The organism is Flagellimonas olearia (assembly GCF_004150225.1).
In the GTDB taxonomy this organism is placed as follows: Bacteria; Bacteroidota; Bacteroidia; order Flavobacteriales; family Flavobacteriaceae; genus Flagellimonas; species Flagellimonas olearia.
Genome location: NZ_ML142907.1, coordinates 749,087 through 805,432 on the forward strand (window position 1 = coordinate 749,087; position 56,346 = coordinate 805,432).

The window sequence follows — 56,346 nt, forward strand, 5'->3', positions numbered from 1 at the left end:
ACATTTTAGGAAACTTGGACCAATACTTATTGAAATGGCCTGCGGTGTATTACATGCCGCAGGCCATTTTGTTTTTCATTTTGGTCCTACGTAAAAAACCCTGAACTTAGACCAAAACTTGCTGGATGACAAAAATCACTTCAAAGCCCAACTGCGGAAATTCCCCCAAAATGGCATTCCTGAAAGAATTCAACAGTGCGTTTGCCAAAGCCAATGCAAAGTTCCTTTTGGACAACGTAACGGATGATATCGTCTGGACCATTGTCGGGAATGGAAAAATAGAGGGTAGGGAGCAATTCGCCGATGCATTGGAACAAATGACCACCGAAAACATATCGGAATTATTCTTGGACCAGATCCTTAGCCACGGAAAAGAAGGGGCTGTACGCGGGACCATGGTGATGCGGAACGGAAAGCAGTATGCCTTTTCGGACTTTTACGAATTCAAAGGAGCCAAAGGCGAAAAGATCAAGAGCATGACCTCCTACGTCATCAAACTATAAAACGAACCGCATAGATTCACAAGGAATGAAATCGAACATTGAAACCATAAAGGAGTTGTACCAAGACTTCTCCAAAGGAGACACCAACGCCATAAAGGAGAAATTTGCCCCGGACATTGAATGGATCCAAATGAAGGGCTTTCCCAACGGAGGGCACCATATTGGGTTTGATGCCATTCTCAAGAACGTGTTCCAGAATTTTGGGGATAACTGGACCTCTTGGGCCGCAACCATTGACGAATATGTGGATGCCGGCGAATCGGTCTTTGCCATTGGACGGTACAAGGGCACTTATGCCAAAACCGGAAAATCCATGACCTCGGATTTTGCCCATCGGTATGTCCTGAAAAATGGAAAGATCACCAAGTTTACCCAATATACGGATACCAAATTGGTGGCCGAAGTGATGGAATAATTCTGTATTCTTCTGCTTCGCAAAACTGTGCAATGGATTATTGGTGGTTTTTTATTACTTTTTAGAAGGATTTCTTTGATTAAATTCAATCAAAAAATAAATGCTTCAATACTTTTTAGACTTTATCGTTCTTATTGTTTTTATCTATTCTGCTCGGATATTTTGGAGAATTGGAAAAAGAAAAAAAACAAAACAAATAAAGCTGCTACTCCAAACTATTGCTGTATTTATATTCTTCCATCTTGTTGCATTTCCTGTTGTCTATCTCATCCTAATAAAGAATGATGTTAGTAGCATTAAAATAGAGAAGGACATTGTATCATTTGAGAGAAGTGAAAAACTCAAAAAAGCTGTTGAGACAGAAAAACAAATCGAACAGCAGTTAATAGAAAAGCAGAAACCAGAATTGGAAAGTTTCATTGAAGAATACTCTTATTTTTTAAAAAAAATAAAATGGGATTCACTGGACAATAAAAAAATTGTTTTTCTTGATTCCTTCATGTTAAGGGGAAACTCCCAAAAAAACCCAATACCAGGAGGTGATTATTATAAGATAATCCAGATTTACACTTTAAAGGGATCAAAGTTATTTGAGTTTACTACAGACAGTAAAAAAACTACTTTGTCGGAAATTTTCAAAGACTATATAAAAGAAATAGAATCTGATAAAACCAGCATAGTTGAAGAAATCGAAACTATTAAAAAAGATCAATTCTGGAACTATAGACAAATATTACCATACACTTTAAACATTCTATTTACTGATAATTTCAATCCTCAAAGTAGATTCGCCAACATTATATACTTTATCCATAATATTTTTGTTGTTGGCTTTCTAATATCTTTGATGATGAATCTATTTCAGTTTTACTTGCTGAATAATGACAGGTAATATATGAAAACCCGAAAAGTTATATTCTCATTTGTTCTTAAAACCTAAAAAGCTCCAGCAAGGGCACTTCCAGAACTTGGGCAATTTCATATAAGGTGTAGACCGTGGGATTTACCCTCCCATTTTCAATCTTCTCCAAAGCTTGTCGATCTTTACCACAAGCATATGCCAAATCGGCTTGCCGCAACCCCTTTTCTTCCCGGAGTTGGACCAACCGCTTTCTGAGTTTCATTTTTAGCTCTTCTTTGTCCACAAAACAAATATCCAGAATTTCTTTCTATCCCGTGTTCGTTATTCCGAACATTTAAACTTAAATCATGCATCGAAAACTAAAAATCCATTCCAAATTCCGTCGCCGTACCTGGGACAACATTCTGGTACCGGAAATACGGTTGGAGGGCCATTGGCTCAAGGAATTGGGTTTTGAGGAAGGAAAAACGGTACAGGTGATCATGCAGGAAAAAAAGCTCACCCTTGTTATTTTGGAACAGAATCCCGACCAATCCTCCTCATAGGATCCAAACCGTTCCCAAACATGCATATAGCCTACAAACGCCTCCCCGAAATTGAAAATTCGCAGCTCATTGCCTTAATGAACCATCCCTTGGTCCGCCGCCAAATGCCCTTGCTAAAAGAAAATTTCACCGAGGAGCACTGCAAGGCCTTCATCACCGCCAAGGAACAACTGTGGCAGGAACACGGGTACGGCCCATGGGCCTTTGTGGTGGATGGCACGTTTGCAGGTTGGGGCGGCCTACAGCCCGAAAATGGGGAGGCCGATCTGGCCTTGGTCCTCCATCCAGATTATTGGGGACTGGGCAAAAGCTTGTATAAAGGTATCATTAAAAAGGCTTTTGGGGAGATGGGACTGCCTTCGGTAACCGTATTGTTCCCACCCACGCGCACCCGCGTACAAGGTTTGCTTCGTTTGGGGTTTGTAAGGGAACGTGAGCTCCATGTGGGCAATGAACGGTTCATCAGGTACCGCTTATGGAACCCAAAAACGGGAGAATCCCATAAGTCTTAAATTTCTGGAAATCTCATAAATTTTGCCGATTTTTATAGGATTGTTTGTACCGATTTTACAGTTGTATGGGGAAAAGAAAAAAGCAGGCGAAAATTTTACGGGTTTTTAGAAAAGTACACCGTACCACGGGTGCCTTTTTATTTGTGTTCTTCTTTTTCATATCGGTCTCCGGCCTGTTGCTGGGCTGGAAAAAGAACACCGCCGGGATGATCCTTCCCGAGTCGCAAAAGGGTACTTCCACCGATTTACGGGACTGGCTCCCCGTGGACAGCCTGCACACCATTGCCTGCAACACCTTGCACAACTCCGTTTCGCCACAGCTTTCCTTGGAACTGGACCGGATTGATATGCGCAAGGACAAGGGCATGGTAAAGTTTGTCTTTGTGGACGAATACTACGAGGTACAATTGGATGCTGCCACGGGCGATGTGCTTTCTGTAGGTCAACGCCGATCGGATTTTTTGGAAAAAGTACATGACGGCTCCATTCTGGACCGTTATCTGGGAACTTCGGGAGTGATAAAATTGGTGTACACCACGGTAATGGGAGTTTCGCTACTGGTCTTTACCATCACCGGTTTTTGGCTGTGGTACGGCCCCAAAAAAATGCGAAAGACCACAAAGCCCAAGCTTGTTTCAACCTCAAAGTTGGGGTGAATGGTCATTTTGGTATATTAGGCGTACGATCTAACCCTAAATACCACTATTATGACCAAAGGACGAATGGAAGCTTTCAGCGATGGCGTACTGGCCATCATCATCACCATCATGGTTTTGGAAATCAAGGTTCCCCACGGGGAGGAATTCACGGACCTTGTACCTTTGATCCCGGTTTTTTTGAGCTATGTGCTCAGTTTTATCTATTTGGGCATCTATTGGAACAACCATCACCACATGATGCACACGGTAAAAAAAGTCACGGGAAAGGTACTTTGGGCCAATCTGCATCTTTTGTTCTGGCTCTCCTTGGTTCCCTTTGTGACCGGATGGATGGGTGAAAACCATTTTGCGGAAAACCCAATTGCCCTATATGGTGTCATCCTTTTGATGGCGGCATTGGCATATTTCTATCTACAGTACACCATCATTAAAACACAGGGAGAGGACTCCGTATTGAAAAAGGCGGTAGGCAAGGACTTGAAAGGCAAACTTTCCCCCATTCTATACCTTATTGGAATCGCTTTTGCTTGGATCACCCCATGGGTATCCGGGGCCATGTTTGTCTTGGTGGCCCTGATTTGGCTCATCCCAGACAAAAGAATCGAACGGATGTTGGAAGGTTAATACCCGATTACCCCTTTATTTTTGAGGTTGGGATGGCACCGTATTTATCCATTAGGTACACCAGACTGGCCATGGAGGCTGCGCCCAGTTCCAGCTCGCGTTTGTTCACATGCTCAAAAGTGTCGTTCTCGGCATGGTGATGGTCAAAATACCGCTGTGAATCGGGCACCAGACCGGCCAGGACAATATCCGGGTTTTTCATGGGGCCAATGTCGGCACCACTATACCCTTTCACGAACAAATGGATCAGATAAGGCTCGAACAAACTTTTCCAGCTTTGGATCTGGTCAAAATTTTCATCGGAACAATCCAGAGAAAAACCCCTTGGGGTAAATCCACCTGAATCGCTTTCCAAGGCAAAGACGTGGTTTTCGTTCTTGCTTTGGGCCACTTCGGCATATTTGTTACCTCCGCGGAGGCCGTTTTCCTCATTCATGAACAACACTACGCGAATGGTACGCTTGGGCTTGTATCCCGTTTTCTTCAACAATCGAAGAACGTCCATGCTCTGTACACAACCGGCACCATCGTCGTGGGAACCATCGCCCAAATCCCAAGAATCCAAATGTCCACCTACGACCATGACTTCATTGGGATAGGTACTTCCCTTGATCTCGCCAATGACGTTGTAGGATTGCACATCCTCGTATTGTTTGCAGTTCTGCTTAAAATAAAATTTGATATTGGGGTTGAGTTTTAGGGTGGTGCTCAACAAATCGGCCCCGTTGGTACTGATGGCCGCCGCCGGAATCCTTTGCGAAACGGGCGTATCGCCATAGCTCATGGAGCCTGTATGCGGATAATCATCCGAGCGCAGGTTCATGGAACGCACGATCACACCCAAAGCACCATATTTGGCCGCCTCGGCAGCACCGGAATACCGTTGGTCCACACAACCGGAATAGGATGCAAAAGTACTGATCAGTGTAGGGTCCATTGGGCGGTTGTAAAAAACAATTTTTCCGGCAATTTTGTCCTTACCCAGTTTTTGAAGGTCTTCTATCCCCTGCACCTCAACAATATTGGCCTTTAGGCCACCATCTGGCGTGGCCACGGAACCTCCCAAGGCACAAATGGGCATGTTGGTAGTGAGTCCAGGTTTGGTCTCCATATAGGCAAACTCCGGGAGTCCCCTCACCCATTTGGGCACCATTACGGGCTGCAACCATACTCGGTCCAAGCCCAGGGAATCCAATTGGCCTTTGGTGTACTCCACGGCCTGTTGGGCCTGTACCGAACCTGACAAACGACCACCAATCTGATTGGAAAGGTAATTCAACCATTCGTACGCCTGCCCATCGGTTAGGGCTTTGTCGTATATGGCCTTGATCTGTTTTTCGTCATCGGATTGTGAAAAAAATGGGGTACTTGCCAGCAAAAGGGCCAAAAGGAGTACTTTTCTCATGGGGATTCTTTTTCCAGTTCTTGTTTAAAGGTTTCTAAATTAGCCTTTATTTTATCATCGAGCTCGGGTTCCTTGATATCTTTGTACTTTTTTAACGCTTCCAGCATGACGGATGCCACAATGACCCGGGCCGCCTCTTTGTTGTCCGCCGGAACCACAAACCAAGGCGCATGGTCCTTGGAAGTTTTGTTCAGGGCTTCCTCATAACATTTTTGATAGTCGCCCCAAAGTTTGCGCTCTTCAAGATCACCGGGAGAGAATTTCCAGTTTTTTCGCTTTAAATGGATTCTACGCAATAATCGCTGACGTTGTTCTTCCTTGGAGAGGTGTAAAAAAAACTTAAAGATCACGGTCCCATTTTCGGCCACATGCTTTTCAAAATCATTGATTTGTCTGTAGCGCTTCTCCCAAAAAGCATCATCTATATCGGAGACGGACTCCACATCCGGTAAATTTTCACCTAAAATATATTCGGGGTGCACCTTGGTGACCAGTACATTTTCATAATGGGTCCTGTTGAATACGGAAAACTTGCCCCGTTCCGGCAAGGCAACATAATGCCTCCATAGATAGTCATGCCGCAATTCCAATGGGGTGGGTACCTTAAAACTATGGACTACCACTCCCCTTGCATTGAAGTCTTTGAAGACTTCCCTGATCAAGCTGTCCTTTCCTGCGGTATCCATGCCCTGCAAACAAAGTAAGACCCCATATTTTCCATGGGCGTACATAGTGTCCTGGAACTCCCCCAAATCCTTCCGGATATTCTTGAGTGCCTTTTTCAATTCCTTTTCAGAGGCCCCAAAATCCTGATATGTAGCTAATTGAGATAAATCTACCTCTTCTTTTACCCTATATGTTTCCGTATTGATTCTTTCCATGGGATTGAATATAGTCCATTTTATCCACTCTTTCAACTGATAAAAAACTGCCGTTCATCGACATTTTTACCGTTTATGGGACAAGAGTGCTTTTTTATCGATTTTATTCCACCTTCGCTCTGGCTTGCCCCTAACTTAGTGAAACCTAAAAACGCAACGTCCCAAATCCAATGCGTTATGAAATGTAGAAAGATTACCCTACTTATGGTCTTCGCCATGGTCCCTCTTGGCCTATGGCCCATGACATCCACATCAAGCGCCAATGCTTGTGAATATGCCAATTCCAACCTCGAGTACATCAAGAGCAAAATTGAGGATGCCGTTGTTGCCAAAGACTTTGGAATGGCAAAATACCATGCCTACAAAGCTTTGAACGGCATCGAAAAAACCCGGTCCAACTTTTTGGATTGCGGTTGCGAGGGCACCATTGAAAGTCTTGAAAATGTACTTACTGAACTAAAGATTGCCACAAAGACCGATTCATTCAAAACTTCCAAAAAATCACTGCACCTTGCCTTGGAGAATACCATGATAGGCATTAAGGTTTTACGAGTCTATGAACAGGAAAACACCAGCGTCTACAGCAACTCCATGTTGGTAATGAATACAAAAGAAGCCTTGGACAACCAAAATGGGATGTTCCTTACCCATGACGGTGCTGTAAAACAACAGGTACACAATTGTCTTTTGGGCTTTGAATCTTCCTTGGAAAAAGTGGTAAAGGAAGTGGATTGCAATGAGGCACGAAGGTTTGTCAACAATATTTATGAGGAATCCCGGTTGATTTTGCTCAACACAGAACTATCTCCACACAAAAAGGAATACCATCAACGGGTAAAGACCCTGACCCAGGACGCCTTGACCCAGCTCGATGACTGTGCTGTTATCGACTGATCTATTTGCTGGCGAAGAGTTTTACGTCTTCCTCTGATACTTCCTTGCCCCCTAGAATAATAAGTCGCTCCACCACATTACGGAGCTCCCGCACATTACCGGTCCAATCATAGCTCTTGAGCAATTCGGTGGCCTTTTTGGAAAAATCCTTGGGCGCGGTGCCTTGTTCCGAAGCTATTTTCTTGGCAAAGTGTTCAATAAGAGTGGGGATATCGTCCCGTCTGTCGTTCAACGCAGGGACCTTTATCAAAATCACTGCCAAACGGTGGTAAAGGTCTTCCCTAAAATTACCTTCCTCTATTTCCTTTTTTAAATCTTTGTTGGTAGCGGCCAATACCCTAACGTCCACTTTGATGTCCTTGTCCGAACCTACCCTGGAAATCTTGTTTTCCTGGAGGGCTCGGAGCACCTTGGCCTGTGCCGAAAGGCTCATATCCCCTATCTCGTCCAAAAAGATGGTGCCTTTGTTGGCCGCCTCAAACTTTCCGGCCCTATCCTTGACCGCGGAGGTAAATGCTCCCTTTACGTGACCAAAGAGCTCACTTTCTATCAATTCGGAGGGTATGGCCGCACAGTTCACCTCAATAAAGGGGGCTGCGGACCTAGGGCTTTTTTGATGCAGCCAGTGGGCCACCAACTCTTTTCCGGTACCGTTGGACCCCGTGATCAGTACGCGGGCATCCGTTGGGGCAACCTTTTCTATCATTTCCTTGATGACCTCAATTTCTTCACTATCGCCCACCATTTCATAGTTCTTGGACACCTTCTTTTTCAAAATCTTGTTTTCTACCACCAACTCTTTTCGGTCCAGGGCATTGCGCACCGTAGTAAGCAATCGATTAAGGTCCGGTGGTTTTGAGATATAGTCAAACGCTCCCATTCGCATGGTGTTCACGGCGGTATCCAGATCACCATGCCCTGAAATCATGATGAAAGGAGTCTCCGGTTTTATTTTTTTTGCGGCCTCCAACACTTCCACCCCATCCATTTTGGGCATTTTTATATCGCAAAGGACCAAATCAAAGTCTTCTTTTTTAATGGCCTCGATACCACTCAACCCATCTTCGGCCTCTTGTACATTATAGGTATCGCTTTCTTCGACCAAAATTTTCACCAAAACCCGTCTAATGGCGGATTCGTCTTCTATTACCAAGATTTTAGACATACACGTGTTTTAAAAGATTCCTATTTTGAACCCAGTCCTAATATAAAAATTTGCCTCATTATTCAACAAATAAACATCGCCTTGTTTGTCGTTCCGCAACTTCCCTTCTTGTTCAAAGGAGCGTCCGGCCATTAGGAAAAGGGACATATTCTTGTTTATGTTGTACTGATAGCCCAACGTACCTACCAAGGCGGTCAACGATATCTTCGATGCTATTTGACTATAGGGCAAAGCAATATTGTCCTGGATATTCATAAAATATCCATCCAAGAATAGTGCCAATTCCAAAGAATGCTTTTCATTGAAGTGATGGCGAAAGTTGGAACGGGGTATTCCCATGGTGTAGGACCACTTGGGATGAAACTTCTTGTAGTAATTGATCAAGGGCAAGGGCACTGGAATACCTGTGGTACTGTTATAGGTGAGCCCCAGTACTATTCGAAAGGGCTTATCGGCATCGGGCTGTTCTTTCCAAAATGCCGCCGTGGCGTTCATAAAAAAATCATCGGTAATGGTTCCGCTTGTAAAATTGGAGGCCATTCTCGGGGTAAGAATCGCCACAAAATTCCAACTGGGATTCCATTTGGTAATGAGCCCCAAGTTCATGTCCACTACATGAAAACGAATCAGTTCACTCTTGTCAAAAGGAAAGTCTTGGGAGTATCCAATATCAAAACGGTTGTACTCCATGCCTGTAATAAGGTAATCCTTTTTGGCATTGATCTTTATGGGCAGATTGAACAGGAACTTGTACCGTTGGGTCTTGATTCCCGAATCGTTCTCTGGAATATTGAGGTATTCCACTCTTAAAATATCGGTACTCTGACCCAACACTTTTGGACCCAAAAGTACCATGAGGACTGTTAAACATCCCCAAATTATTGAATTGCGTGCCGAGGTCTTTATTGTTTTAAGGTTTTTGCTGAATGATATGTACATCTCGCTGCGGAAACGGAATACTTATATTGTTCTCTGCGAACAATGCATTGATCTTATACCGCATTTCACTCTTTACCCGCGGATCGCTAAAGCTATCATTGGTAAAAAAATGTACGGAAAACATGAGTGCCGAATCCCCAAAATCATCAAAAAGCACAAAGGGTTTGGGATTTTTCAGGATTTGTTTTTGTTCCGCGGCCACCCGCTCCAAAATCTGGGTCACCAACTGCACATTACTCCCATAGGCCACTCCCACAGTTACACTTTCGCGCGTGGTGCGGTGGTTTTGGGTGTAGTTGTACATGATATCACTGATGAACTTGTGGTTGGGTATGATCACCACCTTGTCGTCCCGGGTAATGGCCCTTGTGGTCCTGAGCTTTATCTCAAAAATCTTGCCCACTTTGTCATCCACCTCCACAATATCCCCCACTTGAAGGGATTTGTCCACAATGATCATAATACCTCCAAGAATATCCTTGAAGAGTTCCTGCAGCGCCAAACCCAAACCCACGAACAGGGCGGCAGAGGCCGTTATGATCAACGTGATGTCTATTCCCGCACCACTCAGAGTGACCAGGATCACCACTAGATAAATTACATAATTGGTAAACTTGAAGACGCTGGAAAACTTTTGCTTGTCTTCGCGCTCCATTTTATGGGTAAGTAAATATCTGATCCATTTAAGGGCAAACTTGGCCACCACAATACTGATGGTCAGCAATAGAAGCAATCCAATAGTAAGGTTGATGGTCTTTTCCCCTTCGCCAATATGGAATCCGAGGTTGAGGAAATCCTTTATGGAACCCCATATATCCTCTTTGATGATCTCCTCTATTTCGTTATCTACCTGCATGCTAATATCGTAACCACTTGATCAACTCTTTATAGGTTGGTTTTTTGCCATACATAAGTATGCCTACCCTATAGATTTTTGCCGCCAAGGACACAATTCCCAAAAAGGTAATGACCAATAGGGCTATGGACACCAACAATTGCCATAAAGGTACACCACCTTCTCCAATTCCCCCAGGCAAACGCATCAACATTACAATGGGCGAGGTGAGTGGAAATAATGAAAAACCAACAGCAATAGGACCATGTGGGTTACTGAAAACAGAAAAGAACCCCACATAAATGGCCAACATAAGCGGCAAAATAATCGGAAAAATAAATTGCTGTGTGTCTGTTTCATTGTCCACGGCGGCACCAATGGCAGCATAAATGGAACTGTAGATCAGATAGCCCAGCACAAAATAGATAAAAAACGATACGATCAACAATCCCCAAGGAATATCCAATATCTCCCTGGCATACGTCATCATCTCACTATCCATTGTGGCCAATTGCGACATCTCATTCATGGCACCGGGGGGCATATTAGAACTCTCCGCCATGGATCCCAAATCAATCCCAAAGAACATCACGGCCAAGAACAACAACAGTGAGGCGGATATCAACCAGATGGTAAACTGGGTAATCCCGGCCAGAGAGGTACCAATGATCTTGCCCAACATCAGTTGGAAGGGTTTCACCGAAGAGATGATCACCTCTATGATCCTACTGGTTTTCTCCTCAATGACACTGCGCATTACAAATCCACCATAAATAATAATGAACATCATGATGGCATAGCCGAATCCACCTCCAATAAACGCCTTGATCTCATTGATTCCCTTTACGCTCTTTTCGCCATCAAATGTGGCCAGATTGATTTCAAAAGGTTGTTCCACTTGGGAAAATTGATCTTGTGACACCCCTAATTTTTCCAATCGGCCTTGGCGTAACCGTCTTTGTATGATGCCCTCCAAGTGTTGGGTCATCTGGGTATTGGGATTGTCCTTGGTATACAGATAGGCAGATTTTGCCACTTGTTCCACGTCTTTCCCATAGGGGAGATACAATAGGCCATAATACCCCATGGAATTAATCGAGTCCTTAGCATCATCCAAGCTAAGTCCATCCAAATGGATGTAAGAGATTTGTTCCGTAGGTTTAAATTCCTGATGAAAAAAAGCACTTTCATTGAGAATGGAAATCACTCGTTTCTCATTGTCGTTTATCTTGGTGAGGTAGGCTATCAGTACAATCATGCCCACAATCAAGAGGGGACTAAGAATGGTCATGACAATAAACGAACGGTTCCTCACCTTTGCCAAATACTCCCGTCTAATAATCAAACCCAACTTACCTATCATTGTCCTTTTTGTTTACGGTTTGAATAAAAATATCGTTGGCCGAGGGTATGGTCTCCTCAAAACGGTTCACATTGGCCACACTGGAAAGTTCTGCCAATATTTTAGCGGTGTGGGACGACGGCAATTGCACCCTAAAGTCCAATTGGTTTTCTACACTATCAAAACTGGAAGATAGGATATGGTGGTTTTTGTTCAAGTTCTCCATCAAAGCATCTGCATCTTGCTGGATTTCCAATCCTACATTAAAAATATTGTTCTTATAGGCTTTTTTGATCTCAGAGAGTTTGCCATCCAATATTTTTTCCGACTTATGGATCAGGGCTATGTATTCACAAAGCTCCTCAACGGATTCCATACGGTGTGTGGAAAAAATAATGGATGTTCCCTTTTCCTTAAGCTGAAGGATCTCATCCTTGATGATATTGGCGTTTATGGGATCAAAACCGCTGAAAGGTTCATCAAAAATCAACAGTTTGGGCTCATGGAGCACCGTAACTATAAATTGGATCTTCTGGGCCATCCCTTTGGAGAGCTCTTGGATTTTTTTGTTCCACCAATCTCCAATATCCAAACGATCAAACCAATATTTTAATCGCTTTTTGGCCTCAGCCTTGGAAAGACCTTTGAGCTGCGCCAGATACAGGGCCTGTTCCCCCACCTTCATGCTCTTGTACAAACCGCGTTCTTCCGGCAAATATCCAATATAGGATATATGTTGCGGCGCCAAGGGTTCCCCATTGAACAAAATCTCCCCGGTATCCGGATGTGTTATTTGGTTGATGATACGTATAAACGAAGTCTTCCCCGCCCCATTGGGACCTAGTAGACCATAGATGCAATTCTTAGGTATATTGAGTGAAATGTTGCTCAGCGCGGTATAGTTCCCATACGATTTGGAAACATTTTTGGCAACAAGGATGTTATCCATGCATACATTTTTTTCAAAGATATGTATTTGCCCAAAAAGATTGGTTTTCCCCTAAAACAAAAACCCACCCTTAAAAATTTCAAGGATGGGAAAAAAATTGCTATGAAAAAGAAAATTAGATATTGGTCACCCAACATCAGTTTCAAATATACGTTTTTTATTTAAACAGCAAGTTTTTTCTTCTTAGGAGAACATGTCTTTCACCTTTTCAAAAAAGGATTTGTCCGATTTTTCGGGCTTTGGGACAAAATTTTCATCACTCTGCATCCGTTCAAAAAACTCCCGTTGTTCCTTGTTCAATTCCTTTGGGGTCCAAACATTCACATGGACCAAAAGGTCTCCACTGCCATAACCATTGATGCTATTGACCCCTTTTCCGCGAAGCCTCAATATTTTTCCGGATTGGATTCCGGGCTCCAGTTTTATACGGACCTTGCCTCCAATGGCATCGATTTCCTTGGAACTTCCCAGAACGGCTTCTGAAATACTCACATAAAGATCATAGTGCAGATTGTCCCCTTCCCTTTTTAGGGTTTCATGTTCAAGGGTTTCAATGGCCACCAAAAGGTCTCCCGAGATTCCATTTCCAGGAGCGTCATTCCCTTTTCCAGATACTTTTAGCTGCATGCCATCCTCAACACCCGGTGGAATTTTAATGGAAACGGTCTCTTCCTCTACCTTAAGTCCTTGGGCGTCTGCCCCTGAAGGACGATGATCTATGGTCTGACCGGAACCGCCACAGGTATGACAGGTGGTCGCGGTCTGCATTCGACCCAAAATAGTATTGGTAATCTTGGTGATCTGCCCACTTCCATTACAGGTTGAACAGGTTTTGTAGGTTACGCCGTCCGCCTGAAGTTTTCTTCTCACCTTCACCTTCTTCTCCACGCCATTGGCCACTTCCTCCAAAGTCAGTTTTACCCGGATTCGTAGATTACTTCCTTTCATCCTACGCTGGCCCCCACCACCAAATCCGCCAAATCCGCTGAAACCTCCTCCAAAGGCACCTCCAAAGATATCCCCAAACTGACTGAAGATATCGTCCATGTTCATACCTCCGCCACCAAATCCGGAACTACCATCGAAAGCAGCATGACCAAACTGGTCGTATCTTGCTCGCTTGTCCGGGTCGCTCAACACTTCATAGGCTTCGGCGGCCTTCTTGAACATCTCCTCTGCCTTAGTATCCCCAGGGTTTTTGTCCGGATGGAATTCAATGGCCTTTTTTCTGTAGGCTTTCTTTATTTCTGCAGCGGATGCTCCTTTTGAGACCCCCAATATTTCGTAAAAATCCTCCTTCATAAGCTATTAGTTGCCAACAACCACCTTAGGGTGCCGAATGATACGGTCTCCAAGCTTAAAGCCTTTTTCGACCACATCAATGATTTTACCTTTCAATTTTTTATCGGGTGCCGGAATTTGGGTAATGGCATCGTGCACTTCGGCATCAAACGTATCGCCTTCCTTTACCTCAATCTGCTCCAAGCCTTTATTCTTTAGGGTTTCCTTGAACTTATTGTTGATAAGCTCAACGCCTTTGAACATTTCTTTGTCATCGGATTTTGCAAGCTCCTTCAAGGCACGGTCAAAATCGTCCATTACGGGCAACAGGGAGACCATGACTTCCTGTCCGGCCGTTTTGAACAGCTCCATACGCTCCTTCGAGGTTCTTTTCTTAAAGTTTTCAAACTCGGCAAAAAGCCTCAAAAACTTATCCTTCTCCTTGGCCAGTTCCTCACGTAGCCCCTCCTCTTCGGAAATCTCTTCTGCACCGTTCATATTTTCATCGTTCAGCTCAGGATTGACCGTTTGGGCTTCTTCAGAAAACCCTTCCATATCCTCAACTTTACTTTTCTTGCTCATATGCGTCTGTTTTATTCTTTTTTAGGAATGGCAAAATTACTGCCAATTGCTCGAAAATGTCAAAATGTCACCACAAAACATAAAAAAATCCGCTCTAAGCGGATTTATCCTTTGCAAAAAACTTCATCAACCCATCACACAAGCTCTTCGGAAACAGAATCTACCGAGGCATTTTCATCCTTTTCGGCATAAATATGTTGCAGTGCCAAACAAATATTGGGGTGTTGAAAGGCGAACCCTTCGTTTTCAATCTTTTTACTGCTCACCCGCTGACTGGCCAACAGCAGGTATGACATTTTACCCAAAAGCATTTTCAGGACGAACTTGGGCACATGGGGCAACCATAATGGCCGATCCAAATTACGTGCCAGTTCTTTGGTCATTTTGGCATTGGTCACCGGGTTTGGGGCCACACCATTGTATACCCCATCAAGATCATTTTCCAAGATGAACACAAATAATTGTGCCAAATCCTCAATATGGATCCATGATTGCCATTGTTCACCGCTACCCAACGGTGCCCCTACATATTTTTTGACCGGTAGCGCCATTTGGGGCAAAGCCCCTCCTTGATCGGACAATACAATCCCTATCCGAATCTTGGAGACATTGACTCCCAAATTTTTAAAGGTATCCACCTCCGCTTCCCATTTTTGGGCCACTTCACCTACAAAACTGTCATCCACTTGGAGTTCCTGTTCATCGTAAAACTTAGAGAGGGAGTCTGGATAAATCCCAATGGCAGATGCCGAAATCAGCAAGCCAATGGACGAATCCAGTTTTTCCATGGCCCTATACAACGTCTGTAGGCTGTTGATACGGCTCGAAAGCACCTTTTTTTTATGAATCGGCGTCCAACGTTTGGCAATGCTGGCCCCAGCTAGGTTGATAATGGCATCGACCCCATCAAAACAGGCCATATCCAATTCACCTTTACTTGGGTTCCAATAAAAGCCCCGGTAATCTTCGGATTGCTCAATTTTCCGTTTTTGTGTCGTTAAGTAATTCACGGCAATACCTTTGGACTGCAATACCTTGACGATTGCCCCACCGATTAAACCCGTAGCTCCTGTAATCAACACCTTCATACAATCATTTTAATGCAAATTTACAGGTTTAAAGTGCTGTTCCTTAGGTATTAATTTAGGTTTAACACAAATATGCCGACTTTAAGTGAATTTAAGATAATGAAAGGTGGCCCCGTTAACAAAGCCTTGATACGGTTCAATCTTTAGTGGCTCGAAGCATTTCCCGTTTCCCCGGCGGACCGGGTAGCCGCTCTACGGTAAAGCCCACATGCTGCATGGCCCTTCGAACGCTTCCCTTGGCGGCATAAGTGACCAGAACCCCATTGGTTTTGAGTGCCCGATACATCTTTTCAAAAATTTCCTCGGTCCATAGTTCTGGTTGTACCCGAGCACCAAAGGCATCAAAATAAATGAGATTGTACGTATCCGAATCTGTGATTTCCTTGAAATCTTTCTGCTGTTTGTGCAATGAAAAATCTTTGGTAATCAACGTACTCTTTTCCCAAGGGGACCGATGCATTTCCTCGAACTTCTCTTGATGGTCCAAGGCATTCAATTGGGTACAATAATCCAATTCCGCAATTTCTTCCATGGATACCGGGTAGGCCTCTACCCCCACATATTCCATGTTCAGTTGTTGCTTTTTGGACTCCAAAAGGGTTATCAAGGCATTCAATCCAGTTCCAAAACCAATTTCCAGAAGTTTAATATTGGTGTTATTGAACAGTCGTAATCCGTGCTCGATAAAAACATGGTAAGCCTCTTGGACCGCCCCATGCTTGGAATGGTACTGTTCGTCCCAATCCTCTATTTGGATGGTCTTGGAACCATCACCAGTGGTTATGATCTTTCGTTTCAAATTCAATCTTTGATGAGAACCCCTTCGGCCTCAAACCGAAGTATCCGTTTGGGCTCTTTGATTTGATTGATTTCTTCTTCCGAAGCACCGCTATCCTTTGCATAATGTCTTTGGTCATCCACAGACATTTCCTCCAAAAAAGCAACGCCTTGCATGAAGACCTTCTTGTCCGCGGCATCTTTGGGCACAAAAAAGCCGTAATCCTTGAACCTTACGAACACTTCTTCTTGGGGAGCAATCTCGACCTTCATCCAACACCCCTTTGCCTGACATACTTCCCTGATCTCCCCAGACAATTGTGTTTGCAGGGAATCCTTAGCGGTAAGACCTGTATAAATGGCCTTGCCTTCATTCACTTTTTCAGATATGGCAAACTCCTCGCCATAATACGCGCCTTTGACCGAGTGCTGTGCCAAAACAACTTGAATGGAAAAGACTAAAAAAACAGTACAAAAAATGTTAAAAGACCTCATTTTAGACAATATTTGAACAATTCTCGACAAAGAACAGAAATTAGAATTACGAAACCCCTAAAACTAACAATAAATAGCTAATTTTAACCTTCCAAAGTTAATGATATGGAAGCGGTAATGAACAACATCACGGTCGAGAAGACAAAAACATCCAAAATCCATGATGTGGATTTTGAAAATCTTTCTTTTGGAAGCACGTATACGGACCATATGCTGGTCTGTGATTTTGAAAATGGAGAATGGAAGGCTCCAAAGATTGTCCCTTACCAACCCATTACCCTGGATCCCTCGGCAAAAATTTTCCATTATGGCCAATCTATTTTTGAAGGGATGAAGGCTTACAAGGACGAGGACGATAAAATATGGCTCTTCCGTCCTTTGGAAAACTACAAGCGATTGAACAAATCAGCCGAACGATTGGCCATTCCTGAGCTACCAGAAGCCTATTTTATGGACGGGCTTACCGCGCTGTTGCAATTGGAGAAGGATTGGGTTCCCACAACCCCCGGCAGCTCCCTTTATATACGTCCTTTTATATTTGCATCGGGAACGGGCTTTCACGCCTCTCCCGCCAATGCCTATAAATTCATTATAGCCTGTGCTCCGTCCGGAGCCTACTTTTCAGGGAGTGTCAAGGTATTGATAGAGGAAAAGTACTCCCGTGCCGCCAATGGTGGGGTTGGGTATGCCAAGGCTGGAGGAAATTATGCAGGACAGTTTTACCCAACGCAATTGGCCGCGGAAAAAGGATACCAACAGGTTATTTGGACCGATGACAATGCCCACGAATTTATCGAAGAGGCAGGGGCCATGAACGTGTTTGTACGCATCGGTGACACCTTGCTCACCGCACCTACCAATGACCGTATCTTGGACGGCATTACCAGAAAAAGCATCTTGGACATTGCCAAAGATGAAGGTATCAAGACCGAAGTACGCAAGGTTTCCGTAAAGGAAATAGTGGAAGCCGCTAAAAATGGTTCCTTAAAAGAAATGTTCGGTGCAGGTACGGCAGCGGTCGTCTCACCAATAGGAGCCTTTGGATACAAGGGAGAGGATTATGACCTTCCCGAATTGGAAGACAGTTATGCATCCCGTCTCAAGAAGAGAATTACAGATATCCAATACAACAGGGCCGAGGACAAATTCGGTTGGCGATATCCTGTACTTTAAAAAAAAAGGCACCTAATAGGTGCCTTTTTTATTATTGGTCCATGATGGATTGGATATCAGGTTTAAAATAATTTGGCCCCTTCATAACTTTGCCATCCTCCCGGTAAATAGGCTTTCCATCTTCTCCCAACTTGCTCATGTTGCTACGTTGGATTTCCTCGAACACTTCCTCTATTTTATACTGCATCCCATGTTCCAGAATGGTCCCACAAAGAATATAGAGCATATCCCCCAGTGCATCGGCCACTTCAATTAGGTCCCCTTCATTGGCCGCTTCCAGATATTCTTTATTTTCCTCATCCATAAGATTGAACCGCAAAAGATTCTTTGCTTCACCCAAATCGGCCATAGGTTTTTTGGACACTCCCAGACCAAAGGAAATGTGGAACTGCTCCACCGCCTTTATTTTACTTTCCATTACACTTGTTTTCATTTAGCTTTGCATAAAAATATAAAATATGTTCAGCTCAGGGCAGTTAATTTTCGCCGTACTTTTTATTATTTTCTTTGTGGCCGCCATTTCTTTTACTTACCGAAAGGACAAAAAGCTTCATAAAAAAAACTATACCGGGGTAAAATGGGTCTTGATTTCATTCATAGTATTCATTATTATCCTATTCTTGATCAAAAACTTCCTCAAAAATTAACATTGAACATAAGTTCCCAACAAAAATGGGGGCATTGACAACTTTTATTACCTCATTCCAACCAAAACATAGGAAAATACGTACTTTTGTAAAACAATTGTTCAGCCAGAGATAGATGACCACATTTTTTAGCCTTCTTCTTATTTTACTCGCCATTAATGCGTTACTGTTGATTTTTAGTGTCAATGGAGGCTTGGACGACCTTAGAAAACCCATTCGAAAAATTTCCGAGGTATCCGTTAGAAAACTATTCCCAAGCGAGTCTACCGAATCTGAATACAAGAAAGCGGTATAGTTTGTACCTTTGGGTATGAAACAGGCCATTCTTGTTTTTTTGGGTGGAGGGTTTGGCAGCGTTTTACGATATGCCATTTCAAAACCTCTGAATCCATTATCCCCTAATTTTTTTCTGGGTACTTTTTTAGTCAATATAATTGGATGTCTACTTATAGGATTTATCCTGGGTCTCTCGGCTAGGGGTAACATTCTTTCTCAAAACAGCACCTTGTTTTTGGCTACGGGTTTCTGCGGTGGGTTTACTACTTTTTCTGCTTTTGCCTTTGAAAAACACTTCCTTCTCAGAAACAGTGAACTACTTCATTTTTCCATTTATCTGATTTCTAGTATCACTGTAGGTGTTTTGGCTGTTATGCTGGGCCTATGGTTATCAAAATTGGGCGAGTAGCCCACATATCATATCATTACTTTTCGACAAAAATCACGTATAAGAACCACTACTTGACTGGTTTTTAACACACTAAGTCATTTTTTTTCCGTTTCCCACCTAAAGTAGACCACAGATATTCCACAAAAACCACATTTAAAATATCATACCCTAAAAAAATACGGGGTTGTTTTCAAATTTCACTAAAAATTTATCAATACCCCCTTCATTAGGGGTGGTCTTTTTTCAATTAACATATATTTGGCAAATCAATTAACTGTTTTACTTATGAAAAAAATCGAGGCAATTATTAGAAAATCAAAATTTGATGAGGTCAAGAAAGCCCTCCATCAGATTGAGGTCAACTTCTTCAGCTATTGGGATGTTACGGGAGTGGGGAATGAGAAACAAGGGCATGTATACAGAGGTATCTCCTACAGCACCAGTGATATACAAAGAAGATATCTGGTCATTGTGGTTTCTGATGACTTTCTGGAAAGAACCATCAATGTTCTATTGGATACGGCAAGCACAGGCAATGTAGGCGATGGAAAAATCTTTGTGTCCGACATGATCGAAGCTTACAGGATTCGGACCAAGGAAAGTGGTAGCGCAGGAATCAACTAAACAAACAGCCAAAAACTCAAAAAAAAACTTAGATTATGATTGTACAAGGACAAGAAGCGATAGATAAAGCTGTTGAAACTATTACTGGCGATATGAGTGCATTGTGGATAACGATAGCGGCCATTCTGGTATTTTTTATGCAGGCTGGGTTCACTTTGGTGGAAATTGGATTCACCCGCAGTAAGAATTCAGGAAACATTATCATGAAGAACTTTATGGACCTTTCTGTTGGTTCCATTATGTTCTGGGCCGTTGGTTATGCCATAATGTATGGCAGCGATTTGGTGGGTGGCGGTTTTTTTAGATCCAGTCCCTCCGATCAAGGGTATTTCTTTTTCAGTGCAACGGATTGGCACAACTTGTTCTTCCAGACGGTATTCTGCGCAACGGCAGCGACCATTGTTTCAGGAGCCATCGCCGGAAGGACCAAGTTTTCTACTTACCTTATTTTTTCGGCCTTGCTTACCACTTTAATTTATCCCATATCAGGTAGCTGGTACTGGCCCTTTGATGACGATGCTTGGTTAAATACTGCCGGGTTTATTGACTTTGCGGGCTCTTCCGTAGTTCATGCCGTTGGTGGTGCAGCTGCTTTGGTGGCCGCAATTCTTGTAGGTCCCAGGATTGGAAAATATGTGGATGGAAAAGCAAAAGTGATTGCAGGACACAACATGGCCTTTGGCGCCCTTGGGGTATTCATACTTTGGTTGGGATGGTTTGGTTTCAACGGCGGATCTCAGTTGGCCTGGGGTGGCAATAATACCGTCAGTGCGGTCAATGTGATCATCAACACCAATTTGGCCGCGGCCATTGGAGCCATAGGAGCCCTATTCTTTACCTGGTCCAGATATGGCAAAGCAGATATCTCCATGACCTTGAACGGTGCGTTGGCCGGTTTGGTCGGTATTACCGCCGGTTGTGGGGCCGTAAACCCTTTTGGAGCGCTCGCCATTGGACTTGTTTGTGGTATAGTAGTGGTGTGCTCCATTGAATTTATTGACAAAAAATTAAAGATTGATGACCCTGTAGGTGCCATATCCGTACATGGCGTATGTGGCTTTTTGGGAACCGTCCTTGTAGGTCTTTTTGCCTTGGATGGCGGATTGTTCTATGGAGGGAACGGTAAACTCCTTTGGGTACAGACCTACGGATCTCTATCGTATATCCTTTGGTCCGCATTGGCCTCCTTTGTGATCTTGTTCATTTTGAAAAAGACCATGGGTCTCAGAGTCTCCGAAAAAGAGGAAATTGAAGGTCTGGATATCCACGAACACGGAATGGAGGCCTATCCTGAGCATATTAGCTCACAAAACAACTAAACCAACTTTGCTAAACTAAAAACGGAGCGTTTGGCAGAACGCTCCGTTACATAATCTTTTCAAACTAACTCTATTTACTAACCGAATGTCCCTCTAACGAAGGACATCTAAATCGATTCCAAGATGAAAAAGATTACGAATGCAAATTACGCAAAAAAAGTTGCTTTTCCAGCACTGGCGCTGATTTCTATGGGAGTGCTCGCCCAAGAAAAAGAAAAGCCTAAATTGAATCTTAGCGGAACTGTGGATGTATACTTTAGATCTAACATCACCGCTCCCAATGGTGAGGAGGCCATTGCACCGGAAACCTCCTTCGCCAATCTGGATGGATTTGCACTGGGTATGGCCAACCTTGTTGGAACCTACGAAGGTGAAAAGGTTGGCTTTGTAGCTGATTTGGTCTTTGGCCCTAGGGGCACAGATGCCACTTTTGGGTCGCCCATGTACTCCGCAACAGGTGACATTGTGAACCAGTTGTATGTCTATTGGAATGTAAGCGAATCTGTGACCCTTACCTTTGGTAATTTCAACACCTTTTTGGGATATGAGGTGATTTCACCAGCGGCCAATTTCAATTACAGCACCTCTTATTTGTTTTCCTACGGCCCTTTTAGCCATACCGGATTAAAGGCCGATGTTGATTTGGGAAACGACTGGTCCGCCATGTTGGCGGTCATGAACCCAACCGATCTGACCGAGTTGAACGGCACCGGGGATTATGCCGTAGGCGCCCAATTGGGATATTCGGGGCAATTCCTGAATTTCCTGTATAGTCAGGGTGGCTTTGAAGTGGATTACACCGGCGGTTTTGACCTTACCGAAGAGCTCTTTTTAGGCATCAATGCTGCCCATTTCAGTCAAGAGGACAACGGGGGCACCTTTACCGGATTGGCGCTGTATCCACAGTACAAAACCTCAGAAACCTTTTCCGTGGGCCTTCGTGCCGAATATTTCATGGAAGGGGACTTCTTCGGGGCCATTGGCGATCAATTCGATGCCGACGGTGATGCCAGTGTATTTGCCCTGACAGTTACAGGAAGTGCAACCATTGGGGATTTGATCCTAAAACCGGAAATTCGGTTGGATAGCGCTTCTGAAGATGTTTTCTTGGATAATGACAACACACCAACAGCCGGTTTGGCCTCGGTGCTTGTTGCAGCAATATATTCTTTTTAATCTGTTTTAAAATCTTTAACTCCTGCTCTCACTTTAGTTCTCAAATAATTTTGCCTCGGCACTAGAGGGCAGGAGTATTTTTTGTTATACACGCAATAGGGGTTATACGCCCTGTTGAAGTCAATCACCAAAGTGTCTCCTTCCGGAATGGATAAATCTATATACCTACCACCTCCATAGGTTTCGTCTCCATTGGTATCATCCAAAAAAGGAAGGAACAGATAATCCTCATACCCTGCTTCCCCTACCAAATCCAAACTTCGATAGACCTCCAGTTCACGTTCTTCCCCATTCAGTTGGAAATGGGCAATTCCATACACTACTTCCCTACTTTTCCTATCCGTGGTAGTGGGCAACAAAAACGGAACAGCGTCCGGGGTGAGTACCAATTTCGCGGTGACCACATAAGTGGTATCCGGGGCATAAAAATCCAATCCTTCAAAATCTTTGCGATACTTGTCCGGCAAGGGTGAGGTTTCAGGATCCTTGAAGCTTTCGTTCGTCTCTTTCTGATAGTTTAAAATAGCTGTCAACCCAGATGAATCAGAAGAGATTGTTTTAACATCATCATGATATTTTTTTCCTCTTCCACAAGCCATCAACAAGACTGCCAAGACTACAAAAGAATACTTCATGCGCATAATTTTATTGCAAAAGTAGCGGAAATGATTCTTAATGCTACCTTAGTGCCACTATGATAAAAAAAGTATTCTGTTTTGCCCTAATTATTTTTCTAACTGCCTGTGTGGATAAGAGACCCGAAGGGAAGGTTGACCATGATGTGAACCGACAATTACCCACCTTAAGGCCCAATCGGTACAACGTAGGGTTCTTGATCATGGACGGGGTGTACAACACCGAGTTTACGGCACCTTATGACATCTTTCAACATACCCAGTTCAGAAAGGGGATCAAGGCCATGAACACCTTTAGTGTGGCCAATACTTTGAAACCGATCACTTCCTTTGAGGGCGTACGAATACTCCCAGATTTTGATTATACCCAAGACTCCATTCCCAAAATCGATATTTTGGTGGTTCCCAGTGCCGAACATCATTTGGACACCGACCTACAGGATACCACCATGCTGAATTTTGTGCGCAAGGTAAGTAAGGAGGCCCTTTTTGTGACCTCACATTGCGATGGGGCTTTTGTATTGGCCAAATCGGGGATTTTGGACAGTGTAGCTTCCACCACTTTTCCCAGTGATATAGAAAAATACAGGGCAATGTTCCCGCACCTCAAGGTAAAGGACAGCGTTTTGTTTGTCCATGATGGAAAATTCATCACCTCCGCAGGCGGAGCAAAAAGTTTTGAAGCTGCTTTGTACCTATGCGAACATCTCTATGGAAAAGAAATTACGGAATCCATTGCAGGTGGTTTGGTCATTGACTGGAACCTTGATTCCGTACCAAAATCTATTCCTCCTCAATAGTATCATACAAGGCATCCTCCAAATATTTGGACACCAACGTATTAAACTCCGGAGTGATTCGAAATAATGCGGTATGTTCCAAACCATACAATCTTTCCTTATCCTTGAATCCTTTCTTTAGGGCCTCTTCCAAATAGAACAAAGCGGTACCAAAATCCTCATTTTTGGCACTCAAAGAGACCGTTTTCAAGTAAAATTCAAAATTTTCCGGTTCCAATAATGTCTTTAGCATGTACAAGAATGCAAGGGCATCTTCATCTACCATTTCATTGGAGAGCACCATTTGGATATTGTCTGCTGCCAAAGCATTCACAAATCCCAATAAACGATTACCCATTTCCACCTCAAAGATATTTGCACTGGAAACAAACTTATTGACCTCGGTCATTTGGTAGTTCCACCAACCCAAATTATTAAAGTTATGGGTCAGCATATCCTCTTCCATATAGTATTGGTAGTCTTGCTTGAGCAACGACTCCTTCAGGAAGGCAGCCTGTTCTTCGCGTCTCATAGCCCTAAACTGCTTATTTTTCCTTACTTCCCTTTGCACGAGTCGCAAGGAATCCAAATTTTTATGGGCCCCGTACATGCTCATCATTTCTCCCAAATACTGTTCGGCCCAAATAAACTTTCCTGAATTTCTTAGTGTATTGACCTTTTCAAGGTCTTCCTTGAATGCATTCTCAATATAAACCGAATCCTTTGGCACCCATTTTCTTCCCATGGCCTGGAGCGTGAACAACTGCATTCCTTTACTGAGGTAGTCATTGGTAGGCCATTCGTTATTTCCCTCAAATAATAAGATATGGTTTGGAAACTTGTAGGTATCCAATAGCTTCTCATCCGCCAATAATGTGGGATAGTTATAATTATTTCTATTGACCATGCCAATAAAATGGAAAGACTGCTTGCTATTCAACAATTCCGTATTGGCCAAGGAAGCACTGATGACCATGACTCCTTTTATTCCTTTGATAAAGGTAGGCACCAAGCTTGCAAAACGTCCACCAGAAGCAGCCCCCGCCGTATAAATTCTTTCATTCTTAATGGGCAACATTCCCACAACACTCTCAATGGTCCCCAAAGTGGTCACCATATTGTTGGTGATTGAAACGCTGTCCAAAACCTTTGGCGCAGCCAATACATAACCTTCCTTTTCGGCAGATGTCAAAAACATGGACAAGGCCTGTCTCCCTTTCCCTTCCATGTCAAAAACCACAAGCAATGGCCACTGCCTATCCGTGGTAAAACCGGAGGGTAGAAATAGTGAAAAAGTACTTGAAAGGGAATCGTTAACGGGCAAGTTTTCTATGATTTCCCCTTTTTTTAAGGTTAGTTTTTGTGCCGATACGGATGTCAGACAAATCACCGAAAGAAAAAATATAGCGTATGTTTTTTTCATAGTTCTATTGCAACAAAAATCTAGCCAAAAAAGAACTTCACACCAATTACTTTAAAAGTAATAAACTTCACTTCTTTGTCTTGGCATTCTTAATGGGGGCATGCGCCACAATGTTGGACAATACAATATGTGTTCTGCACTCCCCGTACACAATCAGTTCATCAATAAATTTTTCCAAATGGGCCTGATCTTTCAACACTACTTCCATGATGATGTTCTCATTTCCGGTGATGCGGTAACAATTGACCACTTCCTGAAAAGATTTCACCTTGTCCAAAAAGGGTTTTAACTTGCCCATAAAGGCTCTCAACATAATAATGGCTTTGAGCTGATGCCCGGCCAATACATAGGAAATATTGGCCCCGTACCCCTCAATGATTCCCAGGTCTTCCATTTTCTTCACCCGTTCTGCCACCGCGGGCGGGGTAAGCCCTACTTTACGGCCAATATTGGCAAAAGATTCCCTCGCATTGCGCTGCAAATGCCCTAATATTTGCCAATTAAGTTCATCTATCTTCATATATTAAGAAAAAAGACCATTATATTTTCTTTTTAAAGGTAGAACTTGTTTTTCTCTTTTGAAAATAAAGTCATGATTTTTAATTCGTGCGTAATTTTATAGGACAAAATTGCTTTGAAAACCATGGAGAGAAGTTCTCTTAATTCTTTGGGTGTATACCGTAAATCTTTGGCCTTACGAGATTTGAGCGAGGCCGTGGCTTCCTATTTCTCCTACAACAAGGAGATTCTGTCATTGCGCAAGATTGATAGTTTCAGGGATGACATCTCCCAATCCCTTAAAAATGATGCCCTTCTCATTACCCGGGAAGTGGAACAAGCTGCCTTGAGCAACTCCTATTCCGTTCGTATGCGCAGCTTAAATTACATCAATATCATGACCCGGAACATTTTGGCCTATTGCAACGGCTTGGAGCGTGACGGTGTCAAGGAAAAGGAGTACCTCAACCTGCTTCGAAAGGAAATCAAAATTTTCAGGACTTCCTTTAAAAAATGGAGAAGGTCTTTCCATAACCGGAACGACTAATTCCCCTTCTACATATTGCGTCTATATTGTCCACCTACTTGGAACAGGGCTGTAGTGATTTGACCCAAGGAGCAGTACTTGGCAACTTCCATTAATTTTTCAAAAATATTCCCATTTTGAATGGCCACCTGTTGAAGTTCCACCAATTGCATTCCAGCCATCTCTTTTTCTCTTTTATGCAGCTGTTTTAAGGTTTCAATCTGGTTCTTCTTTTCTTCTTCCGTTGCCCGAATCACTTCTGCTGGCAATATGGTGGGCGATCCTTTGGAACTCAGGAATGTATTCACCCCTATAATTGGGTATTCCCCCGAATGTTTTAACGTTTCGTAGTGAAGACTCTCTTCTTGAATCTTGGAACGTTGGTACATGGTCTCCATAGCGCCCAAAACCCCACCACGCTCTGTAATTCTATCAAACTCCATCAACACGGCTTCCTCAACCAAATCGGTAAGTTCCTCTATGATAAAAGACCCCTGTAAAGGGTTTTCATTCTTGGCCAACCCCAATTCCTTATTGATGATCAACTGGATGGCCATGGCCCTGCGAACGGATTCTTCGGTAGGCGTCGTAATAGCCTCATCATAGGCATTGGTATGTAGGGAATTGCAATTATCATAAATAGCGTAAAGTGCCTGAAGCGTGGTACGGATATCGTTGAAGTCAATTTCCTGGGCATGCAAGCTCCTTCCCGAGGTTTGAATATGGTACTTCAACATTTGGGCCCTAGGGTTGGCGCCATATTTTTCTTTGAGCGCCTTGGCCCAAATCCTTCGGGCCACCCTGCCTATCACGGCATACTCAGGATCTACCCCATTGGAAAAGAAAAAGGATAGGTTGGGACCAAACTTATCAATATCCATTCCCCTGCTCAAATAATATTCCACATAGGTAAAACCATTGGAAAGGGTAAAGGCCAATTGCGTAATGGGATTGGCCCCGGCCTCGGCTATATGATATCCCGAAATGGACACCGAGTAAAAATTCCGCACTTGATGCTCAATGAAATATTCTTGCACATCACCCATTAACCGCAAGGCAAACTCGGTGGAAAAAATACAGGTATTCTGCGCTTGGTCTTCCTTTAAAATATCGGCCTGCACCGTTCCCCTGACCTGGCTCAGGGTTTCTTTCTTGATTTTTTCATACACCTCTTTGGGCAATACTTGATCTCCGGTAACTCCCAATAGCATCAACCCCAAACCATTGTTCCCTTCGGGAAGGTCGCCAAAATAGGTAGGACGGAACGTTCCTTTCCTTTTAAAGATATCGTCCATCTTTTTATCCACCTCCTTTTCAAGCCCTTTTTCCTTGATGTACTTCTCGCAATTTTGGTCAATGGCGGCATTCATGAAGAAACCCAATAGCATGGGCGCTGGTCCATTGATAGTCATGCTCACAGAAGTCATGGGGTTACTCAAATCAAACCCTGAGTACAGTTTTTTCGCATCGTCCAAACAACAGATGGACACTCCCGCATTGCCAATTTTTCCATAGATGTCAGGCCGTAAATCTGGATCGTTCCCGTAAAGTGTCACAGAATCAAAGGCTGTTGAAAGCCGCTTTGCAGGCATATCCAAGCTTACATAATGGAACCTTCGGTTGGTACGCTCCGGTCCACCTTCCCCGGCAAACATTCGTGTAGGGTCCTCCCCTTCCCTTTTGAAAGGATACAGTCCTGCTGTATACGGAAACTTTCCAGGTACGTTCTCTTGTAAAATCCAACTGAGGATATCGCCCCAAGCCTTGTATTTGGGCAAAGCCACTTTAGGAATTTCACTATGGGAAAGCGACTGGGTATGGGTTTTAATATTGACTTCCTTATCCCGTACTTTGAAGGAATAGAACTCAGCTTTATATTTCGCCACCTTATCCTGCCATTTTAAGATAGCTTCCCAATGTTGGGGCATTAGGTGCATTTTTACCTTGTCAAATTCCTTGATCAATAGTTTCAATAGGCTCTTTTCATCCGCATCATTGGATTGGGAAAGAATTTTTTCCTCATTCAAACCGGATTTGTCCAAGAGTTGCTCTTCAGCTTTATCTTGGTCCATTTCCAGAAGGCTGGATAAAGTGAGAAAAATACCGTACAGCTTTTGGGCCACCTTGGCTTGTTCCGTTGCTTTGGAATCATAAGAGCGGTTATTTTCTGATATTTCCGAGAGGTAACGGGTCCGGGAGGGTGGAATCACATATATTTTTTCCGCCATTTCCTGGGTTACCTCAAAATGGGATACCAAGTGGGACTCCGCTTTCTCCACCAAGGTGTCCATGACCATTTTATAAAGGTTGTTCATCCCTGGATCATTGAACTGCGAAGCAATGGTTCCAAAAATGGGAAGGTCCTCCTCCTTGGCATGCCACAAGCCGTGGTTTCTTGCGTATTGCTTTTTCACATCGCGAAGTGCATCCAAAGCTCCCCGTTTATCAAACTTGTTGATGGCCACCACATCCGCAAAGTCCAACATATCTATTTTCTCCAATTGGGTGGCGGCCCCAAACTCTGGGGTCATTACATAGAGTGACACATCGCTATGCTCCAAAATTTCGGTATCGGACTGTCCTATCCCTGAAGTTTCCAGCACAATCAGATCATATTTTGCGGCTTTGAGAACCTGAACTGCTTCGGACACATGTTTGGACAGGGCCAAATTGGACTGCCGGGTGGCCAATGACCTCATATATACCCGCTCATTATGGATGGCATTCATTCGAATCCTGTCCCCCAATAGGGCACCTCCCGTTTTTCGTTTGGAAGGATCCACAGAAATGATGCCCACATATTTATCTGGAAAATCCGCTAAAAAGCGACGCACCAGTTCGTCCACCAAACTGGACTTCCCGGCACCTCCGGTTCCTGTTATTCCCAAGACAGGCACGTCCGCCGCACCTCTCTGTATTTCATTTTGATATTTTTCAAACGCTTCATGTCTGTTTTCGGCCAAGGAAATCAATCGGGCCACGGTATTGATATTCTTCTCCTCCAACGCTTCCCCCACCTTTTTCCCTTTGGGAAGCATTAGATCGGAGACCTGGTTGTCACAGCGCTGTACCAAATCATTGATCATACCCTGCAACCCCATCTGCCGACCGTCGTCAGGTGAGTAGATTCGCTCTATCCCATAGGCCATTAATTCCTTTATTTCCTCTGGAAGGATAACACCTCCCCCACCACCAAAAATCTTGATATGCCCGGCTCCTCTTTCTTGAAGTAAATCGAACATATACCTGAAGTACTCATTGTGCCCACCTTGATATGAAGTCATGGCTATGGCATTGGCGTCTTCCTGAATGGCGCAGTCCACAACTTCGGCCACGCTTCTATCATGTCCCAAATGAATCACCTCGACCCCAATGGCTTGGATAATACGCCGCATAATATTGATAGCCGCATCATGACCATCAAAAAGCGAGGCTGCGGTCACAATCCTGATTTTATTCTGGGGTTTATAGGGTTTGGTTTGTTCCATTTTCAATAAAGGGTCTTTTTTGGCTATGCAATTTACAGAAAATGCAAGTCAAAATTGATTTTGTTCAGAATATTACAAAAAACAACAGGTGTGTGGTCTTCCTTTTTTGAATGTTATAATTTTATCGGTCTAATTTAGCCCATGAAGCTCACTATACTTATCCATTGCCCCGACCAATCCGGTATTATACGCTCGGTAACCACATTTCTTCATCAACAGGAAGGAAACGTAATTTATTTGGATCAGCATGTGGACAAACAAGCCGGGGTATTCTTTATGCGACTGCAATGTGAGTTTGAAACTGAATTGGTCCTGGATGATTTTAAGGAAAAGTTTGATACCACCCTTGCCAATGAGTTCAATATGCAGTGGGATATCCATATGGAGGCCCATAAGCCTAAAATGGCCATTTTTGTATCCAAATACAACCACTGTCTTTATGACCTTTTGAGCAGGTTCAATTCAGGGGAATTAATGGTGGACATTCCTTTCATCCTGAGCAACCATGAAGATTTGGCCTATGTTGCGGAGCAATTCCAGATTCCTTTTTATCATGTTCCCGTTACCAAGGAAACCAAAGAAAGTGCAGAAGCCGAACAACTCAGGCTATTAAAGGAACATCAGGTGGATTTTATCGTTTTGGCGCGGTATATGCAAATCATATCAGACCAATTAATTGACACCTACCCGCAGAAAATAATTAATATCCATCACTCTTTCTTACCTGCTTTTGTAGGGGCCAAACCCTATCATGCCGCTTTTGAACGCGGGGTCAAAATCATTGGCGCCACCAGTCACTATGTTACCGTGGAACTTGATGCCGGTCCTATCATAGAACAGGATGTCACGGCAGTGTCCCACTCACATTCCATAAAAGATTTTATTGCCAAGGGAAGGGATTTGGAACGAATTGTACTTTCCCGTGCCGTGCAACTTCACGTAGCGCGAAAAACCATGGTCTACAACAACAAGACGGTTATTTTCTCATAACGTATAAATTGCATTTATTTGGTTGACACGGATTTGTACAAACCAAAACAGGCAATAACACCCCAGACAAAGTTGATGAACAGAACGGCCCAAGCTGAATAGTAAGCCCCGTTTGCCACAAAAAGTACACTGCCGATAATGTTGTACCAATGATATATGGGTTGATTGGATGCCCATTTTCCTTGAATCAACATATAGTAGGAAAAGAGAAAACAATACGAACCGACCCAGCCCAATAGCTCAAAGAAAACTCCCATCAATCCGCATATTTAAAAAGGCCCAAACAGTGCCTTATGTATATTTCTTGCTGTCTTTGATGGTCCTCATCATTCTGTTGGAACATCCCCATGTAGTAATAGGACCCATCTATCAATGCAAAGATGATTTCGGTGAGCTCATCAATATTGGTATTGATGATAATTCCATTGTTATATGCCTGTTTCAATTCTTCCCGCAATACATCGTGCAATTGGAGTAGGTACTCTTTAAAACTGTCATTGAAGGCCTTGTTCCTATAGATAAGGGCATAACAACTATAAAACACCCCATCGTCAAAATACTGGTTCCATTTTCTTGAAAATAGATTATAGATCAACGCCTCAAGGTCCTTTTGCGTCTTTATGGTCCCCAAATGATCTTCCACCAACACCTTAAGGTGTTGTTGAAGAATGTACTCGTTCAATCCAATCAAGAGTTCGTCCTTGGTATTGAAATAATGCATGACCAGACCATTGCTGATCCCCATGGTTTTGGCCACTTTGGCTATGGAAGCATTTTCCAATCCAATCTCCTTGGACACCTCGTAAAATGCCTTTATGATTTCCAATCGCCTAGTTGGCCCCAAACTCTTTCTTCCCATGGTTCGTCCAAATTACAATGTTAAAGCAATAATACTCTTTTTTTTAAAAAAATAGATTGACTGAACGTTCAATTAATTTATTTTATAATTTCGTAACGATCACTTAAATATTTATTAATTGAACGTTTATTCAATTTACATTTCTTTGACCTGTCTTTTAACGCATCATCATGAAAGCTAACTATCTTCTTTTTATCACTGCCCTTTTGGGCCTTACCACTACTTGTGCAAGCTCTGCGATAGCGCAGGATTCCATTGCGAAAAAAGTGGTGTTCATCATTGTGGATGGCATTTCTGCCGATCAATTAAAAAATGCCCATACTCCTTACCTTGACAGTATTGGAAGCTCGGGAGGATATACCAATGCCTATGTTGGTGGTGGAAAGGACACCTATTCCGAGACCCCTACCATCTCCGCAGTGGGCTACAATAGCCTTCTTACGGGTACATGGGCCAACAAACACAATGTATGGGGCAATGGCATTAAAAAACCCAACTATAATTACCCTACCATCTTTAAATTATTCAAAGACCAACGCCCCAACGGAACGGTAGCGGTATTTTCTTCTTGGCTGGACAATAGAACCAAACTCATTGGTGATGGTCTCCCGGAAACCGATCATATAAAAGTGGACTATGCCTTTGATGGTCTGGAGCATGATACCATCAACTATCCGCATGATGCCCAAAGAAATTTTATGAAACTGATTGACTATACGGTCGCCGACCATGCTGCAAAGACCATTCTTGAAAAAGCCCCGGACGCTTCATGGGTCTACCTTGAGTTCTCCGATGATATGGGCCATGGGTTTGGTGATAGCAAACGATTTAACGCAGCCATACAGTTTGAAGATGCCCTTGTGGGCAAAATTTGGCAGGCGATAAAAAAGCGACAATCTACCCATAAGGAAGAATGGTTGCTCATTGTGACCACCGATCATGGTAGAAGCTCCAAGGATGGAAAAGGTCATGGTGGTCAAAGCGATCGTGAGCGCAGTACTTGGATCGTGACCAACTCACAAGATACCAATACCTACTTCAAGGAGCAGACCCCTGCCGTTGTGGACATCCTGCCTACCATGACCGACTTTCTTAGCCTTAACGTACCCATGGATGTGCAAAGGGAATGGGATGGGGTCTCCTTGATACGACCAGTCGATGCCATTGACCTAAAGGCCAAAAAGGAGGGCAACAAGCTTGTTCTGTCCTGGAAACCCTTTGTCGAAGGTGAGGCCAAACTTTATATGAGCGGTACCAATGAATTTAACTCGGGAGGTAAAGACACCTACAAATTGGTAAAGACGGTTGCCCTTGAAGAAGGTAGAATAAGCCTTTCCCTAAGAAAACTTCCAAAGGGGTTTTGCAAACTCGTTCTGGAAACCCCAAATACCAAATTGAACACGTGGATTTTGGAAAATAAATAACTACTAAACCATCTAAATGCAAACATGAAATGAAAAACATCTTACTTTTTGTACTGTTTTTAACCACCGCTTTCCTAGGCTATGGCCAAAAGGAAGTCTCTGGTACCATCGCCGACGCCTCCAATGTACCTTTGGCCGGTGTGACTGTAATGGTCAAGGGCACTACCAATGGAACAGCATCCGATTTTGATGGAAACTATTCCATTACAACTGAGGAAGGTCAAATTCTGGAATTCTCCTATATTGGTTTCACCACCAAGGAAGTGACCGTTGGCGCATCCAATACCATAAATGTGATATTGGAAGAAGATGTCCAAAGTTTGAGCGAAGTGGTCGTCGTTGGTTTTGGCACCCAAAAGAAAGTGAATCTTTCCGGTGCCGTGAACAACGTATCCGTTGAGCAATTGGACACTAGGCCCATCAACAATGTGACCCAAGGTCTGCAGGGTATTTCTCCGGGTCTGAACATTGATTTTAACAGTGGGGCACCCGGAGCCAACCCTGTAGTGAACATCCGGGGCTTTACCTCCATCAACGGAGGAAATCCCCTAGTGATCATAGACGGGGTACCTTCGGATGTATCCCTATTGAATTTGATTGCCCCTGAAGATATTGAAAGTATCTCTGTACTAAAAGATGCTTCCTCTGCTGCCATCTATGGCGCAAGAGCAGCCTTTGGGGTGCTTTTGATTACCACCAAGACCGGAAGCAAGGAAAAAACATCTATTCGATACAATACCTACGTTACCTTAGGCACCCCCACTGTCGTGCCCGAGAAAACCACCGACCCCTATATTTATTTGGCCCTTCAACGCTTGTCAGAAGACAATACACCATGGACAGGTGTGGGAACTTCGGCCGAAAGACTGGCTTGGGCAAGGGAACGAAGTGACAATCCGCTTGGTACCGTTGGAGTCAGGGAAAGTTTCAACAACCCTGGACTATGGGAATATATGGGTAATGAAAACTGGACCAATTATTTCTTGTCCAACAATACCTATTCGCAAAACCATAACCTGAGCTTTACCGGCGGGTCGGAAAAAGTGAGCTATTACCTTTCCGCATCACACAATAAACACAATGGTTCCTTAAAGATTGCCGATGACTACTTTAGCAGAACCGGGCTCCGCAGTAGGATTAATGTGCAGCTGAACGATTGGTTAAGTTTGGGGAACAATACTTCCTATCTAATTTCAAAGCGAAAAAACCCTTCCTATTTCAACATTCAGACCTTATACAACTTTGCTCCTACGGATTGGGATAAAAACCCCGATGGCAGTTGGGCCAATACCGATGTTGGGTGGATGGGCGCCCGTTTGACGGATGGTGGCAATGAAACCGGTGAAACCAACACTTTTCAAACCACCTTTGACACCCAGGCTTGGTTGATCAAGGACATTCTAAAAGTGAATGCCGAGTACACCCTGCGCAAAGAGCATTATAATTATGATGCCAATTATGCAAAGTTTCAAATAGGATACGGTCCGGACGATGTTCGTGAAGAGGGTATCAATGAAGTATGGAAGCAATTCTCCGATGAGCAATATCAAGTATTGAACATCTATGGAACCTTCAACAAAACTTTTAGTGATCATACCCTTACGCTGTTGGGAGGTTACAACCAAGAAGAATCCCGATATGATTATGTGACCCTTAATAGGGATGCGGTTATTTCTTCTTCGCTTCCTACACTTGAATTGGCGACAGGCACCTTGTACGGCAACCAATACATACGATCATGGGCACTACGCGGGTTGTTCTATAGGGCCAATTACATCTATAAGGATCGCTATATTTTGGAACTCAACGGAAGATATGATGGCTCATCCAGATTCCCAAAAGACAAACGTTTTGGATTCTTCCCATCCGTTTCCCTCGCTTGGAACGTTGCCAATGAAAACTTTATGAAATCCCTATATCCAACCTTGAACCTATTAAAGTTCAGGGCTTCCTACGGCTCCCTTGGGAACCAAGATGTAGGGTCAAGCAAGTTGAACGATGGCTCTTTTGACTACATTCCTTCCATGGGATCGGACTTGTCAGATTATATCATCGATGGCGAACTGCCCTTAAAAATTACGGCACCTGGGATTGTTTCCAACAATTATACTTGGGAAGAAGTGGTTTCCAAGAACGTGGGTGTTGACCTTGGTATGTTCAACAATAAGTTCAATGCCTCTTTTGATTATTTTGTCCGGGATACCAAAGGGATGCTCACGCTGGGCAAGGACCTACCCGCTGTTTTGGGCGCCAGTGAACCTAAGGAAAACGCAGGAGACCTGCGGACAGAAGGTTGGGAATTGTCCTTGAGCTATCAGAACAACTTTGGAAACCCCAACAACCCGTTGCGATTTAGTGCCAAGTTTAATTTGAGCGACAGTAAATCCACCATCACCCGATTTGACAACCCCAACAATAGCCTCTTGCAATATTATGAAGGCATGGAAATTGGCGAAATTTGGGGACTTACCTCCGATGGCTTCTTTAGATCACAGGAAGAAATCGATGCTTTGGACGAAACCAGCATCATTCCGTGGGGAGCCCTTGAAATTGTGGAAGGATGGCCCAAATATGTGGACTTGGATGGAAACCAAAAAATTGAAAAAGGACTGTCCGCCGACGATCCCAAAGACATGAAAGTCATTGGAAATATGTTGCCCAGATACCGTTTTGGGCTCAACCTCAACTTTGACTGGAATAATTTTGACCTTGGTGTTTTCCTTCAGGGCGTGGCCAAACGTGACTACTATCCAAGGGATTATCTGTACTGGGGCTTCTACCAACAGCCTTATTCAGGCGGATATGAACACTTACAGGATTTTTACCGGGCTTCCGACGACAGTGCTGACCGTGTAGCCAACCATTCACAATCCTACATCAATGCCGGGTTGGCCAACGCCAATACCGATGCCCGATACCCTGTGCTCCAAGCTTGGTTGGCAGATCGGAACTTGGGAGAGCGTTTGGACCAAGCCCAAGGTTTGGCCATTCCCCAGACCGCTTATCTATTGGATGGGTCATACCTAAGGCTGAAAAATATCACCTTCGGGTATACCATTCCTACCAAGTTTACCAAGAATACAGGCATCTCTTCCGTACGTCTGTACTTTAGTGGCGACAATCTGTTTGAATGGTCCCAAATTGCCGATTTCTTCGATCCCGAGGCAGTTTCCGATATCAACGAACGTATCAACCCTGCATACAGTGCCCCAAGGGGAGAGACCAGTGGATACCAATATCCCTACCAGAGAAAATATTCTTTTGGAGTCAATGTCAATTTTTAATCAAACAACACGAACACGTTAAACCTTCATCATGAAAAAGGTATTCAACATAAGTATTCTGATGGTACTAACCTTAGTATCATCCTGCAATGACGACTTTTTGGAGCATTTGCCCGAAACTGAGATCGTTGCTGACAATTTCTTCAATACCGAAGAAGATTTGTCCATCTACATAAACGGTCTGTACAGCTTTCCAGGATTTGGAATGTACTATGCGGATGAAGCAACCGACAACTCGGCCACCACAGGTAACCGGGAAATCAAGACCATTATGACCACGGAGGCCAACTCCAACACCATTACCTCAGGTTGGGACTGGGATTACCTCCGTAACATTAATCTGTTCCTTGAGAACTCACCCAAAGCAGATGTTTCTGAGGAGATTCGAAATCATTACGATGGGCTGGCCCGTTTTTTCAGGGCCCAGTTTTACATGGGAAAAATAAAGCGTTATTCCAATGTGCCGTGGTATGATACGGTATTGACCACCGATTCCGAGGATTTGTACAAAGCCAGTGATTCACGTGATTTTGTCATTGAAAAGATTTTCGAGGATTATCAGTTTGCCATTGACCATGTCCTGGAAGACCAACCCCAAGGTGCTGTGAACAAATGGTTGGTTCTGGCCTATGCCAGTAGAAATGCCCTTTATGAAGGAACTTACAGAAAATATCATGACGAATTGAATTTGGCTGGGACTGCCAATACCTATTTGCAAATGGCTTCCAGTTTTTCAAAGCAGGTTATGGATAATGGTAATTTCTCCATTTACAACACGGGAAATCCCAACTCCGATTACTATACCTTGTTTTCAAGTGAGGACCTTACCTCAAATCCCGAAGTCATCTTTACCAACATCAATGTGGCCAATGTGAAGGATAGTGGTGCATGGTCCGGGGTTTTTGGAAATTATGAAATGTCACCTGCCCGTGATCTTGTGGAAAGCTACTTGATGGCAGATGGTTCCTTTTTGAGCGACCAAACCAACTATGAAACCTTGACGTTTGTGGAAGAATTTACAGACAGGGATCCTAGATTGAGCCAGACCTATGCCTTTCCTGGCTGGGAACTCATCTATGTGACCAACTACTCGTCCGGCGCGGCCAACTACGTACAACAGCTGAACAAAAACTTTACGGGTTATCACCAAATCAAAGGTTTTACCAATAGTTTGGACCAAGATTTTAGAAATGATGTGGATGTACCGGTATTCCGATATGCAGAGGTACTACTTACCCATGCCGAGGCACTGGCCGAATTGGGCTCCATTTCGCAAGGTATCTTGGACGACACCATAAACGAATTGCGTAACAGGGCAGGCATGCCTTCCCTTACCATGTCCGTGGTTTCCGATCCCGTGCAAGCTGCTAGATATCCCAATGTAAACAACCCCGTTCTCTTGGAAATACGCAGGGAAAGAAGGGTGGAACTCGCTTTGGAAGGAAGGCGATTGGAAGACCTTAACCGATGGAAAGCAGGAAAACTGATGGAAAAGGAACCTCGTGGCCTATACTTTCCCGGCTTGGGTAAATACGACCTTACAGGTGATGGTATTGAAGACATCGTTCTTCTTGGCGCCTCTGATGTTGTTCCCAATCCCGAAGACAGGGAAACCAACAGTCTGGACGTTACTTTGATCTACTACAGAGCCGGTTCCATTGGCGAAGATGTGGACGTATATCTTACCAATGGCTCAAGCGGTTATGTGATAGCCACACCGGAACGGGGAACTTTTACGGAGCCCAAAGATTACTATAGACCCATTCCAGCTACAGAAGTTACCCTGAACCCCAATTTGGAACAGGTTTTTGGATGGGATTAAGCTTCAGTTGTTTGAGTTAGTTTGCTTTAGTAAAGGAGGCCTAATGGTCTCCTTTATTTTTAGCACAACAACACCCATTTACAGTTCCAACCAATTACCGTAACGCCACAACTTTCCTTGAAAATCTGTTCAGAAAGACGGTTCTTTTATGGTTTAGGCGTATTTTCACCCGTAACTATAAAAAATACACCATGAAAAGAGTACTGCTATGCATTCTACTATTTCAGTTTGTAGGATGTACCGAACTGCAACAAGTAGTAAACCAATTGCCGCAAGGGACCACGGGAATAGGAAATGCGGAAATTGCCCAAGGTCTTCGGGAAGCCCTGAACATGGGCATTGAAAAACAGGTAAACAAACTGGCCCTGGAAAATGGTTTCTTTAAAAATGAACTGGTAAAAATCTTGCTGCCCCAGGAGTTACAAAAAGTAGACAAGACCTTACGGGATGTAGGCTTGGGGAGTTTGGCCGATGAGGGTCTCCGAATTATCAACCGAGCCGCAGAAGATGCGGTAAGCGAAGCCACTCCAATTTTTGTGGAGGCTGTCAAAGGAATCACCTTTAATGATGCCAAACAGATTTTACTGGGAAATGACAATGCGGCCACGCAGTATCTAGAAGGTTCCACCAAGGCCAAATTATACCAAAAATTCAACCCTATCATTGAAAATTCATTTCAAAAAGTTGGGGCGGATCAAATTTGGAGCAATATCATTACCAAGTACAATAATTTGCCCCTTACCAATAACGTAAACCCAGATTTAACGGATTATACGACCAACCAGGCCTTGTCTGGAGTGTATACTATGATTGCGGTGGAAGAGAAGGAAATTCGGACAAAAATTTCCTCCAGAACAACAGATTTGTTAAAAAAGGTGTTCGCTCTTCAAGATTAATCATAATTTTTTCAGAATTACACAATAAGAGGAAAAATTTATCGTTATAAACTCAATAAAATTAGATATTTATAACAAAATCCTAAAGTTAAATTAACCTAAGTCCAAGGGTTAAACAGGAATTTTGCAACAGTTAGAATTATCTGAGTTAGCATTTTTTTGAGTTAGTTAGTTTAAAACCGGTGTTCGCACCGGTTTTTTTGTTGCACCTTCCCCGAACAGTATCATTTCCTTTTATACAGCCCGTCAAATGCTACTGAGACTATTTTTTCTCCTTGTAAAACTTCCCAAAGCTGCCGAACGGTGCCATCATCATTTTTAGTCCACGTAATTCGATTTCTGTACATTAGGCCATCATCCTTGGTAAACTCGCCGGAAGTCAACATCATCTGGTTTCCCACCCTATTTCCTTTCAATTTTAGGTGTGCACCGGTATTATCCACCCACAACTGCTCCCATTGCTGCTCAGCTATATTGAAAAAGTTAAGACTGGTACCCGTGTACCCTGGTGTGGCACTGGTCCAATTTTCACGGATCACACATCCATTCTCCTCCCTACTTATTCTACTTTCCCCTGCAAGAGTACCATTCGTAGAATTGGTAACAATCCATTCCCCAATCCAAAAATCAAAAGCTTTTTGATTCTCCGAACAACAATTGCAAGTGGCATTGTTCTGGGTATGGGCTTGGAGAAAAAACAATAGGACAAAAGGCAATATCAATTTTTTCATACCACTGGATTTTAGATTTGTTGGAACGATGAAACGACTCTCCTAAAGGTACGTTAATTAATCCCTTACAAAATGTAAAGGAGTCCCCACAAACCGCCCCTCAATGTTAAATTTTAGATAAAGTACCTGATTTTTAGACGTATACCCCTTACCCCCATAATCCACGGGCCCGTTTTGACCGTATCTTTGTTATAACAAATCTTGAGGTATGAACAATCAGTATTGTAAAGTTGGGGCAGTGACCCCGATCACCAGCGGAAATCAAGCCATCTCCATTTTGGAATTCAGATATAACAACTTTCTTGAAAAAGCGGCCAATGTTTCATCTATGGACACCCACCTTGGCGAGTTTTTCAAAAGAAAGGCCCAAGGCATCAAAAAGATATTGGAAGCTTTGCGTTAAGACCCTTGATGCAATTTTCCCAATTCAACGGCCATTTCCAGTTGAATGGCTTTAGCCTTGTCCGCAGCAGCACCTGCGAAATTCAACCCTTGGGAAGCATAGAGAATTCCCCGGGAAGAGTTGACCAATAGCCCAACATTTTGGGCCATTCCGTATTGGCAGACTTCCTGTAAGCTTCCTCCTTGCGCCCCTACGCCAGGTACCAACAAAAAACTTTCCGGTACTATTTGCCTGATTCCCTCAAGATAGGTGGCCTTGGTAGCTCCCACCACATACATCAACCTTTCCGAATTTCTGTACGTCTTGGAGGTTCTCAACACCTCTTTATAGAGTTCTTCTCCCCCTATTTTCTTGGTCTGAAAATCAAAAGCCCCCTGATTGGATGTCAGAGCCAATAAAATGACATGCTTGTCTTCAAAATCCAAAAAGGGTTCCACAGAATCGCGGCCCATATAAGGTGCAATGGTGACGGAATCAAAATTCAAGGTTTCAAAAAAGGCCTTGGCATATCGGGTCGATGTATTTCCAATATCTCCCCGCTTGGCATCTGCAATCGTGAAAATTTCAGGGTGGTTTGTATTCAAATAGTCCATGGTCCTTTCCAAGGATTTCCAACCTTGGATACCATAAGCTTCGTAAAACGCAATATTGGGCTTGTAGGCCACACAATATTCATGGGTAGCCTCTATGATGGCCTTATTGAAAGCAAAAATAGGGTCTTCCTCTTGGAGCAGGTGTTGGGGGATTTTCTCAAGATCAGTGTCCAAACCAACACACAGAAAGGATTTTTTTTGATGGATCTGTGAAACTAACTGCTCTATTTTCATGGATAGGATTTCTGTACCGACTGCTAACGGTTAAAAAATTTCTGAAGCTTCTTTTAATTTTTCGGTGTTTTCCACCAACATCAACTCATCAATGATCTTTTGGATATCCCCATTGATAATGTTCTGCAGATCATACAGCGTAAGACCTATTCTATGGTCCGTGACCCGACCTTGGGGATAATTGTACGTTCTGATCTTTGCTGAACGGTCACCACTACTCACTTGGGAATTCCTTTTAGCGGCATCCTCGGCCTGTTTTTTGGCCAGTTCCATGTCGTACAATCTGGATCGAAGTACCCTAAAAGCCTTATCCTTGTTCTTGTGTTGGGATTTTTCATCCTGGCACTGTGCCACCAATCCTGTGGGTATGTGCGTCAATCGAACTGCGGAATAGGTAGTGTTCACCGACTGTCCACCTGGACCTGAGGAACAGAAATAATCGATTCTAACATCCTTGGGGTCTATCTGCACATCAAAATCCTCGGCCTCTGGAATCACCATCACCGTTGCGGCACTGGTATGTACCCTACCTTGGGTCTCTGTCTGTGGCACCCGTTGTACCCTATGCACTCCGGCCTCAAACTTTAAAGTACCATATACATCTTCGCCAGAAACCTCAAAATGGATTTCCTTATATCCACCACTGGTTCCTTCACTAAGGTCAATGATATTGGTACGCCATCCTTTGGATTCGCAGTATTTGGAATACATGCGGTACAGGTCTCCCGCAAAGATACTGGCCTCGTCACCTCCGGTCCCCGCCCTGATTTCCATGACCACGTCCTTGGCATCTTCCGGGTCTTTGGGAATGAGCAAGAATTTTATTTCATCTTCCAACTTGGGCAACGCCCCTTTAGCTTCCTCCAACTGCATTTTGGCCATTTCCACCATTTCGGCATCGCTTCCATCCGAAATGATCTCCTCCGCCTCGGTAATATTGTTGGTAAGGTTAACGTATTCGTCACGTTTATCCGCGAGTACTTTAAGGTCCTTGTATTCCTTGTTCAGCTTGATGTACCGCTTTTGGTCGGCAATCACATCAGGCTGAATGATCAAGTCCGAAACCTCATCAAAACGTTGTTTTACAATGTTGAGCTTGTCTAGCATAGATCCATCCTCGTTAAGGTTGCGAATTTACGATTTTTGGTTGGATTGTGTTTCGCTACTTTGTCTCAGTTCCCCACAAAAGTGGTCCCCAAAGTAAGGATAAAGGCATTGAGGCCATCACTACGATCATACTGGCTGAAACGCAGGTCTATGGTCTTCAATCCAAAATTGAGCACCTTGGCACTGGTAAAGATGTCCTTGTATTGGATTCCCACCCCATATTGGTGGGCATCGTACTTGGACAGATCGTAATCCGAGGTGTAAAATTCATAGGTGGAGAGGGCCGTTTCCTTTGGATGGAAATAATCGGCCGCAGTTTGGGTGTAATATCGATACGCGGGATAGAGCGTAAACTTATCCGTGAGCTTAAAAGGAAGTTCCAAATTGGCCGTATGCGAGGTAATGCCCCAATCATCCCAATACAGACGATAGTAGGATCGCAATACCAAAAAATCGTTCACATAGTAATTGAGACGCCCCCCAAAAGGAACCTTCAATCTACTGTCCGGCAAGCGCTCCACATCGTCCGCCAATTGAAAATCATCAATAAAAAAATCTTCCGTATCCCCAAAGTACACCCTTTGGAAGGGAGTACTCAACAGCCCGTTCTGGGATACCAAATCCACAAAAAGGGCCCCTTGCACTCTTTTGCCCAATATTTGGGAAAAACTCAAGGAAAGTGAATATGAGTTTCGATTTTCCTTATCGAACTCGGTGAAGTTGGGCATGTAGACCCCATTTCCCGTAATCCTATCATCAAAAAAACCTGGCCTTAGCTCAATGGGGTAAACAGCGTTCCATTTATCCAAAAAGACCGTGCCACCCAAACTCAACTCCGTGTTCTTCTCATTGAACAATTGGGTGTAATTACCGCCAAAACCAATAGAGAAATAATCGTATTCCGAAGACAAATAGGCATTGGCACTCCATAGGGTATTCCTATCCTCCGAGCTGTGTTGGTATGTGGGCTTGATATAGGCCAATACATCTTTTCGGGACTCTCCGGAAGAAGCATCGAATGGGGTCACATTGAGCCCGCCATCCAAAGGGTTCACATTACTGGATGACGCAGAAGTGTAGGCCGATAGCCCCACATCAACCGTTAGCACATCGTCCTCGTTCAAGGGCATACGCAATACAATACTCGATGTGGCATCCGTGAGATCCTCGGTACCCTCTCCCCCAGTTACCGCTGCATGCTTGCCATCTTGATTGTAATAACTGAACAGCAGGTCTACCTCACTGGTTTCCAATACGCGTCTTTTGTAACCGGTATTGTCTTGCTGGGACCAACCCATGGCAAAACACAGAAAAAAAATCAGGATGGTTGATTTCTTTGTAAGGTTGTTATGGAACATCACTGGCGTATCATTTTTAATTACAACCACAGCCCCCTCCCGTTTTACCTCCATTGGCCCCGGAAGAAGCTTCTCGATAAATATGGAAATTGGTCTCGAACCGTTCACAAGGTCTGGCACTCAATTGCATTTCAGCGTCATTGATGTAAGCTTTGTCATACTCACGCACCACCACACAAGAGCTGGAGCAAATCAATATCAGAACAAAAAGAATGGGTTTTGCCATGGTTAAATTTACGGATTCGTATCAAAAATAATCCCTGAACTCTTGTGGATTTTATTATCGGAGTCCACTACTACCGCTTCCACACCATCTATTTGATTGATCATATGGATTCCACTATCCTTTCCCATGATAAAAACAGCGGTTGCCAAGGCATCGCAAAGCTCAGCCTGTTTGGCAAAAATGGACACACTGTTGATGCCCGTGGTGGGATAGCCCGTTCTGGGATCAATGATATGGGAATATTTTTTCCCTTTGAACATTATAAATTTTTCATAGTTGCCCGAAGTGGCCACAGAAGATTCCACAATAGGCAGCCAACTGAACACCTTTTCCTTGCTCAATGGGTTGGCAATGCCTACCAACCACTTCTCTCCGGTTACTTTGGTACCCCAAGTGGTCAGGTCACCGGATGCATTTATAATTCCGCCTTTGACCCCCTTGGAAGACAAAAGCTCCTTGGCCCTATCCGCGGCATATCCTTTTCCAATGGCACCAAAGCTGATGCGCATACCAGGCTCCTTTAAAAAGACCGTTTGTTCACTTGGGTCCAGTATAATTTTTTGATATCCTATTTTGGCAATGGAGTTTTTGATTTCCATTTCAGATGGGATAGTGTCCATGGTTCCGTCAAACCTCCAAATCTTGTCCATAGAGGCATAACTGATATCAAATGCCCCATCGGTTATTTCCGAAATCTTTTTGGAGCGCTCTATAAGTCCGTAGAGCTCTGGACTGACTTTTACGGGTTGTATCCCTGCATTTTCATTGATACGGGAGGTTTCCGAGGCTTCGTCCCAGGACGAAATCATTTTTTCAATCCGTTCTATTTCCGAAACAGCCTCATCAATATCCAAATACCCTATTTCTTCATTGGGAGCCACTACGGTAATCTCGAACCGGGTCCCCATCAACTTCATGGTTTTTTTCACGGTAATGTCCTTTCGGTCCAACTGCCCCATGGACAGCAGACAAGATAGGCTGCAGCAAAGGACCAAAAGCATTCTCATTGTATAAAACCGTTCAAAATGGAGATGTATTTTTTTGGCATTGTCCTCACATTAAACCCGGTCTTTCCCAAAACTGATTGATGTTTGTCCAAAACCACAACCAATGGAAAATGCCCTTTGGGATTGTACTTTTCAGCAAGGGAGGTATTGGTTTCCTCCAAGGCCTGCGGGAGTTCATTTTTTTTCTTCCGGGGGAAATCCGCATTGTACATCACATAATGTTCCGATGCATAGGCCTTAAACTCCTCGGATTCCAAAATTTGTTTCTTTAAACGTATGCAAGGTGCGCACCAATCGGACCCGGAAAACACCAAAACAATAGGTTTGTCCTCAGCATTGGCCAAGGTCACCGCCTCATCAAAACTGTTTTGCCATTCTTGGGCCTGTAGGCTACCAAAGAACACAAAGAACACAATGCCTAGGAACTGTTTCATGGATTTGGGCTAAAAATTGATGCTTATTCAAAAATTCGAAGGACACTGCCTTCGAGTTCGGTATTATAAATTTTCAGGGTTTTGGCTGGTTTGCTATCCACTTGGTTCAGCGGTGTCCCATTTTGGGCAAATCGAGAACCATGGACATCACAATAAAAAATCCCTCCATCTTGGTTGACAAAACGTACTTGATCATAGGATTCGTGGCTACACACCTGACTTGCGGCCACATAGTTGCCTTCTAAGTTTTTAGCGATCACCACTAAATTTTTCAGGATAAAGCCTCCGTTGGCCACAAGGGCTTGGGCTTCTTGGGATGTGAGGTCTACTGTAAAATCCACTCCTGTTGGCTCTTCCACAATATTGCCGTCCACTTCATCCTTGGAGCATCCATGTATACAGGGAAACGTAAGGGCAAATGCGGCACCTGCCCCCAAACTTCGAAGAAATTCCTTCCTTTCCATAGCGTGAGGTTTATAAAAGAACGTGAAATCAGGCTAAATCGTATACCTAATATTCAAACTTTCCGTATGCGCTTTGAATGGTCAATTTTTTCTGTTCAGAAGCTTCAACCCTACCAATTATCTGGGCATCAACATCAAACTGTCTTGAAATGGAAACAATGTCCCCGGCTATCTTTTCATCCACATACAATTCCATACGGTGCCCACAATTGAACACTTGGTACATTTCTTTCCAATCGGTACCGGATTGCTCTTGGATCAACTTGAATAGTGGTGGAACAGCGAACATGTTGTCCTTGATGATATGGAGGTTCTCCACAAAGTGGAGAATCTTGGTCTGTGCCCCACCACTGCAATGTACCATCCCGTGAACCTGATCGGTATTGTATTTTTCAAGCACCTTTTTTATGATCGGTGCGTAAGTTCGGGTAGGCGAAAGCACCAATTTTCCCGCATCCAAAGGGGAATTAGGCACCTTGTCCGTCAATTCCACTTCCCCTGAATACACCAATTCCTCCGGTACCGAGGCATCGTAACTTTCGGGAAATTTTTGGGCCAAATATTTTCCAAATACATCATGGCGGGCCGAGGTCAGCCCATTACTTCCCATTCCACCGTTATATTCATTCTCATAAGTGGCCTTTCCAAAAGAAGCCAATCCCACAATAACATCCCCGGGCTTGATATTGGCATTGTCCACCACCTTGGAGCGTTCCATTCGGGCAGTGACTGTAGAATCCACAATGATAGTCCTCACCAAATCCCCTACATCTGCCGTTTCACCACCTGTGGAATGTATGGTGATTCCATGCTTCTTTAAATCAGCAATGAGTTCTTCGGTTCCATTGATAATGGCTGAGATGACCTCCCCGGGAATCAGGTTCTTGTTCCTTCCTATAGTGGAAGACAGCATAATATTGTCCGTAGCTCCCACGCAGATAAGGTCGTCCACATTCATGATCAAGGCATCTTGTGCAATACCTTTCCAAACCGAGATATCACCGGTTTCCTTCCAATACATATAAGCCAAGGAGGATTTGGTACCTGCACCATCGGCGTGCATGATCAAACAATGCTCCTCGCTTCCGGTCAAATAATCTGGGACAATTTTACAGAAGGCTTTGGGAAAGAGACCTTTATCAATGTTCTTGATGGCATTGTGCACATCTTCCTTGGAGGCCGAAACCCCTCGCTGCGCATATCTTTTACTGGTTTCCGATGACATTTCTTTGCTTTGGGCAAAAATAACGGAAAGCCACGAATTAATCGTTAACCGTTCTTTCCTATTTTGCGAACAACAATTCGCTGTATTTGGTAAATGGCCATAAATCGTCCGCTATGAGTTTTTCCAGTTTATCGGACTGTTCACGGATGGCATCAAAATAGGGTTTTACATTATCGCAATACGCCTCCGCTTTCTTTTGTGCCGTGGAAAGCCCATTGGCCCGCTTTCGCGCTTCGGTCATCTCATCCGTCAATTTCTTGATTTCAACAATATGCTCCCCTACCTGCTCCAAGATATTCAATTGGGGTTCGGCCACTTTTTTATGGGCCGCTCCATAGACTTCCTTCAAACCGGAAACGTTCTCCAACAAGGTGTTTTGATATCGAATGGCGGCCGGGACAATATGGCTATAGACCATCTCCCCCAATACCCTTCCTTCTATTTGAATATGGAATATATAGGCTCCCAGTTCCACTTCTTGGTGGGCCTTGAGCTCCACTTCATTCATGACTCCCATATCCTTGAACAGGGCCACGCTTTCCTTGGAAGTGATCACCTGCAGTGCCTGGGGAGTGTTCTTATTATTGCTCAACTTTCGCCTACGTGCCTCCAACTGCCATTCTTCCCCATAGCCGTCGCCCTCAAAACGGATTCGCTTGGACGTTTTGATGTACTCACGCAGCACATTGAAAACAGCTTCGTCCTTTTTGAGGTTCTTTTTGTCAATGAGCGCATCCACCTCTTTCTTAAAATCGGTGAGCTGTTTGGCCATAATGGTATTGAGAATGGTCATGGGCTTGGCACAATTGGTCTTGGAACCCACTCCCCTCATTTCAAACTTATTGCCGGTAAAGGCAAAGGGAGAGGTTCGGTTTCGGTCCGTATTGTCCAATAAGATTTCCGGGATTTTCCCGACCACATTGAGCTTGAGCTCCGTTTTCTCCTCTGGCGACAATTTTCCTTTGGAAACCCCCTCCAATTCGTCGAGGACATCGCTCAGTTGCTTTCCTATAAAAATGGAAAGGATCGAGGGGGGTGCCTCATTGGCCCCCAGCCTATGGTCATTACTGGCGGATGCTATGGAAGAACGCAATAATTCTTCATAGGTATCCACAGCTTTTATGGTATTGACAAAAAAGGTGAGAAATTGAAGGTTCTTCATTGGGGTGGTCCCAGGACTGAGCAGGTTCACCCCGGTATCTGTGGCCAAAGACCAGTTATTGTGTTTTCCCGAACCATTGATACCCTCAAAGGGCTTTTCATGAAAGAGCACCCTAAAATTATGCCTGTCGGCTATCTCTTCCATAACATCCATCAATAATAGGTTATGGTCCACGGAAAGGTTGGCTTCTTCAAAAACAGGGGCGAGCTCAAACTGGTTAGGAGCCACTTCATTATGCCGTGTTTTTACAGGAATGCCCAATTTGGTGCATTGTTTTTCCAAATCACTCATAAAGCTGAGCACTCTTGGAGGTATCACTCCAAAATAATGATCGTCCAATTGCTGGCCCTTCGCCGCCAAACTCCCTACAAGGGTCCTACCGGCCATTACCAAATCCAACCGGGATTGGACCAAGGCCTTATCCACCAAAAAGTATTCCTGTTCCCATCCTAAAGTGGCATACACTTTACGCACATTCTTATCAAAGTACTGCGCAACATCCGTGGCCGCTTGGTCTATGGCATACAAAGCCCTTAACAAAGGAGCCTTATTGTCCAACGCCTCTCCGGTATACGCTACAAAAATGGTAGGAATACAAAGTGTGGTCTTGTAAATAAAAGCAGGGGAAGTGGGATCCCACGCTGTATAACCTCTTGCCTCAAAAGTATTTCGTATACCGCCGCTTGGAAAACTGGAAGCATCGGGTTCCTGCTGTACCAATTGTGCACCGCCAAACTTTTCCATGGCCTTACCGTCTGACATGATATCAAAGAAAGCATCATGTTTTTCCGCGGTGGCCCCGGTCAAGGGTTGAAACCAATGTGTATAATGTGTGGCCCCCATGGATAACGCCCAGGCTTTCATGCCCTCCGCTACCTGGTCGGCTATTTTTCTATCTATCTTGTTGCCCTGAAAAATGGCCGATTTTACATTTTCAAAAGCTTCCTTGGTCAGAAATTGAAGCATCTTGTCTTCATTGAATACATTTCTACCAAACAAATCGGAGCGCTTTCCAGTCTCCTCCATCTTTATATGCTCTCTTTTACGGCTTTCCAGTAAAGCCTCAAATCTCATTTTTGGCATTCTCAAAAAGTTTAGTCTACAAAGCTACAATTAACAATTTAATAATTTATTTGGCTAAAAATACTTTTTTTTCATGCTACCCCCGTTTAAACAGGGGTAATAAAAATTATATTGCCATTTTAGTCATTTTAACCCTCCAAAAGATATATTATCAAATGAAAAAACTATTTTTGTCAATCGTGAATTTGAGAACATATAACTACCAAAATTATGAGCAAATCTAAATTAGAGTATTTATGGTTGGATGGTTATGAGCCAACAGCCAACATTAGAAGCAAAACACGAATTGAAGAGGATTTTAGTGGTAAATTGGAAGATTGCCCAATGTGGTCTTTCGATGGTTCCTCCACCAAGCAAGCCGAGGGTGGTTCTTCTGACTGTTTGTTGAAACCCGTTGCTATCTATCCCGACCCTGCAAGAAGAAATGGGTATTTGGTGATGACCGAGGTGATGAATCCAGATGGGACCGCCCATGTGAGCAACTCCAGAGCCACCATTGATGATGAAGATGATGATTTTTGGTTCGGTTTTGAACAAGAGTACTTTATCATGGATACGGCCACGCAATTGCCACTTGGCTTCCCTGTTGGTGGTTATCCTGGCCCACAAGGTCTTTACTACTGTTCTGTAGGTGGACGAAACACTTGGGGCAGGGATTTGGTTGAAGAGCATGCCGACCTATGCTTGGAGGCTGGACTACAGTTTGAAGGTATCAACCAAGAGGTTGCTGCCGGACAGTGGGAGTTCCAGTTGTTCGCCAAAGGCGCCAAAAAAGCCGGTGACGAAATCTGGGTGGCCCGTTACCTACTTCAAAGGTTGACCGAAAGCTACGGATACTATATTGAATATCACCCAAAACCTATCAAAGGGGATTGGAACGGTTCCGGAATGCACGCAAACTTCTCCAATACACTTTTGAGAACTTGTGGATCCAAAGAAACCTATGAAAAAGTATGTGAGGCCTTCCGACCTGTAACCAAAGAGCACATTGAAGTGTATGGTGAGTTCAATGATGAGCGTTTGACCGGTAAGCACGAGACTGCTTCCATCAAAGATTTCAGTTACGGTGTATCCGATAGGGGTGCTTCCATCCGTATTCCGATCTTGACCGTTGAGAAAGGATGGAAAGGATGGTTGGAAGATAGAAGACCTGCTTCCAATGCAGACCCATACCGTGTAGCGGCCAGAATCATCAAAACAGTGAAATCTGCCGACGTATAGCACACACCAATGTTTGTGTATAAATTAGTTGTTGATTTGAAAACCGCCCCTCAAGAGGGGCGGTTTTTAGTTTAGGGTAACATATACGAAGGTCACATAAAAGGCCAACAGTATTAAACCGTCCCGCCAGCCCAAGCGCAATCCCTTTGGAAAAAACACTAAGGGCAATATCAACAGGGAAATTCCCAGCATCCAGAAGATATCACTGGAAAGCAATCCTTGGTCCACCACTGTGATCGGAGTGATTATGGATGTAATTCCCAAAACCGCCAAAAGGTTGAAAATATTGGAGCCGATCAAATTCCCCAAGGAAATGGCCTTTTCCTGTTTTAACACAGCAATTACCGAGGCTGCGAGTTCAGGAATACTGGTTCCCACAGAAACCACCGTTATACCAATAACACGGTCACTTACACCAAAAGCCGAGGCCATGCCCACAGCTCCCTCAATAAGAAGTTCAGATCCTCCCCAAAGGGCAGTGCCCCCTATACCTAAATACAATGCGGTCTTATACATGGGCAAATACTCATCATCTTCTGGCATTTCATCCACAACAGCGGTTTTTTGAAACCGGAGCAGATACACCAAAAAGATAAACAAAAAGGAGACCAGGATAATTCCTTCGTACTGCTGTAAGACCCCATCAAAATAGATGAAACCGCAAAACAGCAGGGAGGCCAACATCATAACCGGCCAATCCGTGGTGTAAAAACTTTTCCGCACATCTATACTTCCCATAAGTACCGTAATGGCCAACACCAGTCCCAAATTGGCAATATTGGACCCTACCACGTTGCCCAAAGCCAAATCAGGGAATCCATCCAATGCCGCTTTTATGCTCACAATAAGTTCCGGGGCCGAAGTGGCAAAGGAAACCACGGTCATCCCTATCACAATTTTAGGAATGGCCAAACGGAGCGAAAGGGCAACCGCAGATTTCAACAACCAATTTCCTCCTGCGATAAGCAATACCAGACCAATAATTATGTAAAGTGTATTTTCCAAGTAGTACGATTTTGTGGCAAAGATATGGGAAGATTTATTGTGTTGAATAGGGTGGCCAAAAAGCTTATCCAAATTCAATATGACCCGCTACAAATTTCCTTGTTCCATCTATAAGAAACTGTACTTTCTCTTCAATGAAATTGCCCAAAACACCCCATTTTTAAACGAAATCCCCCTAGGTTTTTAAGAATGGCCCAAAAATGGCCCTACAAATATTACATTTTATAATTCATATTGTTATTTCATATTTCAATATGAAACTTTTCTCAAGGGAAGTACAAAATATCCAAGGAGCATCTCATTTAAAAACCTACAATCTTGTATGCAATTGTATAGATTTTCATTCAAAAGTTTGGAGACATGATTTCTGTCATTTTAAATTGAAAAAAGTAATCGGCCAACAATCATTTTTTAACCTAAAAATCAATCCAATAATGATTACCATTGTCAAAATTTTCGTGATGCTCTTCATGCTTATCATTGAAACCATTTTTATCTGATGCCCATTAAAAATTTAAAGCTTTTTTGGGCATCGGTTCACATGCCAAACATTCCCATCAATGCGGAATTTCACTTTTATTAAAAGTTTAGCATATAAATGCCATCGATTTGATTATTTTACACCTCTAACAAATCAACTCAAAAAAAGTGAAAAAAATAACAATTATAGCTGTGGCACTTATTGCCATGGCTTCTTGCAAAAACGAACCAAAAAAGGAGGAAACCCCCTCAAAAAGTGCTGAGTTTGCCACCGTATTGGACAACTATTATGAGGATGGGCTCAAGTTGAACCCCCTACAGGCCACTTTGGCCGGTGATCACAGGTACGACGACTCCTTCCCCAATATGCTTTCTGATGTGTACCAAGAAGAATCCAAAGCGTATTATGAAGGCTACAAGGAAAGACTCTCCCAATTTCCCGATGAAAGCCTCACTGAAAGTGAGCAGATGAGCAAGGCCATTCTGTTATGGGAATGCAACATTAATCTGGATGAGTTCAATTTTAACGCGGACCTTACTCCCATTGACCAAATGTGGTCCCCCAATTTATTTGTGGGGCAATTGGCGAGCGGTTCCAGCGCCCAGCCCTTCAACACCGTGGAGGATTATGAAAATTGGATGAAACGGGTAGATGGTTATCTGGAATGGCTGTCCAGCACGGAAACCAAAATGAAAGAGGGTATGGAAAAAGGTCATGTTCTCCCAAAGTCATTGATCGTAAAGGTTCTACCTCAGCTCCAGTCCCAAACCGGAAAGGATTTGGACAAGCATCTGTTCTACCAACCCATAAAAAATATGCCTGCGGACTTTACCGAGGAACAAAAGGCATCGCTTACCACTGCATACAAGGACATGATCACCAACAAGGTCATTCCCGCCTATGAAAGTCTCTACAATTTTATGAGCACCGATTATCTTGAGGCTGGCCGAGAATCCAGCGGCATACAGGGCGAACCCAATGGGGATGCCTATTATGCCCATCAAATCAAAAAATACACGACCACCAATATGACCGCCGCCGAAATCCATGAATTGGGATTGAGCGAAGTGGCCCGTATACGTTCCGAAATGGAAAAAATAAAGGAACAAGTGGGTTTTGAAGGGGATTTGAAAGCATTTTTCGATTACGTTCGAAACAATAAGGACCTTATGCCCTTTACGGACCCGCAACAGGTCATCGACAATTTCAATGCGATCCACGAGCGCATGAAACCACAGATTGAAAAACTGTTCGACAAAAAGCCGAAAACCCCTTTTGAGGTAAGGCGCACCGAGGCATTTCGTGAGAATTCGGCTAGTGCCGAATACAACCAGGGATCCCTGGATGGCACCCGACCCGGTATTTTTTACGTACCCATCCCTGATGTGACCCATTACAACACCTATTCGGATGAATCCCTATTCCTACATGAGGCCATTCCCGGGCACCACTATCAAATTTCGTTGACCCAAGAGAACAAGGAGCTTCCCGAATTCAGAAAAACCCTTTGGTACAGCGGCTATGGCGAAGGCTGGGCCCTTTATACCGAATCATTGGGCAAAGAATTGGGATTGTACACGGACCCCTACCAGTATTTTGGGATGTTGGGCGCTGAAATGCACCGTGCCGTTAGATTGGTCGTGGATACCGGCCTACACTCCAAAGGATGGACCCGTGAGGAGGCCATTCAATACTCTTTGGACAACGAAGCTGAATCCGAAGCCAGTATCACCTCAGAAATTGAGCGCTATATGGCCAACCCCGGTCAGGCCCTATCCTACAAAATAGGACAGTTGAAAATCAGGGAGCTTCGCAAAAAAGCCGAAGATGCCCTCGGGGAAAAGTTCAATATTGGGCAATTCCACAACCAGGTTTTGGAAACCGGCTGTGTTCCCTTGGCATTATTGGAAGATAAAATTGACGGTTGGATCGCTTCCAACCAATAGGATTTTAAAAAAGGGCCAATTGAATTGGCCCTTTTCTTTTACCACAACGGTTGCCCGCAACCCAATATCTTGGTTATATTTGTTTTGACCAACACCCAACACCATGCTTTTTAAAATCTTGGCAAAAATAAACAAGGTAGTACTTCCTTCTTATACCAAAAAAGGATTGGACCTATCCAAGGCCTCCAAATTGCAACTGGCCATTATAGGCTGGCGGTATTATGTTACCAAAAATGCCTTGGACTAATACTGCAAAAGAGCCTCTATCTGATAACCATTCAGTTTTTCGGCGCCATTTAGGAAGGTAAGTTCTATTAAAAAATTGCACTGCACCACTTCCCCACCCAATTTTTCAATCAATTTGCAAACGGCATTGGCCGTTCCGCCAGTGGCCAACACATCATCGTGCACCAACACTTTCTCGCCTTTTTTTATGGCATCGGTATGGATTTCCAATATTTCCGAGCCGTACTCCAGTTCATAGGACTCCGAAATGGTAGTATGGGGCAGTTTTCCCGATTTTCTTACCGGAACGAATCCGGCCCCCAACCGGGAGGCCAACAATGGTGCGAAGATGAACCCCCTACTGTCTACCCCCACCACTTTATCAACATGCATATGGCCTGCAAAACCGCAAAGCACATCGCAGGCCTTGTTGAGTGCTTTTGGATCACTTAAAAGAGGGGTTATGTCCTTGAAGATGACACCGGCTTTGGGAAAGTCTTCTATATCACGAATGTAGGAAGCTAAATCCATAGATTTTTTTGACAGGTGAGGTTTTGTAGTAAAGTTAAAAAGAAATATATTTGCAGCCCTGTTAAAAGGCCGCGTGGCGCAACTGAATAGCGCATCTGATTACGGCTCAGAAGGTTGCAGGTTTGAATCCTGCCGCGGTCACTACGGATTTATACAAGAATCCAGTAAAAAAGCCTGTAAATTCATAGTTTACAGGCTTTTCTTTTTCACACCAAAGATGCAGCTTTCCAATCGGCATTATGGATTTTGGATACGGTTTCCATCAACATCGAACAATTCGGTTGTGATTAAAGCATGGTTGACATCATAACGTTTCTTTTCAAGGGCAACCCCATTATCCTTTCTATTCATCAGGTTCTGTTCCTTATCCAGATATCGTTTTTCCAAAATCAACCCTGAAGGGTTTCTAACATATTCCACCCGGTGTACTCCCGAAATCTTATGAACGGCTTTCAATCCTTTTTCATCCAAGTAGGTCTCGGAAAGTAAATGCTTGCCATCAGCGGTCCATTCGGCCACATATTTGGAGTATCCACCGTTTGCATTCTTGGGATTTCCATCGCCATCCTGAAACTCCAATATGGTTACGTTTCCAGATCCATCGGTTTCAAAATGCCACCGCTCCGCCCCGGACCAATGGGTCGCTGGATTCTTCTCTTCGTCAAAAAATACAATATCCTGCAAATCATAACCATCCCAAACATTCTGTTCCCCGGCAGTATGGGAAGGCCCAATGGTAGGTTTTCCGTTTGCATCAAAAACCTCCCAACGGTCAAAACGTCCTTGGGAATCGTAGTAATACTTAAAAAAAGCTGCTCCATTATCGGTATTGACCAAATTGCCCTCTGCATCAATATTCTCCAGGGTTCCGAAGTAACCTTGCCCATCAAAGGTCATACGGGTCCGTAAAAACTGAAAATCCCCCCGCAAAGGAACGAGTTCCCCATTGCTGTCCAAACGTTCTTCAATGAGGCTTCCATTGGGTTGATGGGACCATTGATACCTTACTACACCAAACCAATCCGTTGCTGGTTCGCCATGGACATCGGTAAAGGTCAGGGAGCGGTTTCTCCCCAATCCATCCTTTTCATAAATCTTGGCATACACATTCCCCATTACCGAAATCTGATTCCCAAAACGGTCAAAAAAATGGTGTACTTCCTTATCTGGGGAATGGATGATTTTGGTGTGTGGTGCATTGATGTTCAGGTTTCCAAATCGACCTTCAAACTCCTTGTATTCCTCTCCAATACGAACATGGGTTGCTATGACCTGATTGTTTGTATTATAGTCCACTTTAAGATTGATTCGATGCATGGCCTCCTCTTTGGTAATGGGATACCCTCCCTTTACAGGTTGATAGGGTGATTCCCAAAAGGGCAACACGGCATAGTATTCACTCCTATGGGGGCCATTCTGTTGTTGCCCATGACCTAGATTGGAAATTATGGCAAAATAGGTCAAAATCAGTGTCTTTGTTATTTTCATGATAGGTAAGGTTATACTTGACTCAATAGTCCAAATATGGATGTAGCCTGATGTTTTTTTGTCCTGTTTACAAAAAAGTGGACATCCATTTATATGAATTTTAACATATTACGAAAGGCATAGGGGTTAACTTGGGCCCAAACCAAAACACATGGAGCCTTCAGTAGCATTGACCATTTTTTCCGGGGCAGCCATCTCCAGCGGATTGATGATGGCCCTTTACTTTATGTTAGTGCGCAACGAAAACAAATGGGGGGACATTGCCATGGGACTTTTGTTTCTGGCCTTGGTAATGCGACTTTCCAAGTCCCTGTTCTCCTATGTTTTTCACGGGTCTTCCTTAATGGGTATTTCATTTGGGCTATTGGGCTCGGTTCTTATGGGACCGTTGCTGTTCCTCTACTTTACATACACGCTTACGGGGGAGAAAAAGTTTCAA

General features: G+C 43.7%; 61 protein-coding genes and 1 tRNA gene (2 of these 62 only partly in view). 29 read left to right on the top strand and 33 right to left on the bottom strand.

What is annotated here, in order from left to right; genetic code table 11:
* The 4 genes from DN53_RS03430 to DN53_RS03445 form a co-directional block, all read left to right on the top strand.
* Positions 1-9, top strand: the 3' end of a protein-coding gene (locus tag DN53_RS03430) for an NAD(P)-dependent alcohol dehydrogenase (protein WP_242502055.1). The gene continues 1,056 nt to the left of window position 1, outside the view; the window shows 9 of its 1,065 coding nt (coding positions 1,057-1,065); its start codon lies beyond the left edge, outside the window; the stop codon is at positions 7-9.
* 116 nt (positions 10-125) lie between these two features.
* Positions 126-503 (top strand): nuclear transport factor 2 family protein, encoded by a 378-nt coding sequence (locus tag DN53_RS03435; protein ID WP_129653001.1) that lies wholly within the window; start codon positions 126-128, stop codon positions 501-503.
* A 25-nt stretch (positions 504-528) separates the two neighbouring features.
* Positions 529-918 carry a nuclear transport factor 2 family protein gene (locus tag DN53_RS03440; protein WP_129653002.1) on the top strand — a complete coding sequence of 130 codons (390 nt, stop codon included), beginning with the start codon at positions 529-531 and terminating at the stop codon, positions 916-918.
* Positions 919-1,018: 100 nt separating this feature from the next.
* Complete coding sequence (locus DN53_RS03445; protein WP_129653003.1) at positions 1,019-1,810, top strand: hypothetical protein; 792 nt, start codon at positions 1,019-1,021, stop codon at positions 1,808-1,810.
* A 37-nt stretch (positions 1,811-1,847) separates the two neighbouring features.
* Here the strand turns inward: DN53_RS03445 and DN53_RS03450 are convergent, their stop codons facing one another.
* Positions 1,848-2,042: a helix-turn-helix transcriptional regulator gene (locus tag DN53_RS03450; protein WP_236640870.1), complete on the bottom strand. Its 195-nt coding sequence runs from the start codon at positions 2,040-2,042 to the stop codon at positions 1,848-1,850.
* An 85-nt stretch (positions 2,043-2,127) separates the two neighbouring features.
* On the opposite strand from DN53_RS03450, the gene DN53_RS03455 reads away from it, so the two are divergent.
* The 4 genes from DN53_RS03455 (at position 2,128) to DN53_RS03470 (ending at position 4,120) form a co-directional block, all read left to right on the top strand.
* A complete protein-coding gene (locus DN53_RS03455; RefSeq protein ID WP_129653005.1) occupies positions 2,128-2,325 on the top strand; it encodes a SymE family type I addiction module toxin in 198 nt (65 codons plus the stop codon).
* A gap of 20 nt (positions 2,326-2,345) precedes the next feature.
* A complete protein-coding gene (locus DN53_RS03460) occupies positions 2,346-2,837 on the top strand; it encodes a GNAT family N-acetyltransferase (protein ID WP_129653006.1) in 492 nt (163 codons plus the stop codon).
* Between the two features lie 65 nt (positions 2,838-2,902).
* A complete protein-coding gene (locus DN53_RS03465; protein ID WP_129653007.1) occupies positions 2,903-3,493 on the top strand; it encodes a PepSY domain-containing protein in 591 nt (196 codons plus the stop codon).
* A gap of 51 nt (positions 3,494-3,544) precedes the next feature.
* A complete protein-coding gene (locus DN53_RS03470; RefSeq protein WP_129653008.1) occupies positions 3,545-4,120 on the top strand; it encodes a TMEM175 family protein in 576 nt (191 codons plus the stop codon).
* A 7-nt stretch (positions 4,121-4,127) separates the two neighbouring features.
* Here the strand turns inward: DN53_RS03470 and DN53_RS03475 are convergent, their stop codons facing one another.
* Both DN53_RS03475 and DN53_RS03480 read right to left on the bottom strand, forming a co-directional pair.
* Entirely contained in the window at positions 4,128-5,525 is a 1,398-nt protein-coding gene (locus DN53_RS03475; RefSeq protein ID WP_129653009.1) for a M20/M25/M40 family metallo-hydrolase, read from the bottom strand.
* Positions 5,522-6,406: a PPK2 family polyphosphate kinase gene (locus DN53_RS03480; protein ID WP_129653010.1), complete on the bottom strand. Its 885-nt coding sequence runs from the start codon at positions 6,404-6,406 to the stop codon at positions 5,522-5,524. The genes DN53_RS03475 and DN53_RS03480 overlap by 4 nt, the downstream gene beginning before the upstream one ends.
* Positions 6,407-6,583: 177 nt before the next feature.
* Here DN53_RS03480 and DN53_RS03485 point away from each other — a divergent pair, with 177 nt between their 5' ends.
* Positions 6,584-7,300 (top strand): hypothetical protein, encoded by a 717-nt coding sequence (locus tag DN53_RS03485; RefSeq protein WP_129653011.1) that lies wholly within the window; start codon positions 6,584-6,586, stop codon positions 7,298-7,300.
* 1 nt (position 7,301) lies between these two features.
* On the opposite strand, the gene DN53_RS03490 is transcribed toward DN53_RS03485, so the two are convergent.
* From DN53_RS03490 to DN53_RS03535, 10 genes are all read right to left on the bottom strand, one after another.
* Positions 7,302-8,465, bottom strand: a complete 1,164-nt coding sequence (locus tag DN53_RS03490; protein WP_129653012.1) for a sigma-54-dependent transcriptional regulator — start codon at positions 8,463-8,465, stop codon at positions 7,302-7,304.
* A 9-nt stretch (positions 8,466-8,474) separates the two neighbouring features.
* Complete coding sequence (locus tag DN53_RS03495; protein ID WP_242502056.1) at positions 8,475-9,320, bottom strand: DUF6268 family outer membrane beta-barrel protein; 846 nt, start codon at positions 9,318-9,320, stop codon at positions 8,475-8,477.
* 55 nt (positions 9,321-9,375) lie between these two features.
* Complete coding sequence (locus DN53_RS03500; RefSeq protein WP_129653013.1) at positions 9,376-10,260, bottom strand: mechanosensitive ion channel family protein; 885 nt, start codon at positions 10,258-10,260, stop codon at positions 9,376-9,378.
* 1 nt (position 10,261) lies between these two features.
* On the bottom strand, positions 10,262-11,599 hold the full coding sequence (locus DN53_RS03505; protein WP_165357284.1) for an ABC transporter permease: 1,338 nt from the start codon (positions 11,597-11,599) through the stop codon (positions 10,262-10,264).
* Entirely contained in the window at positions 11,592-12,530 is a 939-nt protein-coding gene (locus DN53_RS03510) for an ABC transporter ATP-binding protein (RefSeq protein WP_207211066.1), read from the bottom strand. The genes DN53_RS03505 and DN53_RS03510 overlap by 8 nt, the downstream gene beginning before the upstream one ends.
* Before the next feature lie 183 nt (positions 12,531-12,713).
* Positions 12,714-13,832 carry a molecular chaperone DnaJ gene (gene dnaJ, locus DN53_RS03515; RefSeq protein WP_129653015.1) on the bottom strand — a complete coding sequence of 373 codons (1,119 nt, stop codon included), beginning with the start codon at positions 13,830-13,832 and terminating at the stop codon, positions 12,714-12,716.
* A 6-nt stretch (positions 13,833-13,838) separates the two neighbouring features.
* Complete coding sequence (locus DN53_RS03520) at positions 13,839-14,393, bottom strand: nucleotide exchange factor GrpE (RefSeq protein WP_129653016.1); 555 nt, start codon at positions 14,391-14,393, stop codon at positions 13,839-13,841.
* Positions 14,394-14,527: 134 nt separating this feature from the next.
* Positions 14,528-15,481: a TIGR01777 family oxidoreductase gene (locus DN53_RS03525; protein WP_129653017.1), complete on the bottom strand. Its 954-nt coding sequence runs from the start codon at positions 15,479-15,481 to the stop codon at positions 14,528-14,530.
* 136 nt (positions 15,482-15,617) lie between these two features.
* The gene (gene mnmC2 / locus DN53_RS03530; protein WP_129653018.1) at positions 15,618-16,280 is read right to left on the bottom strand and encodes a tRNA (5-methylaminomethyl-2-thiouridine)(34)-methyltransferase MnmC2; all 663 of its coding nucleotides are present in this window, start codon (positions 16,278-16,280) and stop codon (positions 15,618-15,620) included.
* A gap of 2 nt (positions 16,281-16,282) precedes the next feature.
* Complete coding sequence (locus tag DN53_RS03535; protein ID WP_242502057.1) at positions 16,283-16,696, bottom strand: DUF4920 domain-containing protein; 414 nt, start codon at positions 16,694-16,696, stop codon at positions 16,283-16,285.
* Between the two features lie 162 nt (positions 16,697-16,858).
* Between DN53_RS03535 and DN53_RS03540 the strand changes: the two genes are divergently transcribed.
* Positions 16,859-17,926, top strand: coding sequence for a branched-chain amino acid aminotransferase (locus tag DN53_RS03540; protein ID WP_129653020.1), 1,068 nt, complete (start codon positions 16,859-16,861; stop codon positions 17,924-17,926).
* Between the two features lie 31 nt (positions 17,927-17,957).
* Here DN53_RS03540 and DN53_RS03545 read toward each other — a convergent pair whose 3' ends face one another.
* The gene (locus DN53_RS03545; RefSeq protein WP_129653021.1) at positions 17,958-18,344 is read right to left on the bottom strand and encodes a pyrophosphohydrolase domain-containing protein; all 387 of its coding nucleotides are present in this window, start codon (positions 18,342-18,344) and stop codon (positions 17,958-17,960) included.
* 40 nt (positions 18,345-18,384) lie between these two features.
* Between DN53_RS03545 and DN53_RS18045 the strand changes: the two genes are divergently transcribed.
* From DN53_RS18045 to DN53_RS03575, 6 genes are all read left to right on the top strand, one after another.
* Positions 18,385-18,573 carry a hypothetical protein gene (locus DN53_RS18045; RefSeq protein WP_129653022.1) on the top strand — a complete coding sequence of 63 codons (189 nt, stop codon included), beginning with the start codon at positions 18,385-18,387 and terminating at the stop codon, positions 18,571-18,573.
* A 115-nt stretch (positions 18,574-18,688) separates the two neighbouring features.
* Positions 18,689-18,868, top strand: coding sequence for a hypothetical protein (locus DN53_RS03555; protein WP_129653023.1), 180 nt, complete (start codon positions 18,689-18,691; stop codon positions 18,866-18,868).
* Between the two features lie 15 nt (positions 18,869-18,883).
* On the top strand, positions 18,884-19,258 hold the full coding sequence (gene crcB, locus DN53_RS03560) for a fluoride efflux transporter CrcB (RefSeq protein WP_129653024.1): 375 nt from the start codon (positions 18,884-18,886) through the stop codon (positions 19,256-19,258).
* 267 nt (positions 19,259-19,525) lie between these two features.
* Entirely contained in the window at positions 19,526-19,864 is a 339-nt protein-coding gene (locus DN53_RS03565) for a P-II family nitrogen regulator (RefSeq protein WP_116218313.1), read from the top strand.
* 35 nt (positions 19,865-19,899) lie between these two features.
* Positions 19,900-21,183, top strand: coding sequence for an ammonium transporter (locus tag DN53_RS03570; RefSeq protein WP_129653025.1), 1,284 nt, complete (start codon positions 19,900-19,902; stop codon positions 21,181-21,183).
* Between the two features lie 123 nt (positions 21,184-21,306).
* Positions 21,307-22,359, top strand: coding sequence for an outer membrane beta-barrel protein (locus DN53_RS03575; RefSeq protein WP_129653026.1), 1,053 nt, complete (start codon positions 21,307-21,309; stop codon positions 22,357-22,359).
* On the opposite strand, the gene DN53_RS03580 is transcribed toward DN53_RS03575, so the two are convergent.
* Positions 22,356-22,994, bottom strand: coding sequence for a DUF1684 domain-containing protein (locus DN53_RS03580; protein ID WP_129653027.1), 639 nt, complete (start codon positions 22,992-22,994; stop codon positions 22,356-22,358). The genes DN53_RS03575 and DN53_RS03580 overlap by 4 nt on opposite strands.
* A gap of 62 nt (positions 22,995-23,056) precedes the next feature.
* Here DN53_RS03580 and DN53_RS03585 point away from each other — a divergent pair, with 62 nt between their 5' ends.
* Positions 23,057-23,794: a DJ-1/PfpI family protein gene (locus DN53_RS03585; RefSeq protein ID WP_417935913.1), complete on the top strand. Its 738-nt coding sequence runs from the start codon at positions 23,057-23,059 to the stop codon at positions 23,792-23,794.
* On the opposite strand, the gene DN53_RS03590 is transcribed toward DN53_RS03585, so the two are convergent.
* On the bottom strand, positions 23,778-25,196 hold the full coding sequence (locus DN53_RS03590; protein ID WP_129653029.1) for an alpha/beta hydrolase: 1,419 nt from the start codon (positions 25,194-25,196) through the stop codon (positions 23,778-23,780). The genes DN53_RS03585 and DN53_RS03590 overlap by 17 nt on opposite strands.
* Before the next feature lie 67 nt (positions 25,197-25,263).
* Positions 25,264-25,716 (bottom strand): Lrp/AsnC family transcriptional regulator, encoded by a 453-nt coding sequence (locus DN53_RS03595; RefSeq protein WP_129653030.1) that lies wholly within the window; start codon positions 25,714-25,716, stop codon positions 25,264-25,266.
* A 123-nt stretch (positions 25,717-25,839) separates the two neighbouring features.
* Here DN53_RS03595 and DN53_RS03600 point away from each other — a divergent pair, with 123 nt between their 5' ends.
* Positions 25,840-26,241, top strand: a complete 402-nt coding sequence (locus DN53_RS03600; RefSeq protein WP_129653031.1) for a hypothetical protein — start codon at positions 25,840-25,842, stop codon at positions 26,239-26,241.
* An 8-nt stretch (positions 26,242-26,249) separates the two neighbouring features.
* Here the strand turns inward: DN53_RS03600 and DN53_RS03605 are convergent, their stop codons facing one another.
* The gene (locus DN53_RS03605; RefSeq protein ID WP_129653032.1) at positions 26,250-29,708 is read right to left on the bottom strand and encodes a methylmalonyl-CoA mutase family protein; all 3,459 of its coding nucleotides are present in this window, start codon (positions 29,706-29,708) and stop codon (positions 26,250-26,252) included.
* 141 nt (positions 29,709-29,849) lie between these two features.
* Between DN53_RS03605 and purU the strand changes: the two genes are divergently transcribed.
* Entirely contained in the window at positions 29,850-30,698 is an 849-nt protein-coding gene (gene purU, locus DN53_RS03610) for a formyltetrahydrofolate deformylase (protein WP_129653033.1), read from the top strand.
* Positions 30,699-30,712: 14 nt separating this feature from the next.
* Here the strand turns inward: purU and DN53_RS03615 are convergent, their stop codons facing one another.
* Positions 30,713-30,955, bottom strand: a complete 243-nt coding sequence (locus tag DN53_RS03615; protein WP_129653034.1) for a CBU_0592 family membrane protein — start codon at positions 30,953-30,955, stop codon at positions 30,713-30,715.
* Positions 30,955-31,557 carry a TetR family transcriptional regulator gene (locus DN53_RS03620; RefSeq protein ID WP_129653035.1) on the bottom strand — a complete coding sequence of 201 codons (603 nt, stop codon included), beginning with the start codon at positions 31,555-31,557 and terminating at the stop codon, positions 30,955-30,957. Before DN53_RS03620 ends, DN53_RS03615 begins: the two co-directional genes overlap by 1 nt.
* A 170-nt stretch (positions 31,558-31,727) precedes the next feature.
* Here DN53_RS03620 and DN53_RS03625 point away from each other — a divergent pair, with 170 nt between their 5' ends.
* From DN53_RS03625 to DN53_RS03640, 4 genes are all read left to right on the top strand, one after another.
* Entirely contained in the window at positions 31,728-32,981 is a 1,254-nt protein-coding gene (locus DN53_RS03625; protein ID WP_129653036.1) for an alkaline phosphatase family protein, read from the top strand.
* Positions 32,982-33,010: 29 nt separating this feature from the next.
* Positions 33,011-36,265, top strand: coding sequence for a SusC/RagA family TonB-linked outer membrane protein (locus tag DN53_RS03630; protein WP_129653037.1), 3,255 nt, complete (start codon positions 33,011-33,013; stop codon positions 36,263-36,265).
* Between the two features lie 31 nt (positions 36,266-36,296).
* Complete coding sequence (locus DN53_RS03635; protein ID WP_207211067.1) at positions 36,297-38,087, top strand: RagB/SusD family nutrient uptake outer membrane protein; 1,791 nt, start codon at positions 36,297-36,299, stop codon at positions 38,085-38,087.
* A 191-nt stretch (positions 38,088-38,278) separates the two neighbouring features.
* Complete coding sequence (locus DN53_RS03640) at positions 38,279-38,983, top strand: DUF4197 domain-containing protein (protein ID WP_129653039.1); 705 nt, start codon at positions 38,279-38,281, stop codon at positions 38,981-38,983.
* Between the two features lie 224 nt (positions 38,984-39,207).
* Here the strand turns inward: DN53_RS03640 and DN53_RS03645 are convergent, their stop codons facing one another.
* A complete protein-coding gene (locus DN53_RS03645) occupies positions 39,208-39,714 on the bottom strand; it encodes a hypothetical protein (RefSeq protein ID WP_129653040.1) in 507 nt (168 codons plus the stop codon).
* A gap of 208 nt (positions 39,715-39,922) precedes the next feature.
* Between DN53_RS03645 and DN53_RS03650 the strand changes: the two genes are divergently transcribed.
* Positions 39,923-40,117: a hypothetical protein gene (locus tag DN53_RS03650; protein WP_129653041.1), complete on the top strand. Its 195-nt coding sequence runs from the start codon at positions 39,923-39,925 to the stop codon at positions 40,115-40,117.
* Here the strand turns inward: DN53_RS03650 and pyrF are convergent.
* From pyrF to DN53_RS03695, 9 genes are all read right to left on the bottom strand, one after another.
* Positions 40,114-40,944 (bottom strand): orotidine-5'-phosphate decarboxylase, encoded by an 831-nt coding sequence (gene pyrF / locus DN53_RS03655; RefSeq protein WP_129653042.1) that lies wholly within the window; start codon positions 40,942-40,944, stop codon positions 40,114-40,116. The two genes, DN53_RS03650 and pyrF, sit on opposite strands and share 4 nt — an antisense overlap.
* 30 nt (positions 40,945-40,974) lie before the next feature.
* On the bottom strand, positions 40,975-42,051 hold the full coding sequence (gene prfA, locus DN53_RS03660) for a peptide chain release factor 1 (protein WP_129653043.1): 1,077 nt from the start codon (positions 42,049-42,051) through the stop codon (positions 40,975-40,977).
* A 65-nt stretch (positions 42,052-42,116) separates the two neighbouring features.
* On the bottom strand, positions 42,117-43,349 hold the full coding sequence (locus DN53_RS03665) for a DUF3570 domain-containing protein (RefSeq protein WP_242502072.1): 1,233 nt from the start codon (positions 43,347-43,349) through the stop codon (positions 42,117-42,119).
* A 76-nt stretch (positions 43,350-43,425) separates the two neighbouring features.
* Positions 43,426-43,635, bottom strand: coding sequence for a DUF4266 domain-containing protein (locus tag DN53_RS03670; RefSeq protein WP_116218332.1), 210 nt, complete (start codon positions 43,633-43,635; stop codon positions 43,426-43,428).
* 8 nt (positions 43,636-43,643) lie between these two features.
* Positions 43,644-44,642: an FAD:protein FMN transferase gene (locus DN53_RS03675; RefSeq protein ID WP_129653044.1), complete on the bottom strand. Its 999-nt coding sequence runs from the start codon at positions 44,640-44,642 to the stop codon at positions 43,644-43,646.
* On the bottom strand, positions 44,639-45,076 hold the full coding sequence (locus tag DN53_RS03680) for a thioredoxin family protein (protein WP_129653045.1): 438 nt from the start codon (positions 45,074-45,076) through the stop codon (positions 44,639-44,641). The genes DN53_RS03675 and DN53_RS03680 overlap by 4 nt, the downstream gene beginning before the upstream one ends.
* 23 nt (positions 45,077-45,099) lie before the next feature.
* Positions 45,100-45,540 carry a QcrA and Rieske domain-containing protein gene (locus DN53_RS03685; RefSeq protein WP_129653046.1) on the bottom strand — a complete coding sequence of 147 codons (441 nt, stop codon included), beginning with the start codon at positions 45,538-45,540 and terminating at the stop codon, positions 45,100-45,102.
* 46 nt (positions 45,541-45,586) lie between these two features.
* Positions 45,587-46,765, bottom strand: coding sequence for an AIR synthase related protein (locus tag DN53_RS03690; RefSeq protein ID WP_129653047.1), 1,179 nt, complete (start codon positions 46,763-46,765; stop codon positions 45,587-45,589).
* Positions 46,766-46,823: 58 nt separating this feature from the next.
* Positions 46,824-49,010, bottom strand: coding sequence for a glutamine synthetase III family protein (locus tag DN53_RS03695; RefSeq protein WP_129653048.1), 2,187 nt, complete (start codon positions 49,008-49,010; stop codon positions 46,824-46,826).
* 210 nt (positions 49,011-49,220) lie between these two features.
* Between DN53_RS03695 and DN53_RS03700 the strand changes: the two genes are divergently transcribed.
* A complete protein-coding gene (locus DN53_RS03700) occupies positions 49,221-50,231 on the top strand; it encodes a glutamine synthetase beta-grasp domain-containing protein (RefSeq protein ID WP_129653049.1) in 1,011 nt (336 codons plus the stop codon).
* 66 nt (positions 50,232-50,297) lie between these two features.
* On the opposite strand, the gene DN53_RS03705 is transcribed toward DN53_RS03700, so the two are convergent.
* Positions 50,298-51,236 carry a calcium/sodium antiporter gene (locus tag DN53_RS03705; RefSeq protein WP_129653050.1) on the bottom strand — a complete coding sequence of 313 codons (939 nt, stop codon included), beginning with the start codon at positions 51,234-51,236 and terminating at the stop codon, positions 50,298-50,300.
* Between the two features lie 648 nt (positions 51,237-51,884).
* Here DN53_RS03705 and DN53_RS03710 point away from each other — a divergent pair.
* Both DN53_RS03710 and DN53_RS03715 read left to right on the top strand, forming a co-directional pair.
* A complete protein-coding gene (locus tag DN53_RS03710; protein WP_417935912.1) occupies positions 51,885-53,663 on the top strand; it encodes a DUF885 domain-containing protein in 1,779 nt (592 codons plus the stop codon).
* A 103-nt stretch (positions 53,664-53,766) separates the two neighbouring features.
* A complete protein-coding gene (locus tag DN53_RS03715; RefSeq protein ID WP_129653051.1) occupies positions 53,767-53,910 on the top strand; it encodes an SsrA-binding protein in 144 nt (47 codons plus the stop codon).
* On the opposite strand, the gene DN53_RS03720 is transcribed toward DN53_RS03715, so the two are convergent.
* Positions 53,907-54,419 carry an adenine phosphoribosyltransferase gene (locus DN53_RS03720; RefSeq protein WP_129653052.1) on the bottom strand — a complete coding sequence of 171 codons (513 nt, stop codon included), beginning with the start codon at positions 54,417-54,419 and terminating at the stop codon, positions 53,907-53,909. The genes DN53_RS03715 and DN53_RS03720 overlap by 4 nt on opposite strands.
* A gap of 67 nt (positions 54,420-54,486) precedes the next feature.
* On the opposite strand from DN53_RS03720, the gene DN53_RS03725 reads away from it, so the two are divergent.
* Positions 54,487-54,560: transfer RNA gene (locus DN53_RS03725), tRNA-Arg, on the top strand.
* 96 nt (positions 54,561-54,656) lie between these two features.
* Here the strand turns inward: DN53_RS03725 and DN53_RS03730 are convergent.
* On the bottom strand, positions 54,657-55,907 hold the full coding sequence (locus DN53_RS03730) for a hypothetical protein (RefSeq protein WP_129653053.1): 1,251 nt from the start codon (positions 55,905-55,907) through the stop codon (positions 54,657-54,659).
* A 151-nt stretch (positions 55,908-56,058) separates the two neighbouring features.
* On the opposite strand from DN53_RS03730, the gene DN53_RS03735 reads away from it, so the two are divergent.
* Positions 56,059-56,346 carry the start of a helix-turn-helix domain-containing protein gene (locus tag DN53_RS03735; protein ID WP_129653054.1) on the top strand. It continues 708 nt past the right edge of the window, so only the first 288 of its 996 coding nucleotides appear in the window; its start codon is at positions 56,059-56,061; its stop codon lies beyond the right edge, outside the window.

What these genes read in the sequence shown, in the direction of transcription:
- DN53_RS03435 (WP_129653001.1), top strand. Translation starts at nt 126, where the DNA reads ATGACAAAAATCACTTCAAAGCCCAACTGCGGAAATTCCCCCAAAATG.
- DN53_RS03440 (WP_129653002.1), top strand. Translation starts at nt 529, where the DNA reads ATGAAATCGAACATTGAAACCATAAAGGAGTTGTACCAAGACTTCTCC.
- DN53_RS03445 (WP_129653003.1), top strand. Translation starts at nt 1,019, where the DNA reads ATGCTTCAATACTTTTTAGACTTTATCGTTCTTATTGTTTTTATCTAT.
- DN53_RS03450 (WP_236640870.1), bottom strand. Translation starts at nt 2,042, where the DNA reads ATGAAACTCAGAAAGCGGTTGGTCCAACTCCGGGAAGAAAAGGGGTTG.
- DN53_RS03455 (WP_129653005.1), top strand. Translation starts at nt 2,128, where the DNA reads ATGCATCGAAAACTAAAAATCCATTCCAAATTCCGTCGCCGTACCTGG.
- DN53_RS03460 (WP_129653006.1), top strand. Translation starts at nt 2,346, where the DNA reads ATGCATATAGCCTACAAACGCCTCCCCGAAATTGAAAATTCGCAGCTC.
- DN53_RS03465 (WP_129653007.1), top strand. Translation starts at nt 2,903, where the DNA reads ATGGGGAAAAGAAAAAAGCAGGCGAAAATTTTACGGGTTTTTAGAAAA.
- DN53_RS03470 (WP_129653008.1), top strand. Translation starts at nt 3,545, where the DNA reads ATGACCAAAGGACGAATGGAAGCTTTCAGCGATGGCGTACTGGCCATC.
- DN53_RS03475 (WP_129653009.1), bottom strand. Translation starts at nt 5,525, where the DNA reads ATGAGAAAAGTACTCCTTTTGGCCCTTTTGCTGGCAAGTACCCCATTT.
- DN53_RS03480 (WP_129653010.1), bottom strand. Translation starts at nt 6,406, where the DNA reads ATGGAAAGAATCAATACGGAAACATATAGGGTAAAAGAAGAGGTAGAT.
- DN53_RS03485 (WP_129653011.1), top strand. Translation starts at nt 6,584, where the DNA reads ATGAAATGTAGAAAGATTACCCTACTTATGGTCTTCGCCATGGTCCCT.
- DN53_RS03490 (WP_129653012.1), bottom strand. Translation starts at nt 8,465, where the DNA reads ATGTCTAAAATCTTGGTAATAGAAGACGAATCCGCCATTAGACGGGTT.
- DN53_RS03495 (WP_242502056.1), bottom strand. Translation starts at nt 9,320, where the DNA reads ATGGTACTTTTGGGTCCAAAAGTGTTGGGTCAGAGTACCGATATTTTA.
- DN53_RS03500 (WP_129653013.1), bottom strand. Translation starts at nt 10,260, where the DNA reads ATGCAGGTAGATAACGAAATAGAGGAGATCATCAAAGAGGATATATGG.
- DN53_RS03510 (WP_207211066.1), bottom strand. Translation starts at nt 12,530, where the DNA reads ATGGATAACATCCTTGTTGCCAAAAATGTTTCCAAATCGTATGGGAAC.
- dnaJ (WP_129653015.1), bottom strand. Translation starts at nt 13,832, where the DNA reads ATGAAGGAGGATTTTTACGAAATATTGGGGGTCTCAAAAGGAGCATCC.
- DN53_RS03520 (WP_129653016.1), bottom strand. Translation starts at nt 14,393, where the DNA reads ATGAGCAAGAAAAGTAAAGTTGAGGATATGGAAGGGTTTTCTGAAGAA.
- DN53_RS03525 (WP_129653017.1), bottom strand. Translation starts at nt 15,481, where the DNA reads ATGAAGGTGTTGATTACAGGAGCTACGGGTTTAATCGGTGGGGCAATC.
- DN53_RS03540 (WP_129653020.1), top strand. Translation starts at nt 16,859, where the DNA reads ATGGAAGCGGTAATGAACAACATCACGGTCGAGAAGACAAAAACATCC.
- DN53_RS03545 (WP_129653021.1), bottom strand. Translation starts at nt 18,344, where the DNA reads ATGGAAAGTAAAATAAAGGCGGTGGAGCAGTTCCACATTTCCTTTGGT.
- DN53_RS18045 (WP_129653022.1), top strand. Translation starts at nt 18,385, where the DNA reads ATGTTCAGCTCAGGGCAGTTAATTTTCGCCGTACTTTTTATTATTTTC.
- DN53_RS03555 (WP_129653023.1), top strand. Translation starts at nt 18,689, where the DNA reads ATGACCACATTTTTTAGCCTTCTTCTTATTTTACTCGCCATTAATGCG.
- crcB (WP_129653024.1), top strand. Translation starts at nt 18,884, where the DNA reads ATGAAACAGGCCATTCTTGTTTTTTTGGGTGGAGGGTTTGGCAGCGTT.
- DN53_RS03565 (WP_116218313.1), top strand. Translation starts at nt 19,526, where the DNA reads ATGAAAAAAATCGAGGCAATTATTAGAAAATCAAAATTTGATGAGGTC.
- DN53_RS03570 (WP_129653025.1), top strand. Translation starts at nt 19,900, where the DNA reads ATGATTGTACAAGGACAAGAAGCGATAGATAAAGCTGTTGAAACTATT.
- DN53_RS03575 (WP_129653026.1), top strand. Translation starts at nt 21,307, where the DNA reads ATGAAAAAGATTACGAATGCAAATTACGCAAAAAAAGTTGCTTTTCCA.
- DN53_RS03580 (WP_129653027.1), bottom strand. Translation starts at nt 22,994, where the DNA reads ATGAAGTATTCTTTTGTAGTCTTGGCAGTCTTGTTGATGGCTTGTGGA.
- DN53_RS03590 (WP_129653029.1), bottom strand. Translation starts at nt 25,196, where the DNA reads ATGAAAAAAACATACGCTATATTTTTTCTTTCGGTGATTTGTCTGACA.
- DN53_RS03595 (WP_129653030.1), bottom strand. Translation starts at nt 25,716, where the DNA reads ATGAAGATAGATGAACTTAATTGGCAAATATTAGGGCATTTGCAGCGC.
- DN53_RS03600 (WP_129653031.1), top strand. Translation starts at nt 25,840, where the DNA reads ATGGAGAGAAGTTCTCTTAATTCTTTGGGTGTATACCGTAAATCTTTG.
- DN53_RS03605 (WP_129653032.1), bottom strand. Translation starts at nt 29,708, where the DNA reads ATGGAACAAACCAAACCCTATAAACCCCAGAATAAAATCAGGATTGTG.
- purU (WP_129653033.1), top strand. Translation starts at nt 29,850, where the DNA reads ATGAAGCTCACTATACTTATCCATTGCCCCGACCAATCCGGTATTATA.
- DN53_RS03615 (WP_129653034.1), bottom strand. Translation starts at nt 30,955, where the DNA reads ATGGGAGTTTTCTTTGAGCTATTGGGCTGGGTCGGTTCGTATTGTTTT.
- DN53_RS03620 (WP_129653035.1), bottom strand. Translation starts at nt 31,557, where the DNA reads ATGGGAAGAAAGAGTTTGGGGCCAACTAGGCGATTGGAAATCATAAAG.
- DN53_RS03625 (WP_129653036.1), top strand. Translation starts at nt 31,728, where the DNA reads ATGAAAGCTAACTATCTTCTTTTTATCACTGCCCTTTTGGGCCTTACC.
- DN53_RS03630 (WP_129653037.1), top strand. Translation starts at nt 33,011, where the DNA reads ATGAAAAACATCTTACTTTTTGTACTGTTTTTAACCACCGCTTTCCTA.
- DN53_RS03635 (WP_207211067.1), top strand. Translation starts at nt 36,297, where the DNA reads ATGAAAAAGGTATTCAACATAAGTATTCTGATGGTACTAACCTTAGTA.
- DN53_RS03640 (WP_129653039.1), top strand. Translation starts at nt 38,279, where the DNA reads ATGAAAAGAGTACTGCTATGCATTCTACTATTTCAGTTTGTAGGATGT.
- DN53_RS03645 (WP_129653040.1), bottom strand. Translation starts at nt 39,714, where the DNA reads ATGAAAAAATTGATATTGCCTTTTGTCCTATTGTTTTTTCTCCAAGCC.
- DN53_RS03650 (WP_129653041.1), top strand. Translation starts at nt 39,923, where the DNA reads ATGAACAATCAGTATTGTAAAGTTGGGGCAGTGACCCCGATCACCAGC.
- pyrF (WP_129653042.1), bottom strand. Translation starts at nt 40,944, where the DNA reads ATGAAAATAGAGCAGTTAGTTTCACAGATCCATCAAAAAAAATCCTTT.
- prfA (WP_129653043.1), bottom strand. Translation starts at nt 42,051, where the DNA reads ATGCTAGACAAGCTCAACATTGTAAAACAACGTTTTGATGAGGTTTCG.
- DN53_RS03665 (WP_242502072.1), bottom strand. Translation starts at nt 43,349, where the DNA reads ATGGGTTGGTCCCAGCAAGACAATACCGGTTACAAAAGACGCGTATTG.
- DN53_RS03670 (WP_116218332.1), bottom strand. Translation starts at nt 43,635, where the DNA reads ATGGCAAAACCCATTCTTTTTGTTCTGATATTGATTTGCTCCAGCTCT.
- DN53_RS03675 (WP_129653044.1), bottom strand. Translation starts at nt 44,642, where the DNA reads ATGAGAATGCTTTTGGTCCTTTGCTGCAGCCTATCTTGTCTGCTGTCC.
- DN53_RS03680 (WP_129653045.1), bottom strand. Translation starts at nt 45,076, where the DNA reads ATGAAACAGTTCCTAGGCATTGTGTTCTTTGTGTTCTTTGGTAGCCTA.
- DN53_RS03685 (WP_129653046.1), bottom strand. Translation starts at nt 45,540, where the DNA reads ATGGAAAGGAAGGAATTTCTTCGAAGTTTGGGGGCAGGTGCCGCATTT.
- DN53_RS03690 (WP_129653047.1), bottom strand. Translation starts at nt 46,765, where the DNA reads ATGTCATCGGAAACCAGTAAAAGATATGCGCAGCGAGGGGTTTCGGCC.
- DN53_RS03695 (WP_129653048.1), bottom strand. Translation starts at nt 49,010, where the DNA reads ATGCCAAAAATGAGATTTGAGGCTTTACTGGAAAGCCGTAAAAGAGAG.
- DN53_RS03700 (WP_129653049.1), top strand. Translation starts at nt 49,221, where the DNA reads ATGAGCAAATCTAAATTAGAGTATTTATGGTTGGATGGTTATGAGCCA.
- DN53_RS03715 (WP_129653051.1), top strand. Translation starts at nt 53,767, where the DNA reads ATGCTTTTTAAAATCTTGGCAAAAATAAACAAGGTAGTACTTCCTTCT.
- DN53_RS03720 (WP_129653052.1), bottom strand. Translation starts at nt 54,419, where the DNA reads ATGGATTTAGCTTCCTACATTCGTGATATAGAAGACTTTCCCAAAGCC.
- DN53_RS03730 (WP_129653053.1), bottom strand. Translation starts at nt 55,907, where the DNA reads ATGAAAATAACAAAGACACTGATTTTGACCTATTTTGCCATAATTTCC.